The sequence below is a fragment of the Protofrankia symbiont of Coriaria myrtifolia genome, from assembly GCF_900634755.1.
In the GTDB taxonomy this organism is placed as follows: domain Bacteria; phylum Actinomycetota; class Actinomycetes; order Frankiales; family Frankiaceae; genus Protofrankia; species Protofrankia coriariae.
Map to the genome: position 1 here is coordinate 1 of NZ_CAAAFS010000356.1, position 44,639 is coordinate 44,639.

A 44,639-nucleotide genomic window follows, 5' to 3' on the forward strand; every position below is an offset into this window, starting at 1 on the left:
GCAAACTACCTCGGCGGGCTGCCCGGTGCCGGGAACCCGTTCCATGCGCCGCCCGCACCACCGGCCGGCCCGTACCAGAACCTCACGCGGACCACCGGGCCGTCGGGGCCACCGCACCGCCGCCGGCTGGTCGCCGCCGCGCTCGCGCTCGCGCTGGTCTCGGCCGGGGTGGGCGGCGGCGTGGGGGCGCTGGTGGCCGGCAACAACGACAATGGCCAGGCCGTGGTGTCCTCCGGCGGGCTGCTGCGCAGCACCGACAGCGGCTCGGGTGGCACGTCGCCGGCGGCCGCCGGCACGGTGTCGGCCGCCGCGCAGGCCATCCTCCCGAGCGTGGTCACGATCTCCGTCGCCTCCAGGAACAACGAGGGGAGCACCGGCTCCGGCGTGATCATCCGCCAGGACGGCTACATCCTCACCAACAACCACGTGGTCTCCGACGCCGCGAGCGGCGGTTCGCTGAGCGTGAGTACGCAGGACGGCAAGGACTACAACGCGAGGATCGTCGGTACCGACCCGAGCTCCGACCTCGCGGTTATCAAGATCGACGAGACCGGTCTGAAGCCGGCGACCTTCGGCAACTCCGACGCGCTCGCGGTCGGCGAACTAGTGATCGCGGTCGGCAGCCCCCTCGGCCTGAACGGCACCGTGACCTCGGGCATCGTCAGCGCCGTGCACCGGCCGGTGCGGACCGGCGACGCCGACGTCCAGGACAGCAACGCGGTTCTCGACGCCATCCAGACCGACGCCCCGATCAACCCGGGCAACTCCGGCGGCCCGCTGGTCAACAGCAGGGGCGAGCTGATCGGCATCAACTCGGCGATCGCCACCGTGGGATCGGGCGGCCGCGGTTTCGGCGGTCAGCAGCAGCAGTCCGGCAACATCGGCGTCGGGTTCGCGATCCCGGCCAACTACGCCCAGTCCATCGCCGAAGAACTGATCACCGGAGGCACCGCGAGGCACCCGTACCTCGGGGTCAGCGCGTCCACGGCGGGCGTGGGCCCGTCCGACCCGACGGGTGAGGGCACCGGCGCCACCATCGGTGAGCTGGTCAACAACGGGCCGGCGCAGCAGGCCGGGCTCCAGCCGGGCGATGTCATCACCAAACTGGGCGACCGCCGGATCACCAGTGTGGACGGCCTCATCGCCGCCGTGCGCTCACACGGCATCGGCAACAAGGTGACGGTCACCTACACCCGCAACGGCCAGACACTGACCACCGACGTCACCCTCGCCCAGCAACCGTCCTGAGCACTCGATGTCACAGGAGCGGCCGGGTCACGGGGAGCGGCCGACCGGGAGCCGGCCCGCACGGCACCGGGCGGCGGCCCGGGCGCCCGCTCCCGCACTGCCGCGCCGTCTGCCACTACCCGTCCCCACCACCGCCGCCAGCGGACCACCAGCGGTGGTGGGGACGGCGACCGAGCAGGCCAGGAATGTTACGAGTCCGTCGTGTGACAACAAAGTTTTCCCAAGATTCCGCATGACATGACCGAGACGTTCTACCGTAATAAGTGATGGTGGTGTCACTCCGTCCTTGTCAGGGCGCGGCTGCGACAGGAATCACCGATAGGGGATCCGGGAGAGTGCACTGATGGACGGCGGCATCGACCACACCACCTTCGGCACGCCCCCCCCCCCGCGCGGGTGCGCCACCTGTCACCCGTCCCGCCGCCTTCGACAGGAAGCCGCGACCTGAGCGGTCGGCGCCGACGCCGACATCGACGCCGACATCGTCATGCGGATCCGGCATGGTCAGCGGCAGGCATTCGACGATCTCTACGACCGGTACGCCGACGACGTCTTCTCCGTATGCCTGTTGATCCTTGGCGAGCCGACCGTCGCGCACGCCGCGGCGGGCACGGCGTTCGCCCTCGTCGCCCGTAGCCGCCTCAGCCCGCTCAGCGATCCCACCCGGCTGCACGCATGGCTGCTGGAGCTCGCCCGCGGCAGCTCACTGGCGTGGTCGGGCTCGCCGCAGGTACAGGCAGCTCCGGTACCCCACGGGATCACCCCCGAGGAGATGCTCGCCGCGACCCAGCTAGTGGCGGCGCCGGCATCCCTGCGGGAAGGGCTTGCGCGTACCTTCGATCGGGCCGCCGCCGCGGCCACCGCCCGCGATACCGCGGCCCGCGCCCACTACCGGGCGCTCAGCCTCGGCCGCGGCCCCGACGGCACAGCGGTCATCTCCCGCGACGGCGTGGCTGGCCCCGTCCCCATGGCCGGCGCCCTCCCCGGCGGCACAGTCGGCGCTGTCGCTGCCGGCTACGGCAACGGGGCCGGTACCGTCCGCGACAGCGCGGCCCACGATGTCGCGGCTCACGACGGTGCGGCTGGCCCGGGCCAGCTACCGGTTCACGCCGAGCCGGCGGACAGCGACAGGACCTTAGTCATCGGCCCGATGACAGGCCAGGGCGCTCTGTCCGGCCCGACCGGGCCGGGCCGGGACGGGCCGGGCCCGGTCGGGCCGCTGGCGCCCGGATACCTCGGTGGGGAGCCCCCGGCGGCCGGATCACCTCGGCGTGGTCGTCCGGTCGCGGCGGCTGCCGCATCGCTGCTGGTCATGGCCACGATCGGTGTCGTCGTCGCGGTCAACTGGCCCACCCCGGCATCCGACACCACCGCCAGCCGCCCCGGCACCGCGGTGATCACACCGAGTTCGTCCGGAGAAGAGCCCGGCGGCTTCTCCTCGAATCCCTCGTCCGCGTCCGGATCGTCGGCCCCGGTCGACCCCGCGGTGGGTGCGCCGCCCGCCCAGCAGCCGTCCGCCCAACGCACCGGGCCGACCACGTCCGACTTCGGGCCCCCGGCCGGGGTCGCACTGGTGTCGTCCCAGCTCTCCACCAACGACGGCCCGCTCCCCCCGCCGCCGGTGAACGCCCCGCCTACGACGATCACGGAACCGCCCCAGCCGACCGCGACGGCGACCACGCCCGAACCGGAGCCCACGGCAACCACCGAGCCCACCGGTCCCGGCACTCCGTCCAGCAGCGCGGGGACCGACCCGCCGGCGGGCAGCCCGACCAACCCGGGCGAAACATCCACGGCGGATCCGTCGATCACCGCCACGGCCGTGAGCCCGTCGGCATCCGGCGGCCCGGCGGACGAGAAAGGCGGGCCCGCGACCAGCCGCGCGCCCCTGACCTCGGTCTGAACCGCCAGGAAACGGCCACCGCCCGGCCATCGCGCCGGCCCGCGGTTCCGGAACGGCTTCGCGTCACCCGGTCGACTACCCGGCCGACGCGCTGACGGACCCGGTAGAGCTAACGGACCCGGTAGAAGAGGGTCGTCACGTACTGGTCGAAGTCGTTGACACGTAGCGTCAGTCGCAGCTGCCAGGTGCCCGGCAGCGGGACCTGCATGCCTTCGCCGATCACATGGCCGGGTGCCGCCTGGGTGAGCGGCACCGGCAGCGGGCCGACACCGGCGTCCGGCAGTGACAGCGCGGCCGACGCCTCGGCGAGCGGCTGCGCCTTCCCCGCGGGGTCGAAGACGTAGACGTGCAGGGTCTGCGGGCCACGCCTGGTGGGTGCGATGTCCACCTGGACGGTCAGCGGCCCGGCGAAGACCGTGTCGGAGAACGGGGGGACGTACGACGTCCGCGCCGGGACGGAGTTGACCAGCACCGCTGTCACCCCGAGCACCACGGCGGCGACTCCCACCTCGAGGATGATCCCCCGGCGCAGCCGCGCCAACGCGCCCTCGCTGATCCTGGGACGCGGCGGCAGGCCCGGCGAGGACGCGTCCCCCGACGGGCCGACAGCAATATCATCATTGTTTCTCCGCGCTGCCGGCGGCCCGGCTGCCCGGCCTGTCAGCAGGCCGAGGACGGCACGGCCACGATTCACGTGAATCTCCGCTTCCCGCCGGGCCGGCGGGGCTGATCCGGCGGATCCGGAAAGCCCGGGCCCGCGGCCCACGGTCTGGACGGCCACGCCCACCGCCGTACTCCCCCGACCGTCCCCGGCCGGTTCCACGGCGCTGTCCCCGACCTCGTTCCAGGCGTGGTTCCCGGCCTGCCCCGCGGTGGCGTCCGCGTCCGCCCGGTCCGCGGCCAGCGCGGCACGGGGTGGCCGATGGTGGCGCGCGACCCAGTTGTGCCCCAACCAGCCGAATCCGAGCATCATCGCCACGAACCAGAGCTTCACCAGCAGCAGACGGCCGTAGGTGGTGTTCAGCGCCGAGAGCGAGCCGACCTCCCGCCATGTCTGGTAGACACCGGTCAGAACGATCACAGTGACAGCCGCCATCGCCACACGTGACCACTTCGGCAGGACCTCGGCGAGTTCGGCGGCCCGGGCAGCCGGCACCTCGACGTCGTCGCCGGGAGGCTGCCGGCCGTCCCGCGAAACGCGCCGGGAGGTGGCCCACAGAAAGATCACAAGTACCGTGAGGCCGCCGCCCCAGGCCGCGACACCCAGCAGGTGCAGAGTCAGGTTGGCGGTTGCCAGCCACGCGTCGTCACCGACGCCCGCATGCCTGGCCGCACTCTGGGTCACCGTGGCGACAAGAGCGAGCCCCGCCAACTCTAGCAGGGAGCGCCGGTGACCCGCCATGACCGCACGCAGCAGCGGTACCGCGAGCAGCAGCGCGAGGGTGCGCAGCAGTACCAGATGCCCGTATCTGCCGTACAGGGTGGCCGACAGCGCATCCCAGCGGAACAGGGCGGACAGGCCCTGACCGGCGCCGTACGGCCCCTGCAGCAGCAACAGCGCGACGGACGAGCCGAAGGTGACCCCCCACCCCGCCCACAGCAGGCGCCGCGGGCCTGGCAGCCCCAGCCCGGCCGGCCACAGCGCCAGCAGGAACAGGCCCGCCCCGACCAGGACGGCGAGCCCTGCGAAAGCGGCGAAACGGGCGACACCGGCCAGCACGCCCACAACCACCGAGCCACGGGTGGTGGACACCGACGCGGCCGCCGACGCGTCCGGTACCACCCCGACCCCGAAGAAGAAACCGCCGGAGACCGGATGGCTGTCCGCGGAGACCACATGCCAACTGACCACGTACGTTCCGTTGTCGAGCCCGGAACGGATCCCCACCACGGCCTCGTTGCCAGCCTGCCCGTGCCGCGCGGCACCGTCGTCCACCCGCTGGCCGGACGCGGAGATGACCGTTATCGAGCCGGCGTTCACCGTGACCGACTCGCTGAAGGTCAGCGTGACCCGCGACGGTGCGGCCGGCTGACTCGACCCCCCGGCGGGATCGCTGCCCTCGAGCACGGCATGCGCGGACGCCGGCACGGCCGTCCCGACCACGGCCACGAGCATGGCCGCGAGCAGGAAGCCAACGCGACGTGCGGCGCGCCGCCAACGCCACCTGGCGTCAAAACATGGTGACGCGGTGTCAACGCGAGATCGGGTCAGCGACCCGATGCCAGTCCTGGGCCGGAATACCGGCCCGATGCCAATCCGGAACCGAACCACCGGCCCAGTGTCCACCTCGCCGCCCGCGAACGGCGGCAACGCCGGCATCCGCGGCCGGCCACCGCGTCCCACAACTCTCCCAGGAGCAGCGGAGGCCAGCGTGCCGGGAGCCGGGAGCCGGCGGAAGCTCCGGCCGGCCACGCTCCGCAGGAATCTCCATGCTGCCGCGGAAACCCTGTGCCCTTCCGGGAACCTCCGCGGCCCGCTGGCAACTTCCGAGCGTGCCACATCTTCCAGGGCCCTCCGAGCATTCTTTTAAAGATCCATAAATCCACTTCCCGTGGATCGCCGAGCGGTTTTCCGCGATCGTCGTCGGACAAGGAATCACCGGCTCCCGCTCATCGGCCGGCTAGAATCCGGCTGTATGAAGACCGCGCGACCATGAAGATCTCGTGAACGCCGCTGTCGGAAGGCTGTCCGGCCGGGTCCGGCCGGTCGGCGTGTCGCGGTGTGCGCTCGTGCTTCTGGGCGCCGTGGTCTGCCGGCTCGTCTTCACGGCCGGGCCGGCGCAGGCGCATTCCGTCAACGGTGCCTCGGCCACGAACTTCCGCACGACCGTGACCGGTCTGCGGCCGCCGGTGGACGGCGTCAGCCTCGTACCCGTGGAGAACGGCAGCCGGGTGCGACTGACCGTCACCGGCAACCACACGGTCGTCGTCAAGGGATACGACGAGGAGCCCTATCTGCGGGTGGATTCCACCGGCGTCTGGCAGAACACGCCCTCACCCGCCACGTATCTCAACCGTGACCGGTACGGGTCGAGCGGCTCCGGCCCGGCCGGCGACAGCCGGGCCGCCAAGGCAACGCCACGCTGGGAGAAGATCGCCGACGGCCGGACCGTCGTCTGGCACGACCACCGCGCCCACTGGATGGGCACGCAGGACCCGCCGGCCGTGAAGGCCGCCCCGGGCCGCTTCCACCAGATCTACACCTGGACGATCCCCCTGACCGTGGACGACCAGGCGGTCCTCGACGCCGGCACCCTCGACTGGGTTCCCGGACCGTCGCCGGTGCCGTGGCTCGTCCTCACCGCGGCTGTCGCCGCCGCGGCAGCCGCCAGCGGGCTGCACCGGCGCCGCGACGCCGCGCTGGCCACGGCCGTGACAGTGATCGTCGGGGTGGACGTCACCCATTCGGTGCTCATCGCCTGCTCCCGGGCCAGCGGCCGGCTCTCGGGGTTCGTCTACGGCAACATCGTCGAGATGACCGCCTGGATCCTCGGGCTGGCCGCGGCCGTCCTGCTGCTACGGCGCTCGAGCGCGGGCCGCTACCTCGCCGGGACCGCGGGCTTCGTCATCGCCATGGTCGGCGGTTTCGGCGACCTGGGCGTGCTGTACCGGTCCAGCGCCCCGATCGCCGGGCCGATCGGCCTCGCCCGGACGCTGACCGCGGTCACCATCGGTATCGGCTTGGGCCTGCTCGCCGCCACGGCACTGGCGTCCCGCCAGCGCGCGTCACGCGGGCCGGACGGTACGGGGCGGAAAAGCCGCCACCACAGCGACCCGGGACAGGCCGGCCCGGATCACGCCGGCCTGCCACACGACGGCCGGCAACCGACCGACATGCTCCCTACCCGGCGGGATATGGCAAGCTGACCGCCGTGAACGCGCGCACGGCGCTGCCCGCCGTCGCCAGGACACCCGCCGCCGCGACACCCGCTGTCGCCGGGACGGCTGCCGGGCGGGGCATGCGCGCGTCCGTCTTCGCCGGCTCCTCGGTCTGCCTCGCCGTGGCGGCGCACACCGCCGCCGACGGTCACCGACCGTCAATGACGATCTTCCTGGGGGCCTTCGGGTTGATCACCCGCATCGCGTACGGGCTTGCCGGGCGGGAACGCCATGCCATCGCCGTACTCGCCGGGGTCGGCCTGACCCAGATCGTCCTGCACGCCACGTTTGCGGTCACAGCGCACGACGCGGCCACAGCGCACGGCGCCGGCACGGCGTCCGACGCGGTCCTGCACGACGGAGCTGTCATGAGCGCCGTGCACGCCGTGGCGGCCGGGCTCGTCGCCGGCATGCTCCGCCATGCCGAGAAGGGGCTGTGGAGCACGAACGTCCTGCGTTCGGCGGCCGCCCGGTTCGGGATGCTCGCCCGCCGCGTCGACAGGCTGCTGCGGTCCACCCACCGGTTCGCGGCGCGGTGCGGCATCCCGCTCACGATCGGGCCAGCGGCCACCCGCGCCCCCGGCATGCCCGGTGGATGTCCGCTCGCCGCGTCCGCGCCGTCGGCGTCCATGGGCGGATGCCTGTTCGTCCGCGCCGGCAGACGACGTGGGCCGCCGGCCCGCCGTACAGCCGCCGGCCGGTCCCACCCGAGGGTCCGGCCACAACCGGCCTGACCGTCACGCGTCCGCATCCGCCACGCGTCACCTCACTCCGTGCCCTGCCCCGCGTGCCCTGTTCTGCCTGTGGACGGCGTCCGCCGCCGGACCGGCCGGCTCGGCGAGCGCTGGCCCGATGCACGCCCGCTGCCCGGATTCGCGTCTGTCGGATCCGGCGACGGCGAACGGGTCTGCGGGGCGACCGGCACTGGCTGACCGGCACTGGCCTGACCAGCATGATCTACCGGCCAGCCCGCGTCAGGCCGGTAGACCTCGGCGCGCCGGGCCGGATTCACCGTCTGTGTGGGTGAGGTGTGCGCGGGCCCGGGCTGACGCCCCGTACGCACATGCTCCCGCCGCTCCACCGGCGACGTGAAAAACCACTGTCACGCCGTCCGCGGGAGGCAGGCTCTCCGAAAGGATCGGTATGTCCCGCACCACCCGTGGCATCGCCGTGCTCGGCGCCGCCCTCACCGGCGTGATCGCCTTTGCGCTGCCGGCGTCCGCGCACGTCACCGTGCAGCCGAAATCAGCGGCTGCCGGCAGTTACACCACCCTGTCATTCAAGATCCCGACCGAACGGGACGACGCCTCCACGACCAAACTGGAGATCCAGTTCCCGACCGACACCCCGATCAGCTCGGTGACGATCGAGCCGCACCTGGGCTGGAGCTACCAGGTCGCGAAGACCAAGCTGGCCGAACCCATCAAGACCGACGACGGCTCCGTCTCCGAAGTGATCTCTCAGATCACCTGGACCGCGTCCTCCGCCGACACCGCGATCAAGCCGGGTGAGTTCGCCGTGTTCAACGTCTCGGCCGGGCCGCTGCCCGCCCAGGCCGGCACGGTCGCGTTCAAGGCCCTGCAGACCTACAGCAACGGCGAGGTCGTGCGCTGGATCGACGTGGCCCAGCCCGGTCAGGACGAGCCCGAACACCCGGCGCCGTCCCTGACCCTCACCGCGGCGGCCGCTGGCGGCGCGGACGCGCACGGCGCCTCGGCAGCCAGCGCGTCCCCCGCCGGCACCGGCACGGCCGACACGACGGCGTCGCACAGCGTCGACAGCTCCGACGGCACGGCCCGCGGGCTGGGCATCGCGGGCCTGGTCGTTGGCCTGATCGGCATCGGGGCCGGCGTGGCCGCCCTGCGCGGCGGACGCGGCGGTACGACCACATCCTGATCACCGGTGAGCCGAAGGCGACACGAAAAATCTTCGTGCTGCCTTCGGCCGGTGCCCGCCGCGGCTCCCCGCCGGCCGTCGTCCCCCGGCGCCTTTGTGTCGGCGGCCGTCCCTGCCGGTAGCGTCGGGAGGGTGCCTCGGATCGCTCACCTGTACCGGTATCCGATCAAGGGCCTGTCGGCTGAGATGCTGGGCTCGATGACGCTGTCAGCGAGCGAGGGCCTCCTCATGGACCGGGTGTACGCACTGGCAAGGCCCGAGACCGTTTTCGACGAAGCACATCCACAGCGACTGTCGAAGACCCGCTTTCTGATGCTGGCGAAGAACGCGGAGCTGGCCCGCGTCGCGAGCCGGTACGACGCCGCCACCGGTCTGCTCACCCTCGACCACCCGGTCGGGAAGCTGACCGCCGACCTGGGTAACGCTCGGGACCGGACAGCGGTGGAGGACTACTTCGCGACGCTGCTCGCCGACACCCTGCACGGAGACCGGCCACGGCTGGTGGCCGGCTCCGACAGCCACCGGTTCACCGATGCCTCCATTGTCTCCGCCGATATGATGCGAGCCATTTCGATCATCAATCTGGCCTCTGTCCGCGACATCGCGGACCGGCTGGGAACGGACGTCCACCATCTGCGCTTCCGGGCGAACATTTATGTGGACGATGTCGACGCCTGGTCGGAACTGGACTGGGTCGGACACGAGATCGACCTCGGCGGGGTGCGTGCCAAGGCGCTCGTCCCCACCGGCCGGTGCGCCGCGACCACGGTCAACCCGCGGACGGGCGAGCGTGACATCAGGATTCCGAAGGAACTACAGGCCCACTATGGACACATCAACTGCGGGGTGTATGCCGCCGTCCGTTCCGACGGCACGATCAGAATCGGGGACCAGGTCACGGTGGACGATCAAGCCGCCCCGGAACAGCCCTGAATGATCTGAAAGTCGACCGGCGCGCCCTGACCCAGCGGCAACGGACATCCCCCGCGCCGCGCCACCGACTTCAAAACCGCTATGGCCTGTTCACCCCCGATGAGTAGACACACCCGCATGCGCTACTGAAGATCTATCCGGGACGCTTTAGGCTTCTGGTCCTGTGAGCCCCGTTCTCGCGTCAGGCCGGGCCGGGAACTTCGTCCGGGCGCTGCTGACCATCCTCGTGATGGCCCTGGTGTTCCGCGAGATATATCTGCTGTGGTTCTTCCACACCCCCGCATGGACGAGCAGACCCAAGGAGATCCGCTGGTGTGGGGCGTGGTACGAACGGAGCAACGAGCGTGACCGTACGCTGGTGGAGGCCCGCGACCTCGCCGGCGGCTCCCTCGTCCAGGTCTCCCGCCTGCCCGTGTGGAAGCCGATTGTCGCTTACAAGCCGTCCGGCGACTGCCCGCCGTACATCTTCGGCAAGGTCGGTGATGACACCTTCACCACCTATCTGATCAGTGGGGACTGACCCTCAGCCGGGAGCCGGCTATGGTCGCCGGGTCCGCCCCCGGCTGGGGCTGCTGGAGAACGTGCACCCGAGCATGGATCGAGTTGCGCTGCTGCAGCGCGGCACGGACGGCCCGGTGCAGTCCGTCCTCCAGGTAGAGCGTGTTGTCCCAGTCGACGACGTGGGGGAACAGATCCCCGTAGAAGGTCGAGTCCTCGTCGAGCAGGACGTCCAGCGCGAGCACTCGTTTGGTGGTGGCCAACTGGTCCAGCCTGACCTGGCGCGGCGGAATCGCCGCCCACTCCCGCTGGCTCAGCCCGTGATCGGGATAGGGGCGACCGTCACCCACCCATTTGAAGATCACCCAGCACCTCCTCGCCGAGGCCTCGACGTCGCGGAACATCTGATGGCCAGTTGGCCAAAGGCCGCATGATCATGCTCCTCCTCGCGCTCGGACTCCCACCGAATCCGGGGCTCCCGCCGGAGCGGCGAAGCCGATCCAGGAGGTCCGGATGCCGACCTGGGAAGTCCGGAGGCTCCAACAGCCTACCGACCAAAGACCAGATGATCGCAATCCTTCTCATGCGACCGGAGGCCTCACAGGATGCCGGAGACCTCCGTCAACCCAGCGGATCGCAGCCGTTCTCTACGGTAGTTGTTCGTATATTGTTTTGGATCGACAACGTCATCCAAACTGTCATCCAAAATCAACACTTCACGTATTATAGCCAACCGAAAACCGTTCACCGTCAGAGTCGAACGGCGCCGGTCGGGCATCACCCGGGGCGCCCCCGCTCCCCCACCCATGCCGCCGTCCCGTCCGCGACGCGCCGGGCGCCGTCCTCGACACGTCGAGGGCCGCCCGCGACGTGTCGAGCGACACCGACCGGAACCGCTCCCGGAGCAACCTCGCGACCTCGGCCCTGTCGACGTCCTGACCTCCCGACGCCCCGAGCGGCTTCCGCACCGCTGGCTCCAGCGGATCCAGCGGACGCTGTAGGCAGACACCGTAGAACGCGAAAGAAACGTAGAAGAAACGTAGAAGAGATCTACTCTTCATACTCAATCTGCCGGCGACCGCACGCCGTGGGCGGTGGGCGCCGTCCACGCGCACTCGCAGCCTTTACAGTACCACCAGCATTCTTGTCAATGTGATCAACATAACCTAGTGTGATCTTTTGCGATCCACTGCTGTTCCATTGCACGCAGACCGGCGGCTAATTAGGTTAGCCTTACTTAAGGGAAGGTAATCATATTTTAGCGGAGGGTATCGTGACGGCACCGACACCGCTCGAGGAAGCGACGCCCAGCCGGGCCCGCACCGTGATCGCCGGAGCCCGACACGCTCTGCTGACGCTGCCATACGAACGCCTCTGCGGCCGGGTCGGCCTGCTCGACGACGGTGGCGAGCCGATCCTGCTCGTCACGGCCGGCAGCCCGCCCGCGCACGCGGCCGGCAGCTCCCCGACAGCGCGGGTCGACATTCACGGGCCGCAGGGTGAGCGCCTCGTCCTCTCCGGCTCCCTGCGCGTCGTTCCCGGCCCGGCGACGGACGTCATCGCGCGGCTGGCCGGGCCTGGCTGCCCGACACCGCGGCCACCCCTCGGCTCGTGCGGGCACGATCATGATCTCGTCGCGATCGCGATGATCGTCGCCGAAGTCGCCCTCTACCTGCTCACTCCCACGGATCCCGGCGGCGCGGCGGCCCAGCCGTCATCGGATCATGACAAAATAGATCATGACAAAATAGATCACAGCGGAACGGATCGCGGCGGGACCGGATCGGCAGACCTTCCCAGACCGCGGCCGACCGCGCCCGAGAAAGCCACGACAGGGAGCAGCCGGCGGGCACCACGGGCCGCGGGTGAACGCGACCGCGGGCGAGCCCGGGCCGCCGGTGGCTGTGGGACCCGTATCGACCTGATCGCCTACGCCCTGGCCGAGCCGGACCTGATAGCGGCCTACGCGCCGGATCTGGTGGCGCATCTGAACACGGTGCACGCCGAGCAGATCCGCCGCCTCGCCGAACACACGGTCGCCGTCGACACCGACCAGGGCCGCGGGGCGCGGCAGCCCGCCGGCCCCAGGCTGGTGAGGATCGTGCGGTCGGGACACGCGCGGGAGCTCGCCGGCGCGCAGATCACCCGGCTCGACCACCAGGGCCTGGACATGTGGCGGATGGGGCCTTCGGGAGCCGAGGAGATCCATCTTCCGTTCCGGGCACCGCTGCGCGAACCACGCGAGCTCGGCAGGGAGATCCGCTGGCTGCTCGGGCTCGTCTGAAAACCCGTCCGAGCCTGCCCTACCCGGCTGGACTGTCCCGAGTCCTGTCCGCATCCCCTGCGGAACGGTCCGGCCCTTCTGACCGGCGGCAGCGCGGAACGGTTTCCTGCCCCGCGGTGGCGCGGGCTCGTCCGGCCCGGCCGGCGGCCCCGCACGGAATGGCCAACGGCCTGAGACGACGGCCGTTCACAGGCTGGTCGTCCGCGGGCGGATTATCCACAGATCATTCCGCGGGTCGGCCACCAACGGGCCAGTTGTCCACAGAGCCGGCCACCGATGGGCCGTGGGCCCCGGCCTGTCCGCATAATCGGGATCGCGCACCGTCGTCGCATCCATGCGGGAGGTCCGGATGCTCCACCGGATGAGAACCCGGCTGACGCCGGTCACCACCCTCACCATCCTGATCGGCGTCATCACGCTGTTCGCCATGGGCTGCTCCAGCTCGTCCGACACGCCCGCATCCGGCGGTACGACGGCCCCCGGGCCTGCCGGTACGGCCCAGACGGGCCAGGCGGCTTCCGCCGGCGTCCCGGCAGCCAGCCGGACGGCCAGCTTCCGCGCGCCCGGCAGCACCCCGGGGACGGTCGAGGTCGGCCTGGTCGGTCTGAAGGCGGACGGGCGTCTGAGCACGCTCACTCTGCTGTGGACACCGAGATACACCGGCGCCCCGCGGGAGAAGGAGATTTCGGTCTTCGACATGTTCGACGGGCACAGCCCCGCGGTGACCCTGGTCGACAGCGTCAACCTGAAGCGCTACCTCGTCGTCCAGGACAGCCGCAACGTCGAGCTGGGCGCGAGCGGCCCCCAGACGAAGACCTCCAACAACACCCCGGTCAGCGCCTCGTACACCTTTGCCGCGCCGCCCGCGGACGTGCGGACGATCGACGTCTACGCCGACGACCGGCTGCTGTTCGACGACGTCCCGGTCGGCCGGTGAGCCCCGTGCGGACGCGGACGCCGAGCGCGCTGACCGGCCCCGCACAGCTCGGTCCCGCGTGGGCCGGGTCCACGCTGACCCGGCCCACGCTGACCCGGCTCGGCGCGGTCGTGCTGGCGTCGGTCACCGCCGTCGTGTCGTGGCTGTGCGTGCCGACAGCCCGCGCCGCGACGGACGCCCCCACGACTGCACCCACAGTAACCGATCAGGCGATCATCGAGTCGATCCGGGAGATCAATCCAGCGGCGGCGATCCGGCCGATCGACGTCGAGCGGTCTGTTGTCACGCTGCGTACCGAGAGGCGTGACGGCTCCGGCGTGGTCGTGACGATCAGCTCGGACGTGCTCTTCGCGTTCGACTCGGCCAACCTGACCAAGGCGGCCCGCGAGCAGCTCGACGGCATCGCGGCACAGCTCGGCAGGGTGACCGGCACGATCACCGTCAACGGGTATACCGACAGCACCGGTACGCCCGCGTACAACGTGATCCTGTCCCAGCAGCGGGCGAACGCCGTCGCGAACCTGCTGCGTCCGAAGGCCCCGCCCGGCGTCCTCGTCTCGGCGACCGGGCACGGCGCCGCCAACCCGGTCGCGCCGAACACCAACTCGGACGGCTCGGACAACAGCGCGGGCCGCGGCCAGAACCGACGGGTCAGCATCATCTACCGCACATCATGACCGTCACACATGACGATCGACCACACATGACGATCGATGCCGAACCCGTTCCCATCGCTCAAAGCGGCGCTCCCCGTCGTGCCGTACCTGATACCTGTCATCATGATCTTTTTGGATACGGCCGGTATCACGGTCCGGAACCGCGGCGGCGGGTCCGTGGCCGTTCGTGCCCGCGTGGACCGCATCAACCTGTGCGGGTGAGATGGCCGGTGGGGAAGCGGCCCGCAATGCCGGACGCGTCCAGTGGTCGTACCGTCTCAGAGCATGACCGAGGCAACGCGGTGGTTGTCGAGCTCCACATTCAGGAAATCAGTCGTATGGTCGGTGGATCTCGCGGAACAGGACACGGTCACGGCCGCCTGGCGGCCAACCCGACCGGACGGCCCCATCGGTCCGGTCGCGTCGGATCCGCGGGTCGTATCCGATCCACCATCTGATCCGGCCGTATCGGATGAAACGCGAGAGCCCGGAACGTCCCCGGCCGTGGTCTTCGACCGGGCGACGGTCGCCTACGACCGGGTCCCGGTGCTGGAGAACGTCCATGGAACGGTCGAAAGCGGCCGTACCGTAGCCGTCATCGGCCCGGACGGCGCCGGAAAGTCGACGCTGATGAAAGCGCTGCTCGGGCTTGCCCCAGTGGTGAGCGGATCGGTGACGGTACTCGGCTGCCCACCGATGCAGGCCCGCCGCCGGGTCGCCTATGTCCCGCAGGTCGACGCTCTCGGGCCCGACCCGCAGGTGACCGTCGCCCAAGCCGTCCTCATGGGCCGTTACCGCTCGCTCGGCTGGGTACGGCAGCCCACCCGCACGGACCGGGCCATCGCGGCACGTGCCCTGGAAACGGTCGGGCTCACCCACCGCGCCGGGGACCGGTTCGAGACGCTGCCCGGCGGGCAGCGCCAGCGGGTGCTCCTCGCCCGCGCCATCGCCCAGCAGCCGCACCTGCTGCTGCTCGACGAGCCGTTCGACGGTGTGGACGTCCTTTCCCAGCAGGCGTTGCTGTCCGCGCTGGCGGCCGTGCGCTCGGCCGGCACCAGCGTCATGATGTCCACGCACGATCTCGCGCTGGCCCATCTGACCTGCGACAGCGTCTGGCTGCTCAACCGCCGCCAGCTCGGCTCCGGACCGGCAGCAGCCACCCTCACCCCGGAGAAGCTGCGCACCACCTACCACGGCGGCGGCCCCCAGCACCTGCCGCATCATCGGCCGCGGCACCATCCGTCGCGGCACCGCGCCGAATAGCCGCCCAGACATCCGAATCCAGCTGTCGGAACACGGCCGGTATCGAATGATCCGCTGGACGCCCCGGCTGGGCGCCACGGCCGGACATCACTACCGGACATCACGAGCGGGCATCGCGAGCGGGCATCGTGGCCGGGCGCGGGACCCACGGCCGCGGGTGATCCGTACCGGGTAGCCCGGCGGATCCGAGTGACCCGGCAGACCTTCGGGCCCGCGGGCCTTCCGGGCCGAAAGCCTTCCGGACCATCGGTATCCGAACCATCCGGATCGCTTTCCGGACCACCCGGACCCGACGGAAACCGGAGCCGGCAAACGCATGACCGCCCGTCTTCAACCCACCATGCGCCGGAAACCCGCATCGCCCGAAAAGCCCGCCCGCCGGCAGCATGTCGCAAACATGATCGCATCGCCGTTGGCCGTTGGTCCTGCACTGTGCGTGCCCGAGGTTCCGAAAAGCGTGGCCCACTCGTCATGGGCGAGAAAACCCGGTGGACGGTGCACCTACCCTTGGCTCATGGAGTTCACCCAGTCCGACAAGCTCACCGGCGTCTGCTACGACGTCCGGGGCCCCGTCCTGGACCAGGCGACGAAGCTGGAAGCCGCTGGTCAGCGCATCCTCAAACTGAACATCGGCAACCCGGCGCCGTTCGGGTTCCACGCGCCACCGGCGGTCCTTGAGGCAGTGGTGAACGGCCTCGCCGAGGCACAGGGCTACAGCGACTCCAAGGGCCTGCTCTCAGCCCGCACGGCCGCGGTCCGGTACGCGAACGGAAAGGGCATCACCGGTATCGATCCCGACGGGGTCTACCTCGGCAACGGCGTCTCAGAACTGATCATGATGTCGCTGCAGGCGCTGCTCAACGACGGCGACGAAGTGCTGCTCCCGGCGCCGGACTACCCGCTGTGGACAGCCGTGGTCAGCCTGTGTGGCGGGCGGCCCGTCCACTACCTGTGCGACGAGTCGGCCGGTTGGATGCCGGACCTCGACGCCCTGGCCAGCAGGATCACCACGCGCACCCGTGCGATCGTAGTGATCAACCCGAACAATCCCACCGGCGCGGTCTACGACCGTGAGATCCTCGAGGGCATCGTCGAACTCGCCCGCCAGCACAACCTGATGATCTTCTCGGACGAGATCTACGACCGGATCCTCTACGACGACGCCGAGCACATCTCCACCGCGGCCCTCGCCCCGGACGTCGTGTGCGTGACGTTCAACGGGCTGTCCAAGGCATACCGGCTGGCCGGCTTCCGCTCCGGCTGGATGGTGCTCTCGGGCCCGCGCACGCACGCGTCCAGCTATGTCGAGGGGCTCAACATCCTGGCCAACATGCGGCTGTGCGCCAACGTCCCGGGCCAGTTCGCCATGCGGGCCGCGCTCGAGGACGACAGCGGCGCGGGCGACCTCGTCCTGCCCGGTGGCCGCCTGCACGAGCAGCGGGACGTGGTGTGGAAGCTGCTCAACGACATTCCGGGCGTGTCGTGCGTGAAGCCGAAAGGGGCGCTGTACGCGTTCCCGCGGCTCGATCCGGACGTCTACCCGGTCACCGACGACGAACGGCTCGTCCTGGACCTGCTCCTGGCCGAAAAAATCATGGTTGTGCAGGGCACGGGTTTCAACTGGCCGCGACCCGATCACTTCCGGATCGTCACGTTGCCGGACGTGGACGACCTCACCGACGCGGTGAGCCGCATCAGCAGGTTCCTCACCGCCTACGCCCAGGGGGAAACGGTCCACCGCCGGGACGGACTGCCCACCTTCGAGCCACAACACGTGCCGAGCTGACCCGCCTGCGGCAGGATACCCGGATTCACCTTTTTCGTGCAGAAGAGTCCGAACAGGCAGAATTCGGACCAGTCGGGGATGACGGAATCGCCGGCCGGGTTTACCCGACGTATTCATTTCGCCGGATATTGGTGGTTCTTGGCGCCATCGGGCACGGATCTGACGATGACGGCCGTAACCGGTTCGGGTCCGGTCAGGAGTCGGATCGGTCAGGAACGGCGCCGGGACGAGATGGTGGCCGCCGCGCAACCGCACCGACCGAGGGAGCTGGACCGCCACGGTATCGCCGGCACCCGCCGGCGGCCGCCGATGGCCGCCGGCGCGGCTGCGACCGCCCGCTGGCGGCCGTCCCACCGCGGAAGCCGTAGGTGGGGCGATGGAGGAGTAGGTGGAACAGGTTGTGATGACAGCGTTTTCCACCTACACCCACGCAGGCCGTAGGTGGAAAACGGCGCGTCGGCAGCGGTTTTCACCTACGGCTGAGAGCGTTGGATCTGCCGCCGCGGGATGTCGGACATGAGTAACGGTGTGTGATTCCAGTCGCGAAGAGGCCCGTGTCGAAACCGTTCCGTCTTCCTGGTCTGACGTTCCGTCTCCTGATCTGACAGAGACCTGTCGGCCGGGGCCCCGGCCGACGTACGGTGAGAGAGTGAAGGCTGTGTCCAGTGCCGAATCCAGCCGAGCGACCCCCGCCCCGACGGCATCGTCCCGGGGGGCCGCGCCCGCCACGGAACCATCGCGGGCCGGGCCGGGTGGCGGTGGCCGCCGGGCCATGCTCGGCCGTGGAACCACTGTCCGGGCCACCCGTCAGGGAGACGCCGTCTGCGCCGCGCTGGCCGAGATCGACGCGTTCACCAGCGCCCAGGACCTGCACGCCCACCTGCGCGACATGGGGCAGGCCGTCGGCCTGACCACCGTCTACCGGCATCTGCAGGTCCTCGCCGACCGGGGCGAGGTCGACGTGCTGCGCCGCGACGACGGGGAGACTCTCTACCGCCGCTGCGCGACCGACAACCATCATCATCACCTGGTCTGCCGCCACTGCGGCCGGACCGTCGAGGTCGAGGGGCCCGAGATCGAGGCGTGGACCGACCGCGTCGCCGCGGCCGCGGGCTTCACCGACGTCGCCCACACCCTGGAGATCTACGGGACCTGCGCCGGCTGCGCCGCCGCGGCCCCTCCAAGCTGAACGACATCCGTACCGTAACCATACGTAGCCGCGCGGACGGCGAGGCCAACGATGGCACGGACATGCGCTCCCGACCGCCAGAAAAGATCACCGCGAGTTTGTCGCTGTGTACGCTCACGGGCCGAAAACCGTACAGAACGACAAACACTTCTGGATCATTACCTGTGCGGACGGTCGCGGACGGTGTCCGCGACCCGTTGTTGAGCGGCTGCCGGCTCGGCCGGCTGTCGGCTCGGCCTGGCTAGCGGCCGGCGCCCTGCTCCGGACGGCTCCCGCCGGGTGGGCTGACCAGCGCCGGGGCGAGTTCCCGCCACTGCCGGCGGGGCAGCCCGCGGCGGTCCGGGTCAAGCACCTGGACGCACACGTGGTCGGCGCCGGCGTCCAGATGCTCCTTGATCCGGCCGAGCAGGACGTCCGGGTCGCCCCAGGGCACGATCGTGTCGACGAGCCGGTCCGAACCCGCGTCCGCGAAATCGCTGTCGGTGAAGCCGAACCGGCGCAGGTTGTTCGTGTAGTTCGGCAGCCGCAGGTAGGAGCCGGTGTGCCGCCGGGCCAGTTCCCGCGCGGTCTCGGGGTTGGTGTCCAGGACGAACGCCTGCTCCGGGACGAGCAGCTTGCCCGGCCCGAGGATCGCCCGGGCGCTCGCGGTGTGCTCCGGCGGCACGAAGAACGTGTGGGCGCCGTCCGCCCGGGCGCGCGCCAGCTCCAGCATCTTCGGCCCGAGCGCGGCGAGCACCCGCGGTGACGACGCCGGCGGAATTGCCCGGTACTGCTCCCGGGCGCTGGCGTCCATCTCGTCGAGGTAGGCGCGCATCTGCGTGAGCGGTTTGGTGTACGGCACCCCGCGGATCTCCATCAGGGACGCGTGCGACACGCCGACGCCGAGCAGGAACCGGCCGGGGAATGCCTCGGCCAGCGTCAGTTGCCCGGCCGCCATCGTCTGCGGGTGCCGGGCGAGGATCTGCGCGATGCCGGTGGCGACGGTCAGCCGTGGCGCCGCCGCGAGCATCAGCCCCGCGGTGACCAGCACCTCCCGGCCCCTGACCTCGCCGGTCCAGACCGCGGGATAGCCCAGTTCGTCGAGTTCGGCGACGGCGTCGCGCACCACGGACGCCGGCGAGTAGTCGAACTGGCCGCTCCAGATCCCGACCTGACCGAGCGTCACCGAGGCGGACGGGTCGGCGGGGCGGGCCGCGATGGCGGGTACGCCGGCCTCCGGCGCGGCCGACCTTGTCCCAGCCGACCTTGTCCCGACCGGCTCCGTCCCGACCGGCTCCGGCTCACCGGCGGTGATGGGCGTCTGCGCAACTGTCACCGCACCACGCTATCCGGGCCGAGGCACCGACCGCCCGTCGGGCGACCTGGCCGCGAGGGAGTGTCGTTCGCGCGGCCGGCACCCGGTCGGCACCCGGCCGGCACCCGGCCGAGCAGGCTCCGTCCAGACCCGGGCCAAGCCGGATGAACGAGCCGGATGAATCGACCCAGAGCAGGTTGGTGCCAGGCCGCAGCCCCGGGACCGGACCGGCTGGCCCGGCCCCGGGGCGGGGCCGGGCTGGGCCGGATTCGTCGAGGTCAGGCCGGGTGTCCGAGCTTGCTCACCGCGTCCGGACGACTATCGTCTACTGCGCGGCGGTCCCGCCGACCCGCGTGGCCGGCCGCCTCGGACGCGTCCGGTGGATGCCGACACCAACGGAGATCCACCGGGTACACCCATCGCGCAGGCCGTCACCGACGATCTCGGGAACGGCCGAGGACGACCGGAGGACGCCATGTCCGCTCCTGACACAGAGTCCGCTGAGACAGAGTCCGCTCCTGACACAGACCGCCTCGACACCGTCGCCGCACCCGTCCCACGCGACCCGGCGGACGCCGGCAGCGGCGCCGGCGACGATGACACCGCGCCGGTCCGGCTGCTGACACCGGACGGGCGCCGGCTGCCCCTGGCCGACTACGATCCGTACCTCGCCGACCTCACCGACGCCGACCTGGTCGGGCTCCTGCGCGACATGGTGATCGCACGCAGGCTCGACGAGGAGTCGACCGCCCTGCAACGCCAGGGTGAGCTCGGCCTGTGGGCGAGCCTGCGCGGGCAGGAGGCGGCCCAGGTCGGCTCGGCGCGGGCGCTGCGCACCGACGACATGGTCTTCCCGACCTACCGTGAGCATGCGGTGGCCTGGTGCCGGGGCGTCGATCCGCTGGACGTTCTCGGCCTGTTCCGCGGGGTCGCCCACGGTGGCTGGGACGTGGACGAACACGGCTTCCAGACGTACGCGATCGTGGTGGGATCCCAGGTCCTGCACGCGACCGGCTACGCCATGGGGGTCACCAAGGAGGCCAGGACGGGTCTGGGTCGCCGGCCGGTCGGGACGGCCCACCGGCCCGCCACCGACAGCACCGGCGGCACCGCTGGTGACAGCGACGGCACCGCCGGTGACGGCGACGACCTGCCTGCGACCCTGGTCTACTTCGGCGACGGAGCGTCCAGTCAGGGTGACGTCAACGAGGCGTTCAACTGGGCGGGCGTGTTCGAGGCGCCGGTGGTTTTCTTCTGCCAGAACAACCAGTGGGCGATCTCCGAGCCGACACGGCGGCAGACCCGCGTCCCGATCTACTTCAGGGCCCGCGGGTTCGGCATCGCCGGCGTCCGGGTGGACGGCAACGACGTGCTGGCGACCCTGGCCGTGACGCGCTGGGCGCTCCACCAGGCCCGCCAGGGACGACCGGCCCTGGTGGAGGCGGTCACCTACCGGATGGGCGCGCACACCACCGCGGACGACCCGTCCCGCTACCGCCAGGCGTCGGAGCTCGCGCGCTGGGGCGCCCTCGACCCTGTCCAGCGGATGGCGGCCTACCTGCGTGGCCGTGGGCTGCTGGACGACGACGCGGCCGCCGCCCTGGACCGGGAGGCCGACGCGCTCGCGGCCACCCTGCGGCAACGGTGCCTGAACCTGCCCGACCCGGCTCCGCTGAGCCTGTTCGACCACGTGTACGTGCACGACACCGAGGAACTGGTCGACGCGCGGGCCACGTTCGCCGACTTCACCGAGGCCGACCTCCCCGAGGCCGGCTTCACCGAGGCCGAGCAGACCGACCAGGCCGAACCGGCCTACCAGAGCGAGCCGTCCCACCGGAGTGAAGCGTCCTACTGGAGCGAGCCGGTACCCCGGAACGGGCCGTCCCGACCGGCCGGGACGGCCCAGCGAGCCGCCCGCCCGGGCGGGCCACCCGCGGCCGCCCGGGCGGGCGCGGGTGGCCGGGCGACAGTGGTCCGGCCGGTGCCGACGGTCACCGTGGCGACGGCCCGCGGCACCGGAAGGGCGCTGTGACCATGCCGCGCCAGCAGGACACCGCGACCGCGTCGCGCCAGCAGGGTGCCGCGACCACCCCACGCCAGCAGGGTGCTGTGGCCACGTCGCACCCGCGGGTCGCCGCGGCCAGGTCGTCGACGCTGACCCTGGCCAAGGCCCTCAACGCGGGGCTGCGCACGGCCATGGATGACGATCCGAGAGTCGTCGTGATGGGCGAGGACGTCGGCCGGCTCGGCGGGGTCTTCCGCATCACCGACGGGCTGCTGGCCGACTTCGGCGAGGAACGGGTGATCGACACCCCGCTCGCGGAATCCGCGATCATCGGGACGGCGATCGGGCTGGCGATGCGCGGGTTCCGGCCGGTATGCGAGATCCAGTTCGACGGTTTCGTCTACCCCGCCTTCGATCAGATCGTCACCCAGCTGGCCAAGATGTACTACCGGACGCGGGGCCGTGTCCGCCTGCCCGTGACGGTCAGGATCCCCTGCGGCGGAGGCATCGGCGCGGTCGAACACCACAGTGAGTCACCAGAGGCATATTTCTGCCACACCGCCGGGCTGAAGGTGGTGGCCTGCTCCAACCCGGTCGACGCCCACACGATGATCCGCCAGGCTGTCGCCACGGACGACCCGGTGATCTTTTTCGAGCCCAAGCGCCGCTACTGGGACAAGGCCGAGGTCACCACCGGCCTGCCGCTGTCGGCGGCCGCTCCGCTGCACGTCAGTCGGGTCGTGCGCCCCGGGGACGACGCGACGCTGGTCGCCTACGGCCCGATGGTGCGGACCTGCCTGGACGCGGCCGCCGTCATGGCCGAGGAGGGGCGCGAGCTCGAGGTGATCGACCTGCGCACGCTGTCCCCGCTCAACCTGTCGCCCGTGTTCGCGTCCGTCCGGCGGACCGGGCGGCTGGTGGTGGTGCACGAGGCGCCGTCGAACGTGTCCCTGTCCGCGGAGATCGCCGCGCGGGTCACCGAGAAGGCGTTCTACTCGCTGGAAGCCCCAGTGCTACGTGTCACGGGATACGACACCCCGTATCCGCCATCTCGTCTGGAGGAGCGCTACCTGCCAGACGTCGACCGGGTGCTCGACGCCGTGGACCGATCGTTCAGCTACTGACCGGCATCTGCTGACCCGTATCGACCCCTACCGGCCCATATCTACCCGTACCGGCCGCCCACCGACAGCGAGATGTTCAAAAGCCTTCGTGATGCCGCAGGACCGGGCGCCGGTCATCGGCCGTTCCCGGTCATCGGTTGTCCCCGGCCACCAGTTGGAGGTCACCGTGTCACGTGCGCAGTTCCGGCTCCCCGACCTGGGTGAGGGCCTGCCCGACGCCGAGATCGTCCGATGGCTGGTGGAGGTGGGTGAGCACGTCGCTGTCAACCAGCCGATCGCCGAGGTGGAGACCGCCAAGGCGCTGGTGGAGGTGCCCTCCCCGTTCACGGGCGTGCTGGCTGTCCGGCACGCCGAGCCGGGCGACACGGTCGAGGTGGGGCAGCCACTGGTGACCATCGACACCGGCGCCGGCGGCGAAACCGGCGGCGGAACCAAAACTGTGGACGCCGCCACCGACAGCGCCGAATCCAGCGCCAACAGCATTCACAGGGCGGCTGGCGCGGACGCCACGGCAGGCGGCGCCAGCCCCGTCACGGCCGGTCCGGGTGCCGCGAAGGGCCGGCGGCGCGGTCAGGCGCCTGCCGCGTCCGGCCCGGATCCCGCAGCCGGCCACCCGCCTGGTCCGGCCGCGTCCGGTTCGGACGAGCGGGGCGACGAGCGGATGCCCGTGCTGGTCGGGTACGGCCCGCGCGGGGCGTCCGGGGTGTCCCGGCGGGCCTCGCGCCGAAGCGCGCGCCAGGACCCGGCAGACAGGCGCCAGGACCCGGCAGGCAGGACGGACGGGGCAGCCTCGACAGCGGTGGCCGGCTGGCCCGCGACGCGCGGGTCGGCGCAGCCCGCTGGTCGACCCGGCAGCCCGCGGCCGGTCGACAGTTCCGCCGGGCCGCGGCGGTCGGCCCAGGCCGTCGCCGTGCTCGCGAAACCACCGGTGCGCAAGCTCGCCCGCGACCTCGGTGTCGACCTGGGCACGGTCGTCGGCACCGGGCCGCACGGGACGATCAGCCGCGCCGACGTCGAGGCGGCCCGGACGTTCGCGAACGGCCACGACACCGACCAGGACCGGGTCCGCCGTATCCCGGTGACGGGCGTCCGGCGGGCGACCGCGCAGGCGATGGTGTCCAGCGTGGCGAACGCGCCGCAGGCCACCGAGTTCGTGAGCGTGGACGTCACCGAGACGATGGCGGCCCGCGACCGGCTGGCCGCGCTGCCCGAGTTCGCCGACGTCAGGGTGACCCCGCTGCTGTTCGTCGCCAAGGCGCTGCTGACGGCCGTCGGCCGCCAACCAATGATCAATTCCCGTTGGGAGGACGCGGTCGGCGACGAACCCGCGCGGATCGCCGTCCACGGGTACGTCAACCTCGGGATCGCGGTGGCCTCGCCGCGCGGGCTCGTCGTACCGAACATCGCGGACGCGGACCGGATGAGCCTCGTCGAGCTCGCGCACGCGCTGCACGAGCTGACCGTCACCGCCCGCGGCGGAAAGAGCACACCGGAGGCGCTACGCGGCGGGACGATCACGATCACCAACGTCGGGGTGTTCGGCGTCGACATCGGAACCCCCATCCTCAACCCGCCGGAGGCGGCGATCCTCGCGCTGGGGGCGATCCGTCCGATGCCCTGGGTGCACGAGGGCGAACTGGCCGTCCGGACGGTGGCGCAGCTCGCCCTCACCTTCGACCACCGGATCGTCGACGGCGAACTTGGCTCCAGGGTGCTTGCGGACGTCGCCCGGATGCTCACCGACCCGACCGTGGCCCTCGCCTGGAACTGACCCACCGACGAGGACACGGGCAGCCCACCAGGACAGCAGCCGGTAATCATTTGTCATCAAATAATTACTATTTGCCACGAGCAGGCAGGCGAGTTGGACCTTCGAGGGTACCCGTCGGCACAAACACAACAGATCGAGTAGAAATCCCAACCGGAGCAAAGCGCGTGGGATGGGGTGGACAACGGAGGAAGAAGCTTGCCTGGTACGGTTGCGCCTTGCTTAGGGCTTCCGGTACGGCTTCCGGCACAAAGGGGTGGAACGCATGACGCGCGTGGAGGCACTGCAGGCGGCGGACGAGTTCGTCGCCAAGGTCCTGACCTCCGCAGGCTCCAGCGGACGTTTCAACGGCGCTCTCAATCTTGCCGAACGGGTCGACCTGACGCTGCGGGTCGCCCGGTTCCTCCTGGAGGGGCAGGGCGCCTCCGAGGCCGATGACCTGCTCAAACGGGACATGCGCAACGAACTGGACCAGGCGTTCCCGCCGCTGCGCACGTCCTAGGCACATCCCAGGGCGTATCCGGCACGCACTGGGGCCGTCCCCGGTCGACGATCTACCGTCAGACGGCCCAGGACCAGTCCCGGGTCCGGGCTGCGGCCCGGGACTCCGCCGGGCCTACCCGGCCCGGCACGCCGGATCCGGGCAGGCGGCGCGGGCACGGGTCCGGTGGCGCGGACGGGGCACCTGCCCGCGCCACCTGCCTACCAGGCAGCTACCCAGAGCTACCAGCTACCAGTCTGCTGGCTATTAGAACGCCTCCTCGGGGAGGTCCATCAGGTCGAGGTCGGTGGCCGCCAGGACGCCGAGCCGGGCGGACAGTTCGGGCAGCACGTTCGCGGCGAACCAGCGGGCCGCGGACACCTTGCCCGCGTAGAAGGCCCGCTCCCTGGCTGACAGGGTCCCCGCCGCCCCCCGCGCGGCCAACGCGTTCTCCGCGACCTCGGCCTGGCGCAGCAGCAGCCAGCCGATGACGAGGTCACCGACGCTCATCAGCAGCCGGGTGGTGTTGAGGCCGACCTTGTACACGTTGCGGGGATCCTCCGCCACGCTGGTGAGAAAACCGACCAGTGTGCCGACCATCGACTGGACGTTGTCCAGCGCGACGCCGAGGACCTCCCGTTCGCGTCGCAACGAGCCGTCGCCGGCGTCGCCCTTGGCGAATGCCTGGATCTCGCCGAGCAGCGCACCCAGCGCCGTACTCCGGTCCCGCACGATCTTGCGGAAGAAGAAGTCCTGCCCCTGAATGGACGTGGTGCCCTCGTACAGGGTGTCGATCTTGGCGTCCCGGATGTACTGCTCGATCGGATAGTCCTGCAGGTAGCCGGAGCCGCCGAGGACCTGCAGGGATGTCGCGAGCAGTTCGTAGGACCGTTCCGAGCCGACGCCCTTGACGATGGGCAGCAGCAGGTCGTTGAGCCGTTCGGCGAGTTCGTCCCGGGTACCCGCCGCCTGCGCCAGGGCGACCCTGTCCTGGATCGTGGCGGTGTACAGGACGAGCGCCCGCATGCCTTCCGCGTACGCCTTCTGCACCATCAGCATCCGCCGGACGTCCGGGTGGTGGATGACCGTGACGCGCGGCGCGGTCTTGTCCAGCAGCCGGGTCAGGTCGGCGCCCTGGACCCGGGTCCGGGCGAACTCGAGCGCATTGAGATAGCCGGTGGACAGTGTCGCGATGGCCTTGGTGCCCACCATCATCCGGGCGTACTCGATGACCTCGAACATCTGGGCAATGCCGTCGTGGACGTCGCCGACCAGCCAGCCGACCGCGGGCTGCTTCTCGCCGTAGCGCAGTTCGCAGGTGGCGGAGACCTTCAGCCCCATCTTCTTCTCGACGTTGGAGACGTGGACGCCGTTGCGCTCGCGGGGCTCGCCGGTGTTCGGGTCCACCAGGAACTTCGGCACCAGGAACATGGACAGGCCCTTGGTGCCCGGACCGTGGCCGACCGGCCGGGCCAGGGTGAGGTGGAAGATGTTCTCCGGTACGTCCCAGTCACCGTTGGTGATGAAACGCTTCACGCCCTCGATGTGCCAGCTGCCGTCGGGCTGGGGTACCGCTCTGGTGCGCCCGGCGCCCACGTCCGAGCCGGCGTCGGGCTCGGTGAGGACCATGGTCGCGCCCCACTGGCGTTCGATCGCCAGCCGGGCGAGGTCCTTCTGCTCGGCGGTGCCGAGCCGGTCGAGAATCGCCGCGAAGGTGGGCCCGCTCATGTACATGAACACCGCCGGATTGGCCCCGAGGACCAGCTCCGAGGCGGCCCATGCGACCGAGGGCGGCGCGCCCATCCCCCCGAGGTGCGGCGGCACGAACAGCCGCCACCACTGGCCTTCCATGAGCTGGGCGTAGGACTTCTTGAACGACTCCGGCAGGGTGACGCTGCCGGAGCTGGCGTCGAAGACCGGCGGGTTGCGGTCGGCGTCCGCGAACGACTCGGCAATCGGGCCGGTGGCCAGTCTGTCGAGTTCGGCGAGTGCTTCGTGGGCCGTGTCGCGATCCATGTCGGCGAACGGGCCATGCCCGAGCGTGTTGTCGACACCCAGCACCTCGAACAGGTTGAACTCGATGTCGCGGAGGTTGCTCTTGTAGTGCCCCATGGCTGTCTCCCGGGGAAGAGCCGGCCTCGGTGCTCACCGATGGGGCCGGCGTACTCCTACTGGCCAGTAACTCGTACCCATGCTACCCGCCGGTAACCATCCTTGGTACAGATGCGTGGAACTCGGAACAACGAGCCGGAGCGAGCCAGACCCATGACATTGCGTAGCGAATGACATGGCGCAGCGAAACTCTCCGCGTGGACGCGATGGAAAGGCGTCCGGCTCTGTGGCGCTCTATGGCGCCTGACTCCGCGACGGGAAGACTCCCACGCCATCACCGGAGAAAACGATCGTTCTTCTCCCGCGCCCGGATTCCGCCGCGGTTCCTTCGCCGCGGCTTCCGAGACCCGGCCGGCCGCCTGGAAAACCGTCCCGGATACGTACGCCCGGGGCGGACGACGATCCGCCGGAGACGGCCTACGAGACGTCCCCCCAGCGCAGGTTGCCGTCGGGATCGCGCAGGCAGATCACGGGACGCCCGTTGGCCCCCTGAACAACCTGGCCGGTGTCGGTGACGGTGCATTCGGCGTTCGGCACGGGAGCGGCCGGTTCGGGCGGCGGCGGGCTGGCCAGCCCCCAGCGCGGCTGACCCGGGTCCGTCCGCTGGCAGTACAGGATCAGCCCGTTGATGGCCTGTCGTGGGGCGATGTCGCGCGCGGGTACGCACGGCTGGCCCACGAACACCGCGGGCGGCCAGTACGACGAGTCAGGATCCAGCAGGGTGTCGGGGACGTCGCCCGGCGCGGCGGGATCGGACGCTCCCGGGGAGGCCTGCGTGCCCGGAGATGCCTGCGTGCCCGGGGCGGCGGTGTCCGTCCCGCCGGTCGCGGCCGGTGGCGGCCCGGAGCGTTCACTCGGCCCGCCCGGGGAGCCCGTGGCCGAGGCTCGTGGCGCGGACATCTCGATGTCGCTCCCGGACGACCCGCAGCCGGCCAGCAGGAGCGCCGTCAGCCCGACCGCCGCGGCGGCACCTGCCACGCTCCGGGCACGGGTTGCGGCATTGGCCCATAGACACCCGTGTCCTGCATGTCCAGTCGCCACACCGTCCAGCTTAGGCCGTGTCAGCCGGATGTTGGTTGATGCGGGTGGCCGGCCGGGCGCCGCCCGCGGTCGACGATCGACCAACGATCGATCGGAGATGGATCGGGGATGAACCGGAGATGGCCTGCGCATCGACCGGCAGGGCACGGCGGCGGACGGGAAACACGACCGATCCGGCGGGCGCCGGCCAGGATTCCAGACTGGCATGAACCAGGCGTGACCGGATCGGGACGCATTCCTCGCCACTGTGGGACAGATCACGATCACCGGAAACGACTGACATCGCCATCCCGTCCCGTACGGCGGTTCTCCGGCCTACGATCCGGCACATGGTCGCCTGCCCGACATGCGGAAAGGCCAATCAGGAGGAAGCACGCTTCTGCTTCTCCTGTGGTACTCCCCAGCCCACGTTCGGGATCGGCGCCCGCAAGACCGTCACGATCCTGTTCTGCGACGTCACCGGCTACACGGCCATCGGCGAGCAGATCGACTCCGAGCCGCTGCAACAGGTCATGTGGCGGTTCTTCAGCGCCGCCCGCGAGGTGATCTCCTCGCACGGGGGCAGCGTCGAGAAGTTCATCGGGGACGCCGTGTTCGCCGTCTTCGGCATCCCCGTCCTGCACGAGGACGACGCGCTGCGGGCCGCCCGCGCCGCATGCGGGATCCGCGCCAGCATGGACGTGCTCAACGCCGACCTGGAACGTGACTGGGGGTTCCGCTTCCGCATCCGCATCGGCATCAACACCGGCGAGGTCACCGTCGGCGGGCCGGGGACGGGCGGCGGCATCACCGGGGACGCCGTCAACGTCGCGTCCCGGCTGGAGGAGGCCGCCGCCCCCGGCGAGATCTTCATCGCGGACGCCACCCTGCGGCTGATCCGGCCGCACGTGCGCGCCGAACCGGTCGGGCCGCTGGTCGTCCAGGGCAAGAAGGCACCGCTGCGGGCCCACCGTCTGATCGACCTGGCTCACCCCGGGATCGGGCCGGGGGCGCGGTTCGCGCCCGAGGGTTTCGCCGCCCCCGTGATCGGCCGGGAGCGGGAGCGCCGCCGCCTCGACGACGCCCTCGAGCAGGTGATCGAGGAACGCACCTGCCACCTGTTCACCCTGCTCGGCCCGGCCGGTATCGGGAAGTCCCGAATGGTCCGGGAGTTCTGCGAGGCGATGGCGCCGCGGGCGACGGTGCTCACCGGGCGCTGCCTGTCCTACGGCGAGGGCATCACCTACTGGCCGCTGATGGAGATGGTCCGGCAGGCGACCGGGATGTCCGCCGACGAGAGCGCGCCCGAGGGCCGCCGCCGCCTGCGTGAGCTGCTGGACGAGGGCGGCAGCGTCACCGGGGACGCCGCCGCCGTGGTGGACGGGCTGGCGCCCCTGGTCGGGCTCGGCGGCGCCGAGGTCGGCGCGCAGGAGAGCTTCTGGGCGGTGCGGACCTTCCTCGCCGCGCTCGCCGAGAAACGTCCGCTGATCGTCTGGTTCGACGATGTGCACTGGGCCGAGCCGACCCTGCTGGACCTGATCGAACACGTCGCCGACTGGTCCCGGGAGGCGCCGATCCTGCTGCTGTGCCTGACCAGGCCGGAGCTGCTCGAGGAACGCCGGACGTGGGGCGGCGGCAAGCTCAACACCACGTCCATGCTGCTGCAGCCACTGAGCGAGGAGCGCTGCCAGCGCCTGATCCGTACCCTGATGGGCTCGAACGACCTCGACCCGGAGCTGGTCGCGCGCATCACCGACTCGGCCGCGGGCAACCCGCTGTTCGTCGAGCAGACGCTGGCGGCCCTCGTCGACGACGGGCTGCTGCGCCGCGAGGGCGACCACTGGATCGCCACCGACAACCTGGGCTCGGTCCAGGTCGCCCCGACGATCTCCGCGCTGCTCGCCGCCCGCCTGGACCGGCTCAACATCCACGAGCGCCGGGTCCTGGAGCGCGCAGCCGTGGTCGGGCAGCGTTTCTACCTGGACGCGGTGGTGGAGCTGTCCGCCCCGGCGGACCGGGCGGCGGTCGCCGAGCACTGCCTGTCACTGGTCCGCAAGGAGCTGGTCCATCCCGACCGGTCGGACCTGCCCGGGGTGGAGGCGTTCCGGTTCCTGCACGTCCTGCTGCGCGACTGCGCCTACCAGGCGACGTCGAAGCGGCAGCGGGCCGACCTGCACCAGGGATACGCGAGCTGGCTGCAGACCCGGATGGCCGGGCGGCCCGGTGAGCACGACGAGCTCGTCGGCTACCACCTGGAGCAGGCCTACCGGTACCGGGTCGAACTCGGGCTGCGCGACGCCGAGACCGAGGAGCTGGGACGGCAGGCCGCCACCTGCCTGATCGAGGCCGCCGACCGGGTCCGTCAAGGCGACGAGACGGGCGCGGCCGGGCTCCTCAAACGGGCGGTCAAACTACTTCCAGTGACAGACCCGCTGCGAATACGCGCCGAGATCGACCTTGGCTGGGCGCTGTACTCCTTCGGTCGTTTCAGCGACGCCGAACGCATGCTGCGCCAGGCGACCGACCGGGCCACCCGGATCGGTGAGGCGGGCCTGCGCGCCCACGCCCGTCTCGCCCACCTGCGGCTGATGTTCGCCACCAGCCCGGAGGGGCTGGTCGCCGAAACCCTCGGCGAGGCGACCCGAGCGTTACCGATCTTCGTGCAGAGCGGGGACGAGGTCGGCGCCGCGCTCGCCTGCCGCAGCCAGGCCGCCGCCTACATGGCGGCCGGCTGCTACGCCCTGGCGGAACGGGCGATGCAGGCCGCCGTCCGGCACGCCGAGGAGTCCGGGGTGCTGCGCGACGTCCAGACGACCAGGCGCGACCTCGTCCACCTGCTCAGCCTGGCCCCCCGGCCGGTCGGCGAGTCGATCGAGCGCGCGCAGCGGGCGCTGGCCGGTGTCGGCGACGACCGCGGCCTGCGCCGGTCCCTGCTCGCCCAGCTGGCGCTGCTGCACACGATGGCCGGGGAGCTCGACGCCGGCATGGACCACCTGGCCCGGGCCGAGGCGATCGACTGGGACGTGCGCAGCCCCCGCGGGGACCCGCTGTACGGGGGTTTCGTCGTCGCCCGGATCGCCCTGCTCACCGACGACCTCGACACCGCCGAGCACGAGCTGCGGCGCAGCTGCCGCCGGCTGGCCCGGATGGGCGAGCGCGCGCACCTGGCCACCCGTGCCGCGGCCCTCGCCGACGTCCTGGTCAAGCTCGGGCGTCTGGACGAGGCAACCACCTACGTGTCGCGCTCCCGCGACGCCGCCGCCGGCGACCAGGTGCCCGCCCAGGCGGGCTGGTGCGGGGTGCACGCCAAACTGCTCGCGATGCGGGGCCGGGACCGGGAGGTCGAGGCCGTGCGGTTCGCCGAGGCCGCCTGCGATCTCGCCGGCCGGACCGACGACTGGGACGGGCAGGCGCAGGCCTGGCTGACCTACGCCGAGGTGCTCCACCGGACCGGGCAGACCGACCTGGTCCGGCCGAAGGTCGACGCCGCGGTCACCTGCTACGAGAAGAAGGGCAACCTCACCGGGGCGGCGCAGGCCCGCCGACTGTCGGAGAACCTCACTGCCTCCGTCTGAGGGCCCCGTCCGGAGGGCCTCATCTGCCTTTGCCGGCCGCTGGCGCCTCTGCCTGCCGGGCCCTTCGGTCTGAGGCCTGTTGCCCACCTCCGCCGCTGCCGCTGCCACCGCCTGAGGCCCGGCCCGTCCGTCCGGGCCCGGTCCCCGGCCGTTCAGCCGGCCGGCCCCTGGCGGTCCGTCCGTCCGCTGATCTGGTCGCGGGCGGTTCTAGAACCCCGCCGGCCGCCGGCCACCGCCTGCCGGGTCGTCCGGGCTCCCGGGCGTGGCCCCGTGCCCGCGGTCACAGGCCTCTTCCTGCAGGTAGTAGAGCTCCTCGGCCCACGCCCGGAAGCGTTCCACCGCGGCCAACTCCGCGGCCAGCGCACGGGCGATCCGGGCGATCGTGAGACGTTCCACCGGGCTGCGCAGCCACGGGCGGTCGGCCGCCTCCTCCTCGCTGGCCCGCTCGTAGGCCGCTCGGTGCAGGACGATCTCCGCCTGGGCGACCTCGATCTGCTCGATCAGCATCCGCATCCGCGTCCGCGTCCACAGCTCGGCGTCGCTTGGCATGGCCCGTCCAACCGGCCAGGGCCTGTTGCGGGGCCCGCTTAGCGGCGGGCCCTCCGAGCCGGCCGACTGCGTCACGGCGGACCTCGGCATGACAGACATGGTGACAGGCACCGCTTTACAGCCGGCGCCCGGCTGGGCCCGGTAATGATACCGCCGTCAGCCGCCGCCGTCCGGCGTCCGCAGCGTCACTCACCCTCTATGTACGAAGTCGGCGGCAGGAAGTGAATGCCCTGCGAGCATGGGTAAAACCGATGACGAGATAACGGAAAGGGATTACATCAGAACTTTCCGTGTTGTCGACGAAGGCCGGGGGGCACGGTGGCCGGATCGGTGGCGGTTGTACTGGGATTTCCACTCCTGCTGATGGTCGGTATGCTGGCCATGCAGCGGGTGGAACAAATGATCGAACGGGTGCGACGGCCGGCGCTGCGGGCCGTCCCGGACCTGGACGACACCTGCGTCGGGGTGGTTGAGGAGACCGGCCCGCCCCCGGCCCGGCTTCTGCGGCTGATCGTGTCCCGACACGCCGTCCGCCCCTGACCGACAGCCCGACGTCACCAGCCCCAGCATGCCGGGGCTGGTGAGAAGGATGCGTGGAAAAAGATGGCGCCGGTCAGCGTGGCGCGGAGCCGCTGACCGGCCGCGGGCTGATCAGCGCGCGGAGCTGGTGGCGGTGGCTCTGGGCGTCCCGGTGGCCGGCCGTCGCGACCCGGGTTCGACGTGTAGCCGGCCGGTCAGGCCGGTGGAACGCAACAACGCCATGAACGCCGGGGACGCCCCCCGGATCCGCACGGTCGAGTGGACCCCGCGCAACAGCAGGTCGGCCCGCAGGAGCGCGGCCATCCCCGCGATGTCAATGGCGCTCAGACCGCCGACGTCCACCACCACGTCGGTGCCGCCACGGCCGAGCAGCTCGTGGATCTGCTGACGGAATCGCAACCGGCCACGGGTGTCGAGCTCGCCGTCGAGTATGATGATCACTTCGCGCTCGGACTGCGTCACCGACATCCGCAGCTGACCGGCCTGCACCTGCATGCTTTTGCCCCCCGGTGATACCGCCGGTTCCCCGCCACTGTCACCCGTTGCCACACCTCCGGATGAGACCGGATGAGAATCGTCAACAGCCGTGGTCTTTCCCCGAGCCACGAGATACACACACTCGACACAACGATACTACCGAGCGTGACCAAAGATTCCGACTCCCACGGGGCGCGGGCCCGGTGGGAGCTGCCGGGCGGCCAACGGGCCGGGTCCTGACGGTCACCAGGCCAGCACCGCGGGCCGGCACCGGGGTCACCGCGGGGCGCGTCGGGCCTCGCGAAAGCGGCGAATGAGGCTGTTGGTGGAACTGTCATGGGCCAGCCGTCCGGCATCGGCGGCCTCGGCGAGATTGTCACCGTCCGTGGTATCCGCCGACAGTTCCGGAATGATGCGCTGCGCCAGCAGTTTGCCGAGCTCCACCCCCCACTGGTCGAAACTGTTGATGTCCCAGAGCACGCCCTGGGTGAAGACCCTGTGCTCGTACAGGGCGATGAGCTGACCGAGGGTGAACGGCGTCAGCCGGTCCGCGAGAATCGTGTTGGTCGGCCGATTCCCCGGGAACGTCCGGTGCGGGACGAGGGCGGGGTCGACCCCTTCGGCGGCGACCTGTTCGGCGCCGCGGCCGAAGGCGAGCGCCTCGGTCTGGGCGAAGAAGTTCGCCATCAGCAGGACGTGGTGGTCCGTCCCGGTGTCCCGGCCTGTCGGCACGTCGTGGTTCGGGTGGACGAAGCCGATGAAGTCGGCCGGGACCAGCGCGGTGCCCTGGTGGATGAGCTGGAAGTAGGCGTGCTGGCCGTTGGTCCCGGGCGTGCCCCACACCACCGGGCCGGTGGGCGTGGACACCGGCCGGCCGGAGCGGTCCACGGACTTGCCGTTGCTCTCCATGTCGAGCTGCTGCAGATATGCCGGGAACCGTCCCAGATAGTGGCTGTAGGGCAGCACGGCATGGGTCTGCGCGCCGAAGAAGTCCCGGTACCACAGGCCGAGCAGCCCCAGCAGCACCGGCAGGTTCCGGTCGAACGGAGCCGTCCGGAAGTGGACGTCCATCGCGTGGAACCCGGCGAGCAGGTCACGGAAGTGCTCCGGCCCGATCGCCAGCATCAGGGAGAGGCCGATCGCGGAGTCCACCGAGTACCGCCCACCGACCCAGTCCCAGAACTCGAACATGTTGGCGCTGTCGATACCGAACCCGGTCACCTCCACCGTGTTCGTCGACACCGCCACGAAGTGGAACGGGACGGCGTCCGGCCCGAGCGCGTCGGTCACCCAGGCGCGGGCGGTGCGGGCGTTCGCGAGCGTCTCCAGGGTGGTGAACGTCTTGGACGAGACGACGAACAGCGTCTCGGCCGGGTCGAGGTCGTGGGTCGCCTCCCAGATGTCGGTGCCGTCGACGTTGGAGACGAAGCGGAACCGTATCGACCGGTCGGAGTAGTCGAGCAGCGCGTCGTACGCCATGGCCGGGCCGAGGTCCGAGCCGCCGATCCCGATGTTCACGACCGTCCGGATGTGCTTTCCGGTGGCGCCCCGCCAGACCCCGGAACGGACCTTGTCGGCGAACGCGGACATCCGCTGGAGCACGGCGTGCACCGCGGGCACCACGTTCACACCGTCCACCTCGATGACGGCGTCCGCGGGGGCGCGCAGCGCGACATGGAGCACCGCCCTGCCCTCGGTCGTGTTGATCCGCTGGCCGGTGAACATGGCTTCGATCTGCTCCCGCAGCCGGGCCCGTCCGGCCAGGGCGACCAGCAGCTCCACCGTCCGGGCGGTGATTCTGTTCTTGGAGAAGTCGAGGTGGAGGCCGTCGGCCGCCGCGGTGAGCGTCTCGCCCCGACGCGGGTCGTCGTCGAACAGGCCGCGCAGATGGACACCGGCAAGCTCAGCGTGGTGCTTCTCGAGCGCCGCCCATTCCGGCGTGCCGGTTATCAGGGAATCGTGCTGGACAGCACCAGGGGACGGCTCAATGGACGACATGATCTTCGGGAACCTCCCGGTTGGACGGCTGCGGGCGCGGGCGCGGCTGCGACATGCCCACGATGCTGCATGCCCCCGCGCCGGGTCCACGTCACCGCATGCCCAGCAGGTCACCGCGCGCGTCACCCGGAGGTCCGGCGCGACGGCGCGGTACCGCCGGGAACCGGCACAGGCCGCCCACCAGTCGATGTGACACTGTGAATGCGGATAGATCATGAACGTGACCGGCTGTCACTGGATATGATCTGTGTCACCCATCTGTCAGCGTCGGCTGTGACCCGCGACGGGATCGGCGGACGGTGACGGTCGTACACTCACGACTGTTTTGCGGCTCCGGCACGGATGCGGGAATGGCTGTCCATACGGTGGCGGACGGAACTGACCTTTGTTGATTGATCGCTCGCTGGTGGAGACCGCTCTCCCCGGCTACCAGGTCGAAGGCGAACTCGGCCGCGGTGGCTACGGGCTGGTCCTCGGCGGCCGTCATCGGCTGATCGGCCGCAACGTCGCGATCAAGGTGCTGCTCGACACGGCCAACGACGCGGACCTGCGGGCCCGCTTCCTCGCCGAGGCCCGCGTCCTGGCCGAACTCGACCACCCGCACATCGTGCGCATCCATGACTACATCGAGCATCGAGGCAGCTGTCTGCTCGTCATGGAGCTGCTCCCCGGCGGCACCCTGCGCCAGCGGCTGGCGACCGGCCCGATCCCCCCGGAGGCCACCTGCGCGCTGGGCCTGGCGGCCGCGGCGGCGCTGCAGGCCGCGCACGCCCACAACGTCCTGCACCGGGACATCAAGCCCGACAACATGATGTTCGCCTCCGACGGGCTGCTGAAGGTCACCGACTTCGGCGTCGCGAAGATTTTCGAGGGCACCGAGACGACCGCCAGCGGGATTCTCGGGACGCCGCGTTACATGGCCCCCGAGCAGATCACCGGAGGGCGGCTGCACGCCTCCACCGATCTCTACGCACTCGGCGGGGTGCTCTACGAATTACTCGCTCAACGGCCTCTTTTCGGCCGTTCCCTGTCCGTGGGCGAGCTCGTCAACCACCATCTCAACGTCACCCCGCTCCCGCTCGAGGGCATACCCGCCGCCATCAACACGGTCATCATGCGCATGCTGGCCAAGGAACCCGCCGCCCGCTTCGGCGGCGCCACCGAATTCGCCCTTGATCTCGCCCAGGCCGCCGCGGGCTCGTTCGGTCCGAGCTGGCTCACCCGCAGCGGCATCAAGGTGCGGGTGGACGACGAGGTGCGGCACGCGGCGCTGGGCCAGGTGTCCGGGTCGAATCCGTCCGCTCAGGGTGCCCAGGCACAGCCCCGACAGCCCGCTACGCCGGGATCCGGGCCCCAGCAGCCGCCGCGGCCGTGGCCCGCTGGCGCGCAGCCGCAGCCGCAGCCGCAGCCGCAGCCGCAGCCGCAGCCGCAGCCGCAGCCGCAGCCGCAGCCAGGATGGTCCGGGCCACAGGCACAACCACAGCCGGGATGGCCGCAGTCGCAACCGGGATGGTCCGGGCCGCAGCAGCCCCAGGCGGCGCAGGCGTATCCGCCTCCGTACGACGGCCGGGCCGCCCCCGGACCCCAGGCCCCCTACTGGGTGCCGCCAGCCGGGTATCCGCCGCCGGCCCAGCCGGCCGGTGGGGCCGCCGCCGGGCCGGCCCGGTACAGACTGGTGGCAGCCCAACCCGTTCGCTCCCGGCGGCGGGCCGTCCGGGCCGCAGGACGGGCGGGTGCCCGCGGGCGCGCAGCCACCCGCGGTACCCGGCCCGGGATGGCCGGCAGGGCAGCGGCGGCCGTCCCGCCGTCGGATGTGGTTGATCACAGGCGTCGTGTTCACGGTGGTCGCCGCGCTGAGCGTCGGTATCACGCTGGTGGTGACCAGAGGCGGGGGCACTCCGGCCCACTCCGCGCTGTTCGTGCCGGGCACCGCCTACTCGGGCACGGCGCTGACCCTGCCCGACCTGGACGCGTACGACGTCACGATCGACCGGGCGGGCGCGCTCTACATCACCGACTGGACCAGCCACCAGATACGTAAGATCCAGCCGGACGGGACCGTGGTCACCGTCGCCGGCACCGGCACCGGCAACGCGGGCTTCGGCGGCGACGGCGGCCCGGCCACCCAGGCGGAGCTGAACAGCCCGGCCACGACGGCCGTCGACTCGGACGGCAACGTCTACATCAGCGACTCGCACAACCATCGCATCCGGAAGATCGATCCGCTGGGAATCATCACGACGATCGCCGGCACCGGCACGGCCGGCTTCTCCGGCGACGGCGGCCCGGCCACGGCGGCCCAGCTCAACGAGCCCTACGGGCTGGCGGTCGCCACAGACGACTCGATCTACATCTCCGACTACGAGAACCAGCGCATCCGGAAGATTGACCCGCTGGGAATCATCACGACGATCGCCGGCACCGGCACGGCCGGCTTCTCCGGCGATGGCGGCCCGGCCCTCCAGGCCCAGATCAAAAATCCCAACAACCTGGCGGTGGCCGCCGACGGCACCCTCTACATATCCGAGCTCGGCAACGCGCGGATCCGCAAGGTCAGCCCCAACGGCGTCATCACGACCGTCGCCGGGAACGGCACCTCCGGCTACGGCGGGGATGGCGGCCCGGCCACCGCGGCCCAGCTGCGCGTCCCCAGCGTCGCCCTCAGCCCGGACGGCGTCCTCTACATCGCCGACTACAGCAACGAGCGCATCCGGCGGGTGGCCACCAACGGTGTGATCACCACTGTCGCCGGCAACGGGACCGCGGGCTCGGCCGGGGACGGCGCGGCGGCGATCCGGGCGCAGCTGTCCAGCCCGACCGGCGTCACCGTCGACGGCGCCGGCAACCTCTACATCGCCGACGACAAGAACGACCGCGTCCGGCGCGTCAGCACCACCGGCATCATCACGACCGTTGCCCAGGCCGGGTAGACCGGCCGGAAACCGTCGGATCATGCTTCTTACCGCGTGTCGCCGGTCACCCGGGCAGCTGGCGACCGGCGGTGGTGCCACCATGTGCGCTCCATGCACTTCGTACACTTCAGGCACTTCGTTCGCTTGTGTACTTCGTTCGCTTCCCTGTTTCCCGCGCGCCGGCGACCCCGAGGAATCGAGTAGGACCACGACATGGCAGTCGACCGCGCACGGGTAGCGGCCGCGTTACCGGACTACGACGTCGGTGACGAGCTCGGCCGCGGGGGCTTCGGCGTGGTCTTCGCCGGCCGGCACAAACTGATCCAGCGTGATGTCGCCGTCAAGGTGCTGCCCGAGGAGGACGGCGGGGCCGAGGAGGTCCGCGAGCGGTTCCTGGTGGAGGCGCGGCTGCTCGCCGGGTTCGACCATCCTCATGTCGTCCGGGTCTACGACTATGTGGAACGCGGCGGCCTGTGCCTGCTGGTGATGGAGAAACTGACCGGCGGCAGCCTGCGCCAGCGGTTCGCCACCGGCCCGGACGGCCGGTGGCGGCGCGGCACCGGGCCTTCCGGGCCTGGCGGGTCGAACCAGCCGGCGGCCTGCGCGATCGGGCTGTCGGCCGCCACCGCGCTGGCCGCCGCGCACGCCCGCGGCGTCCTGCACCGGGACATCAAGCCGGACAACCTGCTGTTCACCGACGCCGGCCTGCCCAAGGTGACCGACTTCGGCATCGCCAAGATCCTTGAGACCACGGCGACCACCACCACCGGGCTGGTGGGCACACCGCGCTACATGGCGCCGGAGCAGATCAGCGGTGACCGGCTCAGCCCGGCGACGGACCTGTACGCCCTCGGGCTCGTCCTCTATGAGTTGCTGGCCGGCCGACCTCCGTTCGAGCGGCACCTGAGTGTCCCGGCGATGCTCCACCACCACCTCAACGTGCCTCCCGCACAGCTGACGGAGGCCCCGGAGCCGGTTGCCGCCGTGATCGGGCGCGCGCTGGAGAAGAGCCCGCCCGCCCGGCACTCCTCCGCCCAGGAGTTCGCCATCGATCTGGCGCGGGCCGCGGCCAGCGCCTACGGCCCCGGCTGGCTGACCGCCAGCAGGGTACCCACCAGCCTGCCGGACGCCGTCACCGCGGCGGCTCGAGGTGACGCGGCGGCCACGCCCCGGTCACCGGCGCAGCCGCGCCCGGCGACGACCCGGCCGTGGTGGTCGACGTCCGGCGCGGCCACTGGTACGGACACGGACACGGACGCGGGTACGGGCGGCGACACGACTCGGCTGGTCACCCCGGACTCCCCACCTGTCTCGGCAGCGGATCCGGCGGCCGGGTGGCCGGACGGCCGGGTACCGGCCCGGGTTGCCTGGCAGCCGGCCGGACAGCCTCTGGGAGGCCCGAGCCCCGAACCACCGGACGGCCGGTCGTCCAACTCGTTCACGGCTCCCACCCGGACCCCACCTCCCGGGCCACCGGACGGCCGGCCAACTGGCGGTGGCGAGCGAGGGCTGGAGTACCCCGAGGCGCACGGTTCCGGGGCACGCGGTTCGGGGGCACGGCGTGTGGCTGCCCTGTTCGGGCCGCGGCGCAACCGGATCGGCGCCGGTGTCCTGGTGCTCGTCCTGGTCGCCGTCGTCCTGGTCACGGTCTCGCGCGGCGGTTCCAGCCCGCGGCCGGGCCGGGCCGGGTACAGCGGCCCCGCCATCGCCGGTGCTCTCTCGTCGGTGAACGGCATCGCCGTCGGCACGGACGGGACCATCGTCGTGTCGGACGGCAGCGCTGGCCGTGTGCTGACGCTGAGCCCGACCGGGACCGTCGAGTGGCTGGCTGGTTCCCGCCCGCCGTCACCGAGGCCGGCGGCCGGGGCAAGCGCACAGCCCACGGCCGACACCGACGCCCGCCGGAGGGTCCTGGCCTCACCGAGCAGCGTGGCGGTCGACACCACCGGCGCGATCTACGTCGCCACCAGCACCTCCGACGGCCAGATCTTCAGGATCACCAGGGACGGCGGCATCTCCGTGGTCGCCGGCAGCGGCCCCGAACTGGACGGATTCACGGGAAACAACGGGGCCGCAACCGCCGCGGAACTGTCGCAACCACACGGGATCGCGGTCGACGACAACGGCGACATCCTCTTTTCCGAAGGCAGTCGGGTACGGAAGGTCACAGTCGCCACCGGGAGGATCGCCGCGGTCGCGGGCTCGTCGACCAGCGGAACGTCGGGTGACAACGGCCCGGCCGCCGACGCCCTGTTGAGCGTTCCGACGGACGTCGTCATCGCCAGGGACGGCAGCATCTACATCCTCGACGGAGAGGCGGAAACGGTCCGAAAGATCAGCCTGAAGGGCGTCATCTCCCGTTTCGCCGGCACGGCACCGCCAGCGACCGGCACGGCGGGCACGGCGTCGCACACGCCGACTGCCTCACCGCCGCCGGTCGGCAGCGCCGGGGACGGCTCCCCGGCAACCGCGGTGACGCTCGGCGATCCCGACGGGATCGCACTCGCACCCAACGGCGATCTCTACATCGCCGACTACGCGAACAACGTGATCCGGCTGGTGGACGCGGCCAGCGGCGTGATCAGTACCTTCGCCGGGTCGCGTACCGCCACCGAGCCCGGGGACGGCGGGGACGCGCGGGAGGCCCGGGTCTACGCGCCGACCGGGGTCGCCGTCGACGGCACCGGCGCGGTCTACATCGCCCAGTACGGCGGGATCGTCCGCCGGGTCGGGCCGGACGGCCTCATATCCACCATCCTCAAGCCCTCCTGACAGCACCGGACACCAGCGACGTATACCGCGCCGGCCGCCACCGCAGCCTGCCCCGCCGGCCTTGTCCCGGCCGGCCCCACACCGTTCCCTGCCGCCTCATATCGGTGCGCCCGCTCCCGGCTGTGCGAGCGCACCGGGCCGCTTGTGGACAGCGCGATTCCTACCGGCGTCGAGCGATGACGGGACGTTCGGCATCGTGGCCGTCAACGGCGCCACCTGCCCTGCTTCCCGGACAGATGACACCCAGAGTAGTTATCTGATTACGCAAACGAGCGGTCGACATGTCGGCGACCGTGGACGGCGGGAGGCTCCGGAGAGCGTGGACGGCGCCTGTCCACCCCGTCTCCCGCGAGGTCCGACATGACCGTGAAGAAACTGACGCACCTGTCCCTGCTCGCACTGCTGATCTTTTATCTGGCGAACACGCCCAGTGATGCCGCTTACGTGGTCCACTCGGCGGTCAGCGTGCTCGGGGACGCCGCGGAAGGCTTGTCCCATTTCGTCACAGAGGTCGCATGAGACGCCGAACGGGATCGGACGGGACAGCGCATGAACCGTGACGCAATGATCATTGATGTTCGCCGCTCCCACCGCGAGGCCGGCGGGCTCCCCCGACCATGCCCGTGGGGGCGGCCGAGGTTGTACGGGATACCCGGGCGAACGGCGGCGCCCACGCGGACACGCCCGGACACGGCGGACCCGCCTCATCCGCGGCGGCACACGTAGCGGCGGTATATGTAGCGGCGGTATATGTGACATACATGGCGGCCTACCTGGCGACCAGGCACGGGGCAGCCAGCCGTGTGACAGCTGATCAGGCGGCAGCCGGTCAGGTGGCGGCCAGCGGGCGAGTGACCGCCACGATCGACGTCCAGTCCGACAGGGCGGACTGGACCACACCCCAGCGGGCGCCCTTCGCCGCAATCACCCGGCCGTTCCCCACGTACATGCCGACGTGGCCCGGTGCCGCGGGGGTGCCGTCGGCCCCGGGGATGAACAGCAGGTCACCGGGCTGCGGATCCACGGCGGACACCAGCGGGCCCGCCCGCATCTGGTCCACGGTGACCCGTGGCAGCGACACCCCGATCCGCTGGTACGCCGCCTGCACCAGCGAGGAGCAGTCCCAGGCGTCCGGGCCGGTCGCGCCCCACACGTAGGGCTTGCCGATCTGGCTCTCCATGAACGCCAGCACCGGGGCCACCGCGGCCGCCGACACCGTGCCCGCGACCATGGCGTCGATGACGTCGCCATAGACCTGTGCCTGGGCGAGGATGGTCCGGACGTAGTTACGGGTCTCCGGGTACGGCGGAACACCGGCGTAGGCGAGCACCGCGCCCGGCCCGGCGTTGTAGGCCGCGAGCATCTTCTCCCGTGGATCCGCCGAAACGGACGCCGTCGCCGCGGCCACCGCACAGTCGTAACGGGCCGCGGCGGGGATGGCGTCCGCCGGGTTCCACACGTCGTCCTGGCCGTGGACCGCCCAGGTCCCGGGCATGAACTGGGCGATACCCATCGCGCCGACAGCGGAGCGGGCGGACGGGTTGAAACCGGACTCCTGGTGTAGCTGAGCGGCCAGCACCGCCGGCGACACCTCGGCGCAACCGGCGTTGCTCGCGGCCTCGATGATCATCGGCAGATACTCCGGCGGGATGCCGGCGGCGTTCCTGATCGTCCGGCGCACGTCGGAACCGTCGTTCCCGATGAAGGGGCCGGCAATGATCACGACGATGGCCGTGACACCGAAGACGAACGCGGCGATGCTGCCGGCCAGCCCCAGCCCGCCCCAGAGCATCCATCGTTGCCGGCGCCGACGGGCGCGGGCGCTCCCCCCTGCCACGGCGTCAGCGGCCCGGTGCGTCGCCGTAGGAGTTCGCCAGGTCCGCGCCGGCCACCAGCCAGGTGCCGTCGGTCTGGCGGAGCAGGGTGAGCGCCGGGTTCGACACCGTCTCGACGCGGTCGCCGACCCGGTCGCTCACGGTCGTGCGCCGGACGTTGAGCAGCAGCACGACCCGGCCGCTGGCGGTGCTGTCGACACCGCCGAGCGGCGAGGTGGCGAGCACCTCGACGGTGGACCGGCTGCCCAGCTCCCGCAGTTCCAGCCAGCCCCGCGCCGGCTCCTCGGTGGCGGTGGCGGCCCGTTCCCCGCCGAGCTGGGCGAAGAAGTCCGGGGTCATGCAGGTGCGGACGCGCAGCAGACCGGCGTCCGGTCCGCTGTCGGCCCGGGTGTCGTAGGACTGCCAGCGGGTGAAGCAGTCCACCGCGACGCTTCCGGGATCATGGGGGTCGAGCGGGGCGGAGGCCAGCGGTGAGGCGGTGGCAAGTGGCGGACCAGGTGGCTGGCTCGCGGCCGGCGGTGGCCCGGTCGCGGTCGGGGCGCTGCTCGCCCGGGCCACGACGTCACGCACGGCCGAACAGGCCGACACACCGCACAGCAGCACCGGCGCCGCCGCCACCAGCACGCACAGCCTGGACGCGCCCCGCACGAGCATCCGCGAAGGCGCCCGCCCGACCGACATGCCGGAAAAGATCACTCCCTGCCGTCCAGCCAGTCCCTGACCCGACCACGGCGGATTCGCCACTGGTGGCCGACCTTGCGAGCCGGGATCTCCCGTTCGGACAGCAGCCTGAGCACCGTGCTCTCCGACAGCCGCAGCCACGCGACCAGCTCGTCGACCGTCAGCACGTCATCGTCCGCGGGATCCCTGCCCGCCGCGAACGCCGCCACCGAGACGCCCTCCTGTGCCACGTGACGGCCTCCCTCTCCGAGCACATACCGCCGGCGCAGGAAGTTACACCCACCCAAGCCACCCTGACGACCCCCAAAGGAGCCTTGTCATACTTGAACTGCTCGTGTTACATCGATCCGTCCGAAGTTCAAGCCAAGCAACCGTAAGCAGCAGTAACAGGCACTAACCAGCCGGAGAATACCACGGAGGTCGACAGCGCGTGACCGATGTGTCGCGGGAGCCCTACGGCGATGACGGTGACGCGCGTCCCGTCTCGCTGATCGGTACACGCCTCCCCGGGGCGGGTCCACGGCCGGATTCGACGACCCGTGATGACGTACCCGCCGCCGGAACCACAACCAGCGGCAGCCCGCCGCCACCAAGATCTTCTTCTGCTGTCGAGCCGGGTACGGACACCCGGGCCGGACGGATCACCAGACGTCTGCGCCGCCGGTCGCGCGATAATCCGGGCGGGCGCGCCTCCGCCGACGCGGACGACCCGCGTCAGGCCGAAGCGTTCCTGCTGCAGGACGCCGGGAGCACCACCACACCGCCAGCGGTCACCCCCGGTGACTCCGAGGGGCCGGCTGTCCCGGCTGCCACCGATCCCGCGGCTGCCAGCCCCGCCGTCACGGCCCCGGTCACGGTCGACGCGTCGGACGCTCCCGAGGCCGTCGACCCGTCATCCGCGGCGTCGGGGGCCGACGGTCCCGCCGAGGTTCCCCCGCCCCGGCCGGCGGGGGAACCCGCGGCGGCCGCGGGCGACGCCGCGAGCGCTGGAGCGGCTGGGGCTGGGACTGGAGCCGAGGAGCGG

The 44,639-nt window shown here is 71.1% G+C and carries 33 protein-coding genes and 2 pseudogenes; 24 read left to right on the forward strand and 11 right to left on the reverse strand.

The window, feature by feature from the left end; translation table 11 throughout:
* Together CM1CMNOD_RS20725 and CM1CMNOD_RS22610 are read left to right on the forward strand one after the other, a co-directional pair.
* Positions 1-1,248, forward strand: a 1,248-nt coding sequence (locus CM1CMNOD_RS20725) for a S1C family serine protease (RefSeq protein WP_242625476.1), incomplete at its 5' end; no start/stop codon positions are given.
* Between the two features lie 487 nt (positions 1,249-1,735).
* Entirely contained in the window at positions 1,736-3,151 is a 1,416-nt protein-coding gene (locus CM1CMNOD_RS22610) for a putative RNA polymerase sigma factor (protein WP_013875547.1), read from the forward strand.
* Between the two features lie 109 nt (positions 3,152-3,260).
* On the opposite strand, the gene CM1CMNOD_RS20735 is transcribed toward CM1CMNOD_RS22610, so the two are convergent.
* On the reverse strand, positions 3,261-5,267 hold the full coding sequence (locus CM1CMNOD_RS20735; protein WP_050803633.1) for a copper resistance protein CopC: 2,007 nt from the start codon (positions 5,265-5,267) through the stop codon (positions 3,261-3,263).
* Positions 5,268-5,815: 548 nt separating this feature from the next.
* Here CM1CMNOD_RS20735 and CM1CMNOD_RS20740 point away from each other — a divergent pair.
* The 5 genes from CM1CMNOD_RS20740 (at position 5,816) to CM1CMNOD_RS20760 (ending at position 10,379) form a co-directional block, all read left to right on the forward strand.
* Positions 5,816-7,018, forward strand: coding sequence for a hypothetical protein (locus tag CM1CMNOD_RS20740; protein WP_013875549.1), 1,203 nt, complete (start codon positions 5,816-5,818; stop codon positions 7,016-7,018).
* A gap of 5 nt (positions 7,019-7,023) precedes the next feature.
* A complete protein-coding gene (locus CM1CMNOD_RS20745; RefSeq protein WP_013875550.1) occupies positions 7,024-7,764 on the forward strand; it encodes a hypothetical protein in 741 nt (246 codons plus the stop codon).
* A gap of 409 nt (positions 7,765-8,173) precedes the next feature.
* Positions 8,174-8,926: a YcnI family copper-binding membrane protein gene (locus CM1CMNOD_RS20750; RefSeq protein ID WP_013875551.1), complete on the forward strand. Its 753-nt coding sequence runs from the start codon at positions 8,174-8,176 to the stop codon at positions 8,924-8,926.
* A gap of 132 nt (positions 8,927-9,058) precedes the next feature.
* Complete coding sequence (locus tag CM1CMNOD_RS20755; RefSeq protein WP_043604225.1) at positions 9,059-9,859, forward strand: MOSC domain-containing protein; 801 nt, start codon at positions 9,059-9,061, stop codon at positions 9,857-9,859.
* 163 nt (positions 9,860-10,022) lie between these two features.
* On the forward strand, positions 10,023-10,379 hold the full coding sequence (locus CM1CMNOD_RS20760) for a hypothetical protein (RefSeq protein WP_013875553.1): 357 nt from the start codon (positions 10,023-10,025) through the stop codon (positions 10,377-10,379).
* Here CM1CMNOD_RS20760 and CM1CMNOD_RS20765 read toward each other — a convergent pair.
* Complete coding sequence (locus CM1CMNOD_RS20765) at positions 10,366-10,722, reverse strand: type II toxin-antitoxin system VapB family antitoxin (protein WP_013875554.1); 357 nt, start codon at positions 10,720-10,722, stop codon at positions 10,366-10,368. The genes CM1CMNOD_RS20760 and CM1CMNOD_RS20765 overlap by 14 nt on opposite strands.
* A gap of 908 nt (positions 10,723-11,630) precedes the next feature.
* Here CM1CMNOD_RS20765 and CM1CMNOD_RS20770 point away from each other — a divergent pair.
* From CM1CMNOD_RS20770 to CM1CMNOD_RS20790, 6 genes are all read left to right on the forward strand, one after another.
* Positions 11,631-12,641 (forward strand): DUF2470 domain-containing protein, encoded by a 1,011-nt coding sequence (locus CM1CMNOD_RS20770; RefSeq protein WP_013875556.1) that lies wholly within the window; start codon positions 11,631-11,633, stop codon positions 12,639-12,641.
* A gap of 361 nt (positions 12,642-13,002) precedes the next feature.
* Positions 13,003-13,578: a hypothetical protein gene (locus CM1CMNOD_RS23450; protein ID WP_131772965.1), complete on the forward strand. Its 576-nt coding sequence runs from the start codon at positions 13,003-13,005 to the stop codon at positions 13,576-13,578.
* A 5-nt stretch (positions 13,579-13,583) separates the two neighbouring features.
* A complete protein-coding gene (locus CM1CMNOD_RS23455; RefSeq protein ID WP_241245679.1) occupies positions 13,584-14,255 on the forward strand; it encodes an OmpA family protein in 672 nt (223 codons plus the stop codon).
* 483 nt (positions 14,256-14,738) lie between these two features.
* Positions 14,739-15,497, forward strand: coding sequence for a metal ABC transporter ATP-binding protein (locus tag CM1CMNOD_RS20780; RefSeq protein ID WP_013875560.1), 759 nt, complete (start codon positions 14,739-14,741; stop codon positions 15,495-15,497).
* 514 nt (positions 15,498-16,011) lie between these two features.
* The gene (locus CM1CMNOD_RS20785; protein WP_013875561.1) at positions 16,012-17,283 is read left to right on the forward strand and encodes a pyridoxal phosphate-dependent aminotransferase; all 1,272 of its coding nucleotides are present in this window, start codon (positions 16,012-16,014) and stop codon (positions 17,281-17,283) included.
* 772 nt (positions 17,284-18,055) lie between these two features.
* Positions 18,056-18,472: a Fur family transcriptional regulator gene (locus CM1CMNOD_RS20790; RefSeq protein WP_013875562.1), complete on the forward strand. Its 417-nt coding sequence runs from the start codon at positions 18,056-18,058 to the stop codon at positions 18,470-18,472.
* A gap of 241 nt (positions 18,473-18,713) precedes the next feature.
* Here the strand turns inward: CM1CMNOD_RS20790 and CM1CMNOD_RS20795 are convergent, their stop codons facing one another.
* Positions 18,714-19,670, reverse strand: a complete 957-nt coding sequence (locus CM1CMNOD_RS20795) for an LLM class F420-dependent oxidoreductase (protein WP_085948612.1) — start codon at positions 19,668-19,670, stop codon at positions 18,714-18,716.
* 571 nt (positions 19,671-20,241) lie between these two features.
* Between CM1CMNOD_RS20795 and CM1CMNOD_RS20800 the strand changes: the two are divergent.
* From CM1CMNOD_RS20800 to CM1CMNOD_RS20815, 4 genes and pseudogenes are all read left to right on the forward strand, one after another.
* Positions 20,242-21,528, forward strand: a pseudogene (locus CM1CMNOD_RS20800) (thiamine pyrophosphate-dependent enzyme); the annotation flags it as partial.
* Positions 21,529-21,800: 272 nt separating this feature from the next.
* The gene (locus CM1CMNOD_RS20805) at positions 21,801-22,895 is read left to right on the forward strand and encodes an alpha-ketoacid dehydrogenase subunit beta (RefSeq protein ID WP_013875565.1); all 1,095 of its coding nucleotides are present in this window, start codon (positions 21,801-21,803) and stop codon (positions 22,893-22,895) included.
* A 166-nt stretch (positions 22,896-23,061) separates the two neighbouring features.
* Complete coding sequence (locus CM1CMNOD_RS20810) at positions 23,062-24,666, forward strand: dihydrolipoamide acetyltransferase family protein (RefSeq protein WP_013875566.1); 1,605 nt, start codon at positions 23,062-23,064, stop codon at positions 24,664-24,666.
* 262 nt (positions 24,667-24,928) lie between these two features.
* On the forward strand, positions 24,929-25,165 hold the full coding sequence (locus CM1CMNOD_RS20815) for a hypothetical protein (RefSeq protein WP_013875567.1): 237 nt from the start codon (positions 24,929-24,931) through the stop codon (positions 25,163-25,165).
* Between the two features lie 246 nt (positions 25,166-25,411).
* On the opposite strand, the gene CM1CMNOD_RS20820 is transcribed toward CM1CMNOD_RS20815, so the two are convergent.
* Positions 25,412-27,256, reverse strand: coding sequence for an acyl-CoA dehydrogenase (locus CM1CMNOD_RS20820; protein WP_013875568.1), 1,845 nt, complete (start codon positions 27,254-27,256; stop codon positions 25,412-25,414).
* Positions 27,257-27,673: 417 nt separating this feature from the next.
* Complete coding sequence (locus CM1CMNOD_RS20825) at positions 27,674-28,234, reverse strand: hypothetical protein (protein WP_013875569.1); 561 nt, start codon at positions 28,232-28,234, stop codon at positions 27,674-27,676.
* Positions 28,235-28,626: 392 nt separating this feature from the next.
* Here CM1CMNOD_RS20825 and CM1CMNOD_RS20830 point away from each other — a divergent pair, with 392 nt between their 5' ends.
* The gene (locus CM1CMNOD_RS20830; protein WP_013875570.1) at positions 28,627-31,851 is read left to right on the forward strand and encodes an adenylate/guanylate cyclase domain-containing protein; all 3,225 of its coding nucleotides are present in this window, start codon (positions 28,627-28,629) and stop codon (positions 31,849-31,851) included.
* A gap of 207 nt (positions 31,852-32,058) precedes the next feature.
* Here CM1CMNOD_RS20830 and CM1CMNOD_RS20835 read toward each other — a convergent pair whose 3' ends face one another.
* Positions 32,059-32,400 (reverse strand): hypothetical protein, encoded by a 342-nt coding sequence (locus CM1CMNOD_RS20835; protein WP_013875571.1) that lies wholly within the window; start codon positions 32,398-32,400, stop codon positions 32,059-32,061.
* Positions 32,401-32,730: 330 nt separating this feature from the next.
* On the opposite strand from CM1CMNOD_RS20835, the gene CM1CMNOD_RS20840 reads away from it, so the two are divergent.
* Positions 32,731-32,940 carry a hypothetical protein gene (locus CM1CMNOD_RS20840; protein WP_131774138.1) on the forward strand — a complete coding sequence of 70 codons (210 nt, stop codon included), beginning with the start codon at positions 32,731-32,733 and terminating at the stop codon, positions 32,938-32,940.
* Positions 32,941-33,051: 111 nt separating this feature from the next.
* Here the strand turns inward: CM1CMNOD_RS20840 and CM1CMNOD_RS20845 are convergent, their stop codons facing one another.
* Positions 33,052-33,435 (reverse strand): STAS domain-containing protein, encoded by a 384-nt coding sequence (locus CM1CMNOD_RS20845; protein WP_013875573.1) that lies wholly within the window; start codon positions 33,433-33,435, stop codon positions 33,052-33,054.
* 258 nt (positions 33,436-33,693) lie between these two features.
* Positions 33,694-35,415 carry a glucose-6-phosphate isomerase gene (pgi, locus tag CM1CMNOD_RS20850; protein ID WP_013875574.1) on the reverse strand — a complete coding sequence of 574 codons (1,722 nt, stop codon included), beginning with the start codon at positions 35,413-35,415 and terminating at the stop codon, positions 33,694-33,696.
* Positions 35,416-35,800: 385 nt separating this feature from the next.
* On the opposite strand from pgi, the gene CM1CMNOD_RS20855 reads away from it, so the two are divergent.
* The 4 genes from CM1CMNOD_RS20855 to CM1CMNOD_RS22055 all read left to right on the forward strand — a co-directional run bounded on the left by CM1CMNOD_RS20855 (position 35,801) and on the right by CM1CMNOD_RS22055 (position 41,618).
* Positions 35,801-37,456 (forward strand): serine/threonine-protein kinase, encoded by a 1,656-nt coding sequence (locus CM1CMNOD_RS20855; protein ID WP_242625477.1) that lies wholly within the window; start codon positions 35,801-35,803, stop codon positions 37,454-37,456.
* Positions 37,457-37,475: 19 nt separating this feature from the next.
* Positions 37,476-38,345, forward strand: coding sequence for a hypothetical protein (locus CM1CMNOD_RS23460; RefSeq protein ID WP_242625478.1), 870 nt, complete (start codon positions 37,476-37,478; stop codon positions 38,343-38,345).
* Between the two features lie 195 nt (positions 38,346-38,540).
* The gene (locus CM1CMNOD_RS20860; protein WP_013875576.1) at positions 38,541-41,099 is read left to right on the forward strand and encodes a serine/threonine-protein kinase; all 2,559 of its coding nucleotides are present in this window, start codon (positions 38,541-38,543) and stop codon (positions 41,097-41,099) included.
* Between the two features lie 360 nt (positions 41,100-41,459).
* Positions 41,460-41,618 carry a hypothetical protein gene (locus tag CM1CMNOD_RS22055; protein WP_013875577.1) on the forward strand — a complete coding sequence of 53 codons (159 nt, stop codon included), beginning with the start codon at positions 41,460-41,462 and terminating at the stop codon, positions 41,616-41,618.
* 310 nt (positions 41,619-41,928) lie between these two features.
* On the opposite strand, the gene CM1CMNOD_RS20865 is transcribed toward CM1CMNOD_RS22055, so the two are convergent.
* Genes CM1CMNOD_RS20865 through CM1CMNOD_RS20875 form a run of 3 tightly spaced genes read right to left on the reverse strand, consistent with a single transcriptional unit; the run spans position 41,929 to position 43,845 of the window.
* Positions 41,929-42,891 (reverse strand): NlpC/P60 family protein, encoded by a 963-nt coding sequence (locus tag CM1CMNOD_RS20865; RefSeq protein WP_013875578.1) that lies wholly within the window; start codon positions 42,889-42,891, stop codon positions 41,929-41,931.
* 49 nt (positions 42,892-42,940) lie between these two features.
* On the reverse strand, positions 42,941-43,615 hold the full coding sequence (locus tag CM1CMNOD_RS20870; RefSeq protein ID WP_131772973.1) for a hypothetical protein: 675 nt from the start codon (positions 43,613-43,615) through the stop codon (positions 42,941-42,943).
* A gap of 11 nt (positions 43,616-43,626) precedes the next feature.
* Positions 43,627-43,845 (reverse strand): helix-turn-helix domain-containing protein, encoded by a 219-nt coding sequence (locus CM1CMNOD_RS20875; RefSeq protein ID WP_013875580.1) that lies wholly within the window; start codon positions 43,843-43,845, stop codon positions 43,627-43,629.
* A gap of 200 nt (positions 43,846-44,045) precedes the next feature.
* Between CM1CMNOD_RS20875 and CM1CMNOD_RS22060 the strand changes: the two are divergent.
* Positions 44,046-44,639, forward strand: a pseudogene (locus tag CM1CMNOD_RS22060) (hypothetical protein); the annotation flags it as partial.

Bases quoted from the DNA above. Each gene is read 5' to 3' on its own strand.
- CM1CMNOD_RS22610 (WP_013875547.1), top strand. From the start codon at position 1,736: ATGCGGATCCGGCATGGTCAGCGGCAGGCATTCGACGATCTCTACGAC.
- CM1CMNOD_RS20735 (WP_050803633.1), bottom strand. From the start codon at position 5,267: ATGCTCGTGGCCGTGGTCGGGACGGCCGTGCCGGCGTCCGCGCATGCC.
- CM1CMNOD_RS20750 (WP_013875551.1), top strand. From the start codon at position 8,174: ATGTCCCGCACCACCCGTGGCATCGCCGTGCTCGGCGCCGCCCTCACC.
- CM1CMNOD_RS23450 (WP_131772965.1), top strand. From the start codon at position 13,003: ATGAGAACCCGGCTGACGCCGGTCACCACCCTCACCATCCTGATCGGC.
- CM1CMNOD_RS20785 (WP_013875561.1), top strand. From the start codon at position 16,012: ATGGAGTTCACCCAGTCCGACAAGCTCACCGGCGTCTGCTACGACGTC.
- CM1CMNOD_RS20790 (WP_013875562.1), top strand. From the start codon at position 18,056: ATGCTCGGCCGTGGAACCACTGTCCGGGCCACCCGTCAGGGAGACGCC.
- CM1CMNOD_RS20805 (WP_013875565.1), top strand. From the start codon at position 21,801: ATGCCGCGCCAGCAGGACACCGCGACCGCGTCGCGCCAGCAGGGTGCC.
- CM1CMNOD_RS20815 (WP_013875567.1), top strand. From the start codon at position 24,929: ATGACGCGCGTGGAGGCACTGCAGGCGGCGGACGAGTTCGTCGCCAAG.
- CM1CMNOD_RS20820 (WP_013875568.1), bottom strand. From the start codon at position 27,256: ATGGGGCACTACAAGAGCAACCTCCGCGACATCGAGTTCAACCTGTTC.
- CM1CMNOD_RS20830 (WP_013875570.1), top strand. From the start codon at position 28,627: ATGGTCGCCTGCCCGACATGCGGAAAGGCCAATCAGGAGGAAGCACGC.
- CM1CMNOD_RS20835 (WP_013875571.1), bottom strand. From the start codon at position 32,400: ATGCCAAGCGACGCCGAGCTGTGGACGCGGACGCGGATGCGGATGCTG.
- CM1CMNOD_RS20845 (WP_013875573.1), bottom strand. From the start codon at position 33,435: ATGCAGGTGCAGGCCGGTCAGCTGCGGATGTCGGTGACGCAGTCCGAG.
- pgi (WP_013875574.1), bottom strand. From the start codon at position 35,415: ATGTCGTCCATTGAGCCGTCCCCTGGTGCTGTCCAGCACGATTCCCTG.
- CM1CMNOD_RS20860 (WP_013875576.1), top strand. From the start codon at position 38,541: ATGGCAGTCGACCGCGCACGGGTAGCGGCCGCGTTACCGGACTACGAC.
- CM1CMNOD_RS22055 (WP_013875577.1), top strand. From the start codon at position 41,460: ATGACCGTGAAGAAACTGACGCACCTGTCCCTGCTCGCACTGCTGATC.
- CM1CMNOD_RS20865 (WP_013875578.1), bottom strand. From the start codon at position 42,891: ATGCTCTGGGGCGGGCTGGGGCTGGCCGGCAGCATCGCCGCGTTCGTC.
- CM1CMNOD_RS20870 (WP_131772973.1), bottom strand. From the start codon at position 43,615: ATGTCGGTCGGGCGGGCGCCTTCGCGGATGCTCGTGCGGGGCGCGTCC.